Annotated in this window: 49 protein-coding genes, 1 tRNA gene and 2 pseudogenes (2 of these 52 cut by a window edge); 31 read left to right on the top strand and 21 right to left on the bottom strand. The window is 62.4% G+C overall.

Annotation, left to right across the window (positions count from 1 at the left end; genetic code table 11):
* The 4 genes and pseudogenes from M1E04_RS13685 to M1E04_RS13670 all read left to right on the top strand — a co-directional run.
* Positions 1-1,030 (top strand): annotated as a pseudogene (locus M1E04_RS13685) (methyl-accepting chemotaxis protein) (its annotated part extends 44 nt beyond the left edge of the window); the annotation flags it as partial.
* Positions 1,013-1,885: a methyl-accepting chemotaxis protein gene (locus M1E04_RS13680; protein WP_455913095.1), complete on the top strand. Its 873-nt coding sequence runs from the start codon at positions 1,013-1,015 to the stop codon at positions 1,883-1,885. The pseudogene M1E04_RS13685 and the gene M1E04_RS13680, both read left to right, overlap by 18 nt.
* Before the next feature lie 173 nt (positions 1,886-2,058).
* The gene (locus M1E04_RS13675; RefSeq protein WP_456291508.1) at positions 2,059-2,277 is read left to right on the top strand and encodes a hypothetical protein; all 219 of its coding nucleotides are present in this window, start codon (positions 2,059-2,061) and stop codon (positions 2,275-2,277) included.
* A 149-nt stretch (positions 2,278-2,426) separates the two neighbouring features.
* A complete protein-coding gene (locus M1E04_RS13670) occupies positions 2,427-2,645 on the top strand; it encodes a hypothetical protein (RefSeq protein ID WP_065991542.1) in 219 nt (72 codons plus the stop codon).
* A gap of 80 nt (positions 2,646-2,725) precedes the next feature.
* Here M1E04_RS13670 and pseH read toward each other — a convergent pair whose 3' ends face one another.
* Positions 2,726-3,280: a UDP-4-amino-4,6-dideoxy-N-acetyl-beta-L-altrosamine N-acetyltransferase gene (gene pseH, locus M1E04_RS13665; RefSeq protein WP_296311577.1), complete on the bottom strand. Its 555-nt coding sequence runs from the start codon at positions 3,278-3,280 to the stop codon at positions 2,726-2,728.
* 167 nt (positions 3,281-3,447) lie between these two features.
* Between pseH and M1E04_RS13660 the strand changes: the two genes are divergently transcribed.
* Both M1E04_RS13660 and M1E04_RS13655 read left to right on the top strand, forming a co-directional pair.
* On the top strand, positions 3,448-3,780 hold the full coding sequence (locus tag M1E04_RS13660) for a DUF883 family protein (protein ID WP_192131310.1): 333 nt from the start codon (positions 3,448-3,450) through the stop codon (positions 3,778-3,780).
* Between the two features lie 205 nt (positions 3,781-3,985).
* Positions 3,986-4,189, top strand: coding sequence for a DUF2934 domain-containing protein (locus M1E04_RS13655; RefSeq protein ID WP_456291507.1), 204 nt, complete (start codon positions 3,986-3,988; stop codon positions 4,187-4,189).
* Between the two features lie 73 nt (positions 4,190-4,262).
* On the opposite strand, the gene M1E04_RS13650 is transcribed toward M1E04_RS13655, so the two are convergent.
* Together M1E04_RS13650 and mltA are read right to left on the bottom strand one after the other, a co-directional pair.
* The gene (locus M1E04_RS13650; protein ID WP_456291506.1) at positions 4,263-5,474 is read right to left on the bottom strand and encodes an MFS transporter; all 1,212 of its coding nucleotides are present in this window, start codon (positions 5,472-5,474) and stop codon (positions 4,263-4,265) included.
* 135 nt (positions 5,475-5,609) lie between these two features.
* The gene (mltA, locus tag M1E04_RS13645; RefSeq protein WP_192131965.1) at positions 5,610-6,767 is read right to left on the bottom strand and encodes a murein transglycosylase A; all 1,158 of its coding nucleotides are present in this window, start codon (positions 6,765-6,767) and stop codon (positions 5,610-5,612) included.
* A 294-nt stretch (positions 6,768-7,061) separates the two neighbouring features.
* On the opposite strand from mltA, the gene M1E04_RS13640 reads away from it, so the two are divergent.
* From M1E04_RS13640 to M1E04_RS13630, 3 genes and pseudogenes are all read left to right on the top strand, one after another.
* Entirely contained in the window at positions 7,062-7,748 is a 687-nt protein-coding gene (locus M1E04_RS13640) for a hypothetical protein (RefSeq protein WP_456293197.1), read from the top strand.
* Between the two features lie 105 nt (positions 7,749-7,853).
* Positions 7,854-8,939, top strand: a pseudogene (locus M1E04_RS13635) (cache domain-containing protein); the annotation flags it as partial.
* A 75-nt stretch (positions 8,940-9,014) separates the two neighbouring features.
* Positions 9,015-9,860: a methyl-accepting chemotaxis protein gene (locus M1E04_RS13630; RefSeq protein WP_456293196.1), complete on the top strand. Its 846-nt coding sequence runs from the start codon at positions 9,015-9,017 to the stop codon at positions 9,858-9,860.
* A gap of 83 nt (positions 9,861-9,943) precedes the next feature.
* On the opposite strand, the gene M1E04_RS13625 is transcribed toward M1E04_RS13630, so the two are convergent.
* The 5 genes from M1E04_RS13625 to ppnN all read right to left on the bottom strand — a co-directional run bounded on the left by M1E04_RS13625 (position 9,944) and on the right by ppnN (position 18,268).
* Complete coding sequence (locus M1E04_RS13625) at positions 9,944-10,390, bottom strand: CBS domain-containing protein (protein WP_065991548.1); 447 nt, start codon at positions 10,388-10,390, stop codon at positions 9,944-9,946.
* A gap of 160 nt (positions 10,391-10,550) precedes the next feature.
* Complete coding sequence (locus M1E04_RS13620; RefSeq protein ID WP_369318073.1) at positions 10,551-11,006, bottom strand: type III secretion system chaperone; 456 nt, start codon at positions 11,004-11,006, stop codon at positions 10,551-10,553.
* Between the two features lie 56 nt (positions 11,007-11,062).
* The gene (locus M1E04_RS13615) at positions 11,063-15,997 is read right to left on the bottom strand and encodes an AvrE-family type 3 secretion system effector (RefSeq protein WP_456291505.1); all 4,935 of its coding nucleotides are present in this window, start codon (positions 15,995-15,997) and stop codon (positions 11,063-11,065) included.
* Between the two features lie 81 nt (positions 15,998-16,078).
* On the bottom strand, positions 16,079-16,672 hold the full coding sequence (locus M1E04_RS13610; protein WP_456291504.1) for an N-acetyltransferase family protein: 594 nt from the start codon (positions 16,670-16,672) through the stop codon (positions 16,079-16,081).
* A 222-nt stretch (positions 16,673-16,894) separates the two neighbouring features.
* Entirely contained in the window at positions 16,895-18,268 is a 1,374-nt protein-coding gene (gene ppnN / locus M1E04_RS13605; RefSeq protein WP_065991552.1) for a nucleotide 5'-monophosphate nucleosidase PpnN, read from the bottom strand.
* A 200-nt stretch (positions 18,269-18,468) separates the two neighbouring features.
* Here ppnN and M1E04_RS13600 point away from each other — a divergent pair, with 200 nt between their 5' ends.
* Positions 18,469-18,996: a sterol desaturase family protein gene (locus M1E04_RS13600; RefSeq protein WP_192131967.1), complete on the top strand. Its 528-nt coding sequence runs from the start codon at positions 18,469-18,471 to the stop codon at positions 18,994-18,996.
* 131 nt (positions 18,997-19,127) lie between these two features.
* Positions 19,128-19,847: a dienelactone hydrolase family protein gene (locus tag M1E04_RS13595; RefSeq protein ID WP_192131321.1), complete on the top strand. Its 720-nt coding sequence runs from the start codon at positions 19,128-19,130 to the stop codon at positions 19,845-19,847.
* A 29-nt stretch (positions 19,848-19,876) separates the two neighbouring features.
* Here the strand turns inward: M1E04_RS13595 and M1E04_RS13590 are convergent, their stop codons facing one another.
* On the bottom strand, positions 19,877-20,674 hold the full coding sequence (locus M1E04_RS13590) for a CAP domain-containing protein (RefSeq protein ID WP_456293195.1): 798 nt from the start codon (positions 20,672-20,674) through the stop codon (positions 19,877-19,879).
* Between the two features lie 321 nt (positions 20,675-20,995).
* Here M1E04_RS13590 and M1E04_RS13585 point away from each other — a divergent pair, with 321 nt between their 5' ends.
* Positions 20,996-21,532 (top strand): GNAT family N-acetyltransferase, encoded by a 537-nt coding sequence (locus tag M1E04_RS13585; RefSeq protein ID WP_192131325.1) that lies wholly within the window; start codon positions 20,996-20,998, stop codon positions 21,530-21,532.
* 2,077 nt (positions 21,533-23,609) lie between these two features.
* Here the strand turns inward: M1E04_RS13585 and M1E04_RS13580 are convergent.
* Genes M1E04_RS13580 through M1E04_RS13550 form a run of 7 tightly spaced genes read right to left on the bottom strand, consistent with a single transcriptional unit; the run spans position 23,610 to position 30,281 of the window.
* Positions 23,610-24,662, bottom strand: coding sequence for an ABC transporter substrate-binding protein (locus M1E04_RS13580; RefSeq protein WP_456291503.1), 1,053 nt, complete (start codon positions 24,660-24,662; stop codon positions 23,610-23,612).
* A complete protein-coding gene (locus M1E04_RS13575; protein WP_456291502.1) occupies positions 24,659-25,855 on the bottom strand; it encodes an NAD(P)/FAD-dependent oxidoreductase in 1,197 nt (398 codons plus the stop codon). Before M1E04_RS13575 ends, M1E04_RS13580 begins: the two co-directional genes overlap by 4 nt.
* Positions 25,852-27,264, bottom strand: a complete 1,413-nt coding sequence (locus tag M1E04_RS13570; RefSeq protein ID WP_456291501.1) for an FAD-dependent oxidoreductase — start codon at positions 27,262-27,264, stop codon at positions 25,852-25,854. Before M1E04_RS13570 ends, M1E04_RS13575 begins: the two co-directional genes overlap by 4 nt.
* Positions 27,261-27,551, bottom strand: coding sequence for a (2Fe-2S)-binding protein (locus M1E04_RS13565; RefSeq protein ID WP_456291500.1), 291 nt, complete (start codon positions 27,549-27,551; stop codon positions 27,261-27,263). The genes M1E04_RS13570 and M1E04_RS13565 overlap by 4 nt, the downstream gene beginning before the upstream one ends.
* Positions 27,552-27,594: 43 nt before the next feature.
* Positions 27,595-28,389 (bottom strand): ABC transporter permease, encoded by a 795-nt coding sequence (locus tag M1E04_RS13560; protein WP_037010374.1) that lies wholly within the window; start codon positions 28,387-28,389, stop codon positions 27,595-27,597.
* A 3-nt stretch (positions 28,390-28,392) separates the two neighbouring features.
* Positions 28,393-29,256 carry an ABC transporter permease gene (locus tag M1E04_RS13555; RefSeq protein WP_456291499.1) on the bottom strand — a complete coding sequence of 288 codons (864 nt, stop codon included), beginning with the start codon at positions 29,254-29,256 and terminating at the stop codon, positions 28,393-28,395.
* On the bottom strand, positions 29,253-30,281 hold the full coding sequence (locus M1E04_RS13550) for an ABC transporter ATP-binding protein (RefSeq protein WP_456291498.1): 1,029 nt from the start codon (positions 30,279-30,281) through the stop codon (positions 29,253-29,255). Before M1E04_RS13550 ends, M1E04_RS13555 begins: the two co-directional genes overlap by 4 nt.
* 246 nt (positions 30,282-30,527) lie before the next feature.
* Between M1E04_RS13550 and M1E04_RS13545 the strand changes: the two genes are divergently transcribed.
* Complete coding sequence (locus M1E04_RS13545) at positions 30,528-31,364, top strand: IclR family transcriptional regulator (RefSeq protein WP_296308476.1); 837 nt, start codon at positions 30,528-30,530, stop codon at positions 31,362-31,364.
* A gap of 265 nt (positions 31,365-31,629) precedes the next feature.
* Complete coding sequence (locus M1E04_RS13540) at positions 31,630-33,249, top strand: methyl-accepting chemotaxis protein (protein WP_192131343.1); 1,620 nt, start codon at positions 31,630-31,632, stop codon at positions 33,247-33,249.
* An 819-nt stretch (positions 33,250-34,068) separates the two neighbouring features.
* Here the strand turns inward: M1E04_RS13540 and M1E04_RS13535 are convergent.
* The 3 genes from M1E04_RS13535 to M1E04_RS13525 form a co-directional block, all read right to left on the bottom strand.
* The gene (locus tag M1E04_RS13535; protein WP_456291497.1) at positions 34,069-35,064 is read right to left on the bottom strand and encodes an IS110 family RNA-guided transposase; all 996 of its coding nucleotides are present in this window, start codon (positions 35,062-35,064) and stop codon (positions 34,069-34,071) included.
* A 489-nt stretch (positions 35,065-35,553) separates the two neighbouring features.
* Positions 35,554-36,492, bottom strand: coding sequence for a class I SAM-dependent methyltransferase (locus M1E04_RS13530; RefSeq protein ID WP_192131346.1), 939 nt, complete (start codon positions 36,490-36,492; stop codon positions 35,554-35,556).
* Positions 36,493-36,603: 111 nt separating this feature from the next.
* Positions 36,604-37,893: an MFS transporter gene (locus tag M1E04_RS13525; RefSeq protein WP_446731120.1), complete on the bottom strand. Its 1,290-nt coding sequence runs from the start codon at positions 37,891-37,893 to the stop codon at positions 36,604-36,606.
* A gap of 202 nt (positions 37,894-38,095) precedes the next feature.
* Between M1E04_RS13525 and hemB the strand changes: the two genes are divergently transcribed.
* The 4 genes from hemB to M1E04_RS13505 all read left to right on the top strand — a co-directional run bounded on the left by hemB (position 38,096) and on the right by M1E04_RS13505 (position 41,829).
* Positions 38,096-39,070: a porphobilinogen synthase gene (gene hemB / locus M1E04_RS13520; RefSeq protein WP_192131348.1), complete on the top strand. Its 975-nt coding sequence runs from the start codon at positions 38,096-38,098 to the stop codon at positions 39,068-39,070.
* Between the two features lie 385 nt (positions 39,071-39,455).
* Positions 39,456-39,941: a Dps family protein gene (locus M1E04_RS13515; protein ID WP_456291496.1), complete on the top strand. Its 486-nt coding sequence runs from the start codon at positions 39,456-39,458 to the stop codon at positions 39,939-39,941.
* 378 nt (positions 39,942-40,319) lie between these two features.
* Positions 40,320-40,727, top strand: a complete 408-nt coding sequence (locus tag M1E04_RS13510; RefSeq protein WP_065991567.1) for an SRPBCC family protein — start codon at positions 40,320-40,322, stop codon at positions 40,725-40,727.
* A gap of 415 nt (positions 40,728-41,142) precedes the next feature.
* Entirely contained in the window at positions 41,143-41,829 is a 687-nt protein-coding gene (locus tag M1E04_RS13505; protein WP_456291495.1) for a dihydrofolate reductase family protein, read from the top strand.
* Between the two features lie 114 nt (positions 41,830-41,943).
* Here the strand turns inward: M1E04_RS13505 and M1E04_RS13500 are convergent.
* Positions 41,944-42,019, bottom strand: a tRNA-Asn gene (locus M1E04_RS13500).
* A 65-nt stretch (positions 42,020-42,084) separates the two neighbouring features.
* A complete protein-coding gene (locus M1E04_RS13495; protein WP_456291494.1) occupies positions 42,085-44,142 on the bottom strand; it encodes a TonB-dependent siderophore receptor in 2,058 nt (685 codons plus the stop codon).
* A 399-nt stretch (positions 44,143-44,541) separates the two neighbouring features.
* On the opposite strand from M1E04_RS13495, the gene M1E04_RS13490 reads away from it, so the two are divergent.
* The 13 genes from M1E04_RS13490 to tssH all read left to right on the top strand — a co-directional run.
* Positions 44,542-44,946, top strand: a complete 405-nt coding sequence (locus M1E04_RS13490) for an antitoxin Xre-like helix-turn-helix domain-containing protein (protein WP_456291493.1) — start codon at positions 44,542-44,544, stop codon at positions 44,944-44,946.
* A complete protein-coding gene (locus tag M1E04_RS13485; RefSeq protein ID WP_456291492.1) occupies positions 44,940-45,632 on the top strand; it encodes an RES family NAD+ phosphorylase in 693 nt (230 codons plus the stop codon). Before M1E04_RS13490 ends, M1E04_RS13485 begins: the two co-directional genes overlap by 7 nt.
* Positions 45,633-45,718: 86 nt before the next feature.
* A complete protein-coding gene (locus M1E04_RS13480; protein WP_296308459.1) occupies positions 45,719-46,150 on the top strand; it encodes an HhH-GDP family DNA glycosylase in 432 nt (143 codons plus the stop codon).
* Complete coding sequence (locus tag M1E04_RS13475) at positions 46,147-46,914, top strand: DUF72 domain-containing protein (protein WP_456291491.1); 768 nt, start codon at positions 46,147-46,149, stop codon at positions 46,912-46,914. The genes M1E04_RS13480 and M1E04_RS13475 overlap by 4 nt, the downstream gene beginning before the upstream one ends.
* Positions 46,915-47,077: 163 nt before the next feature.
* Positions 47,078-48,202, top strand: a complete 1,125-nt coding sequence (locus M1E04_RS13470; protein ID WP_456291490.1) for a diguanylate cyclase — start codon at positions 47,078-47,080, stop codon at positions 48,200-48,202.
* A 142-nt stretch (positions 48,203-48,344) separates the two neighbouring features.
* Positions 48,345-49,970 (top strand): NADP-dependent glyceraldehyde-3-phosphate dehydrogenase, encoded by a 1,626-nt coding sequence (locus M1E04_RS13465; RefSeq protein WP_369318058.1) that lies wholly within the window; start codon positions 48,345-48,347, stop codon positions 49,968-49,970.
* Between the two features lie 389 nt (positions 49,971-50,359).
* Positions 50,360-50,863, top strand: a complete 504-nt coding sequence (gene tssB, locus M1E04_RS13460) for a type VI secretion system contractile sheath small subunit (protein WP_456291489.1) — start codon at positions 50,360-50,362, stop codon at positions 50,861-50,863.
* 31 nt (positions 50,864-50,894) lie between these two features.
* On the top strand, positions 50,895-52,433 hold the full coding sequence (gene tssC / locus M1E04_RS13455; protein WP_456291488.1) for a type VI secretion system contractile sheath large subunit: 1,539 nt from the start codon (positions 50,895-50,897) through the stop codon (positions 52,431-52,433).
* 23 nt (positions 52,434-52,456) lie between these two features.
* Entirely contained in the window at positions 52,457-53,812 is a 1,356-nt protein-coding gene (gene tssK / locus M1E04_RS13450; RefSeq protein WP_192131374.1) for a type VI secretion system baseplate subunit TssK, read from the top strand.
* Positions 53,813-53,820: 8 nt separating this feature from the next.
* On the top strand, positions 53,821-54,492 hold the full coding sequence (gene tssL / locus M1E04_RS13445) for a type VI secretion system protein TssL, short form (RefSeq protein ID WP_192131376.1): 672 nt from the start codon (positions 53,821-53,823) through the stop codon (positions 54,490-54,492).
* Between the two features lie 7 nt (positions 54,493-54,499).
* On the top strand, positions 54,500-56,287 hold the full coding sequence (locus M1E04_RS13440) for an OmpA family protein (protein ID WP_456291487.1): 1,788 nt from the start codon (positions 54,500-54,502) through the stop codon (positions 56,285-56,287).
* A gap of 19 nt (positions 56,288-56,306) precedes the next feature.
* Positions 56,307-56,798 carry an Hcp family type VI secretion system effector gene (locus M1E04_RS13435; protein ID WP_065991578.1) on the top strand — a complete coding sequence of 164 codons (492 nt, stop codon included), beginning with the start codon at positions 56,307-56,309 and terminating at the stop codon, positions 56,796-56,798.
* Between the two features lie 190 nt (positions 56,799-56,988).
* Positions 56,989-57,152, top strand: partial view of a type VI secretion system ATPase TssH gene (tssH, locus tag M1E04_RS13430; RefSeq protein WP_456291486.1) — the 5' end (the start) only. The gene runs 2,473 nt beyond the window's last position; only the first 164 of its 2,637 coding nucleotides appear in the window; it begins with the start codon at positions 56,989-56,991; its stop codon lies off the right edge, out of view.

Raw genomic sequence — 57,152 nt, 5'->3', positions numbered from 1 at the left:
CGGCTTGGGCTTCGGTGCCATTCTGCTGGGCGTTCTGGTGGTGACCGGGATTGGTTATGGCAGCGCGGACCTGCTGATCAAGCGACTGGAGAAAGCAGCCAGGGTCGCTGAAGTGAAAGCCGATATGCTCGACGTTAAAGTGGCGTCGCAAGCTTATGCCGCCAGCCCCAGTGCCAGCGCTGCAGAGGCTTATAGCGCAGCCCTTGCGTCATTGAACGGCACCATCGATAAAGGCTTGCAGATCCTGACCGTCGCCAAAAACGTGGAGATGCTCAAGGCGATCGATAATCAGGCAGCAGAACTCAAGAAAACCTTCGATCAGTTGGTCAGTAACAACCAGAAGATCGATGAGGCGATGAAGCCGTTGATCAAGGTCTCCGATGAAGTGAGCGCGACCTTCGAGAGCTTGCTGCAGAAGACGCTGGACGATGCTTCGAACTCGCCAGACCAGGCCGGTATCGACCATGTGAAAATTGCAGGCGACCTGCGCAATGGTATGACCAACTTCCGCCTGGTATTCCGTCGTTACTTGAGCATTCCTACCCCAGACAATCGCCAGGCCACTTTCGCGACAGCCGACGCGCTGCTTAGCCAGGTGGCTGCGGCCCGAAGCCAGCTCCCCGCGCAGTCAAATTCAGCAGTCGATACCTCGCTTGTTGCGCTTCGCCAGTACAAGGAGAACATGGCGACCATCTCGCAGATGCTGCAACAAAATGACCAGATACGCGACGCGTTACAAAAGCTGACAACCGACACCCTTAAGAGGGTCGATGACTTGATGGCCTCCCAGGTGGTTGCAGCAAACAATGAAAAGAGCAATGCGATCATCCAGTTGTTCAGTGTCGCGTTAGTGGTGCTGTTACTGGGTGTTCTCGCCGCGGCACTGATCACTCGTCAGATCACTCGTCCACTGAATGACAGCGTCATCGCTGCCCGTCGCATCGCCGATGGCGACCTGACCTACGACATTGGCACAGACCGTAAGGACGAACTGGGCCTGCTGCAAAACACCATGCAGCACATGACGTCTTCCTTGCGTGAACTGATTGGCGGTATCGGAAAGGGTGTTACCCAGATCGCAACCGCTGCCGAAGAGTTGTCGGCCGCGACCGAACAGACCAGCGCTGGCGTCACTCAGCAGAAACTGGAAGTGGATCAGGTGGCAACGGCCATGAATGAAATGGCTTCAACCGTGCAGGAGGTTGCGCAAAACACCGAGGACGCTTCGCGTGCAGCCCGGCAAGCCACCGAGCGCGCGGTCCATGGCAGCACCGTCGTGCAGCATGCAACCAGGGAAATCAGTCAGCTGTCTGGAGAAGTCGGGCAGTTGGGCGTGGCGATGCAGCGCCTGACCCATGACAGCGACAAGATCGGCAGTGTCATCGACGTGATCAAAGCCGTTGCGGAGCAGACCAATCTGCTCGCACTCAACGCCGCCATCGAAGCTGCACGTGCCGGCGAACAGGGTCGCGGTTTTGCGGTGGTGGCCGACGAGGTCCGGTCACTGGCCCAGCGCACACAAAGCTCGACCACTGAAATCGAAGCGCTGATCCAGGCCCTCCAGCACGGCACCGTGGAGGCGTCGAGCTTGATGGACGCCAGCATGCGGCGGACAGAGGGCACCGTCGAGCTGGCGCGTCAGGCCGAGCAAGCGCTCGTAGAGATTACGCATTCCATTGGCACGATTGAGCAGATGAGCCAGCAAATCTCGGCCGCGGCTGAGGAGCAGAGCGCGGTGACCGACGAAATCAATCGCAGCGTCATCAGTGTGCGTGACGTCGCCGACCAGTCCGCCACCGCGACGGAGCAGAGCGCTGCCTCGACATTGGAACTGGCACGCCTGGGCAACACCCTGCAGAACATGGTGGCTCGCTTCAAGGTCTGACACCACCGGTGTCGGCTGTACAAAAGAAACCGCTTCGGCGGTTTTTTTGTGCGCAGCATTCAGTGCGTCGCTCAGTGTCCACGCGCCATTCATCTTCCACCGGGCACTAATCCTTCCTGATGCACCTCTGTCCTGTAAGCGCAGATTTCCTGCGACTCGTACTGGAGGTCATCATGGGTATCGAAGACAACGGGCCGGATAACGCGTATCAGGGTCCTGCCGAGCCGGGCAGCGAAGAAGAGATTTATCCCGACACCCACGCGGATACCGAGTCAGCCCGGCAGGGTGAAGACGCGGCAAGCGAAGCCCGAAACAAGGGGCTGGATGACATGGAGATTCCTGACAATCCTCCCGTCGATGAAGACGAGGCGTCCTCTTCGGGCAACCGCTAAACCTGCCCGGATTCATCAGACCCCACCATTGTGTGGGGTTTTTCTTACAGCTCGAACGGTTTGTTACACAAAATAGCCACTCGTCGGAACGCGCGCACTATCAAGGGGTTGGGCACTCCATTCATTAATCAAAAAATAAGGTGCCCCGGATGAGACCTCAGATCCACGACATTCCCAACGCACTCGACCTGATCAGCGAGCTGGATCAGGCGACCGAGCAGATGATGTCTATCCCCGTCGAGCACATCGGCGGCGTGCAATGGGAAGAGGCTTTCGTCCGGCAGCAGAGCGCCTTTAGAAAATGGCGCGATTATTTGTACTGCAAAGCCGATGAGCGCCCGGCGGTTCGGCTGTTGAACATCGCCTGATCTGCATCTGCGAAGACCTGATCTGCAAACAGTACCGCCCGCATCAGACTCAGCATGGGCGCGCACCTCTGCACACTGCGCTAACGACGCCCCGCAATTCGTTCCACCGCGGCCAGCACCCTGGGCCGCTGCGCCTGCCACTCACGTTTGGTGATACCCAGCAGCACCGCGCCGATCCGCTTGCCATCGCGCACGATGTGCTCCCGCCTTACTCCCTCAACCACGAAGCCGAATTTCTGATGCATCTTGATCACCGCCGGGTTGATCTCGAGCACTTCGCAGTTGAGTTTCTCCAGCCCTGCGGCACCGAACGCGTAATCGAGTAGCCATAACTCCACCTGACTGCCAAGGCCTTTGCCCTGCAGCGTGGTGTCGAGGTAGAAGGCCCACTCTGCCGTGCCGTGGGTACGGTTGATGGCACTCAGCGACACAACCCCCACCGGTGCGGCTTCAAGCACAACGACAAAGACCTGCTGCCGGGAGCTTGAGCGCAGTGCCTCAAGCCAGTTCAGGTGCTCGGCTTCGCTGATTTCATGGTCCGTGTACATGAACTTGCGCACGTCGGGCTGATTGCGCAGTTGCCGCACACGGGCTTGCTGCTCGACGGGCAGCTCAAGGATCGGCACTACTTTCATGGATTCCCTTTTGAACGCGTCATACGGCTGTTGAGTCCCTGTCCGGTCTGCGCGGCCAGCAGTGCTTGATCACGTGCCGCGCCGCATGGAGGGGTTTTTTCAAACTGTCTGGAACGAATCGATTGGCGTTTCAGTCAACCTTTCTCACACCCAGGAGGCAAAATATTATGGCAAGCGATATCACTGAAAAACTGCGTGACGATCTTTATCAGAAAACCCGTTCCGAGCTGAACACTTTTCTCGACGAGACCAATGCCTTGCTGGCGGCAGGGGATGCCTTGAATGAGGACCGCACTACTCAGGCCCGTGAGCGGCTGAAGGATTTTCTGGCCCGCGGCACCAGTGCGGTGACCGAGATCGAAATGGACGCCCAACCTGCGCTGACCCGTGCGGTGGGTAACGCGAAATCCTACGTCACCACCCATCCGTGGGCGGCCGTCGGTGTTGCAGCGGGCCTGGGCCTGGTGGCCAGCCTGTTGCTCAAACGCAACAGGGATTGAGGGGGCCATCGTGGTTCGCCGTCGATTTCCGGTGGATCCGTTAAGTCCGACCAGCGGCCGGCTTGCGTTCGCCGGCGCGTGCACGCCCGTCATTTACCCTCGTTATCGGCTGGTACTGTTCATGGCGGGTACCGTAGCTGACGATGGATTCGGCACCGCTCTGGCGCCGGCCAATGTCTTGCGAAAGCATAAATGGGGGATACGCATGAATGTCGACGAAGAAACTGTTCGTCAGTTGGCCCAGTTGATCTGGGAGACCGAAGGCAAGCCTGAAGGGCAGGAGTCCCGTCATTGGGAAATGGCCACACGCCTGGCGGAGTCCGCTGCCATGGCGCCGGTCCGCACTTCAAGCAAGCACAAGGTCGATACGTTGTTCCCGTCGCCCGATGAGGCTGACCCCAACCCGTGACAGGTCGAGAGCTCGCCCAGGCGCAGTGCCGGGGCGAAGCTCGGATCGACCTCGTATCAAACAGCTACCCGCTTCAGACCGACCCTGAGGCTTGCCGTGCAACACGGCGATCCGCCTGCCGCGCATCCATCAGCGCCCAATACCACATGCCCAGACCGCCCAGCGTCAATGCCGCTGCGGCATAGCCCGTGGCCGGCAGACCGTAGCCCGCCGCAATGACCACCCCGCCCACCAACGGGCCGATGGCGTTGGCGACATTGAACGCGCTTTGCACCAGCGCACCCGCCAGGGATTGCGCATGGGGCGCAACGTCCATCAGGCGTGTTTGCAGGATCGCCGCCAGGCCGACGCCGCAACCGATGAAAAACACCAGCGGAATGAGCAGCCAGAGGTTGTCGGTCGCCGACGGGTACAGCGCCAGCACCAGCGCAGTGAAGCCCAGCGAGACGCCAGCGGCGAGCATCGTGGCGCGGTCGGCGGCCCAGCCACAAACCAGGTTGCCCACCGTCGTGCCCAGACCGAACACCGCCATCACCACCGGAATCATGAAAGCCGAAGCGTGGGTGACGTCGATCAGCGTGGCCGCCAGATAGGTGTACACGCAGAAGATCCCGCCGAAGCCGATGCCGGCGATGCCCAGTGTCAGCCACACCTGCCGCGAGCGCAGTGCGTTAAGTTCGCGCAACGGGCTGGCGTCGGTATCCGCAGGGGAAGCGGGCGCAAGGCAGCGAATCAGCACCGCGGTGATCGCGGCGAGGCCGGCGACGATGGCCATGCCCCAGCGCCAGCCGATGGTCTGGCCGATCCAGGTGGCGAACGGCACGCCGATGATGGTGGCGATGGTCAGCCCCATGAACACGCGGGAGACCGCTTGAGCACGGCGATTCTTCGGCACCAGGGACGCGGCCAGCAGCATCGCCACGCCAAAGTAGGCGCCATGGGGGAAACCGCTGAGAAAGCGGAAAAACACCAGCCATGGCAGCGAAGGGGCGACGGCGCTCAACGCGTTGGCGATTCCGATGAAAGCGGCGAGGGCCACCAGCAAGGCCCGGCGGGGCAGTCTGACGCCCAGGACCATGATCACTGGCGAGCCGATGACCACGCCCAGGGCGTAGGCACTGATGGCATGCCCGGCCAGCGGCTGGGTGACCTGAAAGTCACCGGCAACGAACGGCAGCAGGGTCATTGAGGCGAATTCGGTCGTGCCGATGGCGAAGGCGCCCATGGCGAGGGCGAACAGCAGCCAGCCCATGTTGAAATCATGCGGGGTGTGGGAGGTATTCATGGGAGATCGAGAAGGGTTTCCGGGAAGAAGCATGCTGTGATACTTGAAACCGATTTCAGTTCAACCCGGGAATGACTCAACCCTGAAGTGACGCCGGGTGACGCGGGTGGCGCATCAGTCGGCGGTTCAGTTCGATCAGTCTTTGGGTTTGGTGTCGGGCAGGGCGGCACCCTTGGGCCACAGCATCCAGATCTGGCCTTGCTGTTTCATGTTGCCGGCCAGTTCGCCCGCCGCGTCACCGGTACCCCAGAACATGTCGGCGCGGACTTCGCCGGCAATGGCGCCGCCGGTGTCCTGCGCCGCTACCGGGCGCACCAGCGGCGTGCCGTCGGGGCGGGTCGAGGACAGCCACAACAGGCTGCCGAGGGGGATCACCTTGCGATCGATCGCCACGCTGTAACCAGCGGTCAGCGGCACATTCAGCGAACCGCGCGGGCCTTCGGTGCTGTCCGGGCGCAGGGTGAAGAACACGTAGCTCGGGTTGCTGCCCAGCAGTTCATTGACGCGTTCGGGGTGCGCAATCGCCCAGTCGCGGATGCGGCCCATGGACACTTCGTCCTTGGTCAACTGGCCTTGCTCCACCAGCCAGCGGCCAATCGGCTTGTACGGGTAGCCATTCTGATCGGCGTAGGCGATGCGCAGCTGACGGCCGCTTTCCAGCTGAACCCGACCCGATCCCTGGATCTGCAGGAACTGCAGGTCGATGGGGTTTTCCAGCCAGGCCAGCACGGGGGCACTGGCGCCTTTGGTGCCAATGGTGGCGGCGTCGTCGTAGGGACGCAGCACTCGGCCATCCAGGCGCCCGCGCAGGCGCTTGCCCTTGAGCTCGGGATAGATGCTGTCGAGGTTGACGATGATCAGGTCATCGGGCACGCCATACACCGCCACCGGGTGCGCGTCATTGCGCTGCTCGCTGCCTTTATAGATCGGCTCGTAATAGCCGGTGATCAGCCCGTTGGCGCCGTGCTCGGAGGAACGCAGGCTGTAGACCTGCAGCTGATTCTTGAGAAAGTCGCGCACCGCCGCAGGATTCTGCGGCACTTGGGCGGCGAGGGCGCATGTGCCGCCCCAGACCGGGTCCTTGGCCAGGCGTTTGCACGCCGAGAACCAACTGTTGTAACCCGCCATCAGGTCGGTGTCGTTCACCGCCGGCAGTTTGTCCCACTCGACGCTGACGTAGGTCGTCGCTTCGGAGGGCTTGGTCTTCGGCGCGCCGCCGTCGCAGGCAGCGAGCAGGGCGATCAGTGGGGCGAGGCAGAATACGAAACGGCGCCAGTGCAGGCTTGTGGTCATCACGCGGGGTGTTTCCTGAAAATCATGCGAAGGCGGCTAGCTTGGTGAAAGCGAAGGGCTGCGTCAAATGGATGAGGGAATCATTTGCATGAAAGCTCACATGGCGGCCCAATCGCCCTGGACGCGCTGCGAATTTGCCCCCGATATTGCACTTTTTCGCCGTGGGCCGTTCTGACCATGGCCAGGACGCGGCGATAGACGCGGCGTCCCGTTCGTTAAAGCTTGGGATTGATGCTCGCCGTGTTTTCTGTTTTATCCGTTTGCCGACGCCTGCGCCCGCTGTTTGCCCTGTGCATGCTTGGGCTCGGCGCTGCCGGGTGTACGCGCCAGGACGGCCAGGATGTCGCCACGCAGTTCAGCGAGACGCGGCCCCAGGAGTTCTTCCAGACCAGCGTGGACCGCATGGCGACACTGGCCATGCAAGACAACCTAGACAGCCTTTACTTGCTGATGAACAAACTCTACCTGCGCAACCCTGGCGAGTGGCGCAAGTCCGGCTTCGTCGATGCCGCGGCGGCCGAACGCAACGTGCGGCAGGCCATCGAGCAGAAGAAGCCGTTGCCGCAGTTGGGCACGCGACGTGACCTGGCAGCGCTGAGCTACGCCCTGAGCCCTGAATTCCTTGGCGATCGCGTCGGCGCGTTCATTTATGCCATTGGCAGCATGCTGGTCACGGCCCACGGCGGGCGCCTCGAATTCTTCATGACCGACCAGGTCAACCCGACGTTCGTCAACAATGCTGCGCGCAATATCGAAAAGGCCACCTGGCTGCTGAGCCAGCGGCAGAACGCCAATGGCGAGCTGCTGCTGTTCTCCAACGAGATTTCGGAGGAGGGCAGCAACCTCAGTTTCGCCACCGAGTTCGGCAAGATCGTGGCGCGCTTGGACCTGCTCACCCAGATGCTCGACGAGCGATATAGACGCATCGGTTTGAATTACGCCCAGAGCCTGCTGTTCCTGAATTTCCTCCCGGTGCAATGACGCCCCGCTGTGCCGGAAAAAACCTTTGCGCTATCCCTCATCCTTGTCGGCTTGCGGTCGATAGCTCCTCAGGAGTCCGCAAAAAACAACTATAAAATTCATGGCATGGGGTCGACGATGTTCAAAACAGTGCAGGCGCGCTATACGGTCATATTTGTGACCTTGATTGTGGTCATCGCAGTGCTCACCGAGCAGGGCATCGTACATTTCGTCACGCCCAAGGTGCGAGAGACCCAGGAAAAAGTGGTGCTGAGCCAGGTGGACCAGATCGGCACGCGAATTCTTTCGGACCTGGCGCGCGTAGAGGCTCAGTCCCGGGCGATCACCCAGGCGGTTCCGCTGCTGGACAGTGATGGCATCGACACTGTGCTGCCAGGCCTGGTCGATCAGTACGGCGATCAGAAAGTCTTCGGCGGCGGCGTCTGGCCGATGCCGGACAAGCGCACCCCGGGGCGCAACAAACACAGCTCGTTTTTCCACCGTGACGGCAGTGGCCAGCTGGTGGTGAGCACGTTCTGGAACTCCGACCCTGCGCCCAACTACTGGGAACAGCCATGGCACCGCGCCGGGCAGAACGCACCCAAGGGCAAATGCGCCTGGGCGGCGGCCTATCAGGACGAAGCCAGCCCGCAACCGCGCACCAACTGCGCGATGGGCATCTACAAAGATGGCGCGCTCTACGGCGTTTCGACCATCGACGTCACCCTGGGCTTCTTCAACGGCCTGATCCAGGACAAGGAAAAAGACATTCAGGGTCAGGTGATGATCGTCGAGCGCGACGGCAAGATCCTGACCAACCAGAGCCGCATTCCCGGCGAAATCATCCTCAAGAACGTCGCCGGCTTCAGCGGCCAGTCGATGTTCGCCAAGGCCATTCAGGACGGCCTGGGCAAGGTCTCTGGCGACGCTGTGTATTCCCGGGAATACATCGACCCGCAACTGGGTGACCTGACCTTCTTCCTGCGCCCTGTGGTGGGCACGCCGTGGATGATCGCCACCTCGTTGCCAACCGCCATGCTCACCGCCAGCAGCACCGAAGTGCTGAAGACCCTGGGGTGGTTGCAGATTCCACTGGTTGTTCTGTTGCTGGTGGTGCTGGGCTTTGCCTTCCATCGCTTGCTGGCACGGCTGACCGTTCTGCGCACCAACATCGACGCGCTGTCTTCGGGTGAGGCCGACCTGACCCGTCGCATTCCGATCAAGGGCGAGGATGAACTGGACGCTGTCGGCCACTCGGTCAACAAGTTCATCGCCTTCCAGCAAGCGATGATTGTCGAGGTGCGCAGCGGCACCGAGCAGATCTCTGCCGGGCTGGTGCAATTGCAGGATCAGTCGCGCAACATCAACCAGATCCTCAACCGCCACGCCTCGGAAACCGATCAGGCGGTGACCGCGATCAACGAGATGAGCGCCACCGCCGACAGCGTCGCCGAGAACGCTACGCAGACGGCGAGCTTTACTCAATCGGCCAACGATGCCGCGCAGCGCTCCCGGGACGTCGTCGACGAAGCGTCGGTCAGCGTGCGGGCGCTGGTGGCCGAGGTCGAAGAAGCGACCCAGTACGTTCAGGAAATGCAGGTCGACGCCAAACGCATCACCGATGTGCTCGGTGTCATCGGCGGCATCGCCCAGCAAACCAACCTGCTGGCCCTCAACGCGGCCATCGAAGCAGCGCGGGCGGGTGAGCAGGGCCGAGGCTTTGCGGTGGTGGCCGACGAAGTGCGGGCGCTGGCCGGTCGTACCCAGCAGAGCACATCGGAGATCAACGAGATGCTCGCGCGGCTGGAACAGGGCGTGAGCACTGCGGTGGGCGCGATGGAGAAAACCAAGGTCAGTTGCCAGTCGACGGCCGACCGTACGTCCCGCGTCAACGAAGGCCTGGACGGGATGGCCGGTTCGGTGCTGCGCATCCATGACCTGAGCGCGCACATTGCAACGGCGGCAGAGGAGCAGAGCGCGGTGACCGAGGAGATCAACCAGAACATGATCGCCATTCGGCACATGGTCGGTGAACTGGTGGGCTGTGGTCAGCAGACCGACACCAGCGTCGAGGCGCTGATGGCGTCCAACGAGCGGCTGGTGGCGATGATCGATCGCTTCAAGGTTCGCTAACCGGCGATCCATTCACTCGCGCAAAGCAAAGCCGGAGCCCAAAAAGCGCCGGCTTTTTTGTGGGGCGCAGAAGGTGTCTGGGCTCAGTAACTTTCGCCGCGAATGTATTCCTGCATTTTCTCGATCAGCCTGGCCTGTTCGGCAATGGCCGCCTTGACCAGGTCGCCGATGGACAGCAAACCGATCAGCCGGCCTTCGTCCACCACCGGTAAATGGCGCAGGCGGCGGTCGGTCATGATGTTCATGCAGTGCTCGACGGTGTGCTGCGAACCCACGGTCTGTACGTCGTGGGTCATGATGTCGCTGACCGGGGTCCCGGCCGAAGCGCGACCCTTGAGCTCCATCTTGCGGGCGTAATCCCGCTCGCTGACGATGCCGACCACCTTGCCGTCGCGCACCACCGGGACAGCACCGATGTTCTTTTCGGACATCAGCTTGATCGCCTCGAGGACCATCTCCCCGGGCCCGACGGTGTGGACGTCAGCGTGGTGCGGATCTTTCAACTTCAGTAGTTCGGCTACGGTCGTCATGCTGGCCTCTCCGGCGCGTTTCTTGTGAGCACGGCCAATCCGGCCGTGCATAGAGAATCGTCGAGAGATGGCATTCCGGCAAGTTTGAAAGCGCCATGCCCGGCCCTGAAAGCGTCACCGCCCCGATTTCCCGTGGCCGCGTCGGTGGGCTGGCGCGAGCTTAGCCGATCCGCCGCGACAGGCCGCCCTGTCCCTGCCCATGCATCGGTGCTTTTGCCGGCGATGCCGCGCGCTGCTGCAGCAGACCGGCAACGTCACGGGTCTGCAGCACGAACCCTTGCACCCAGTCCACGAAGGTCATCTCGTCCAGTGCCTTGAGCGGCAGTTGCGTGCACAGGCGAACCGCCTGTTGCTCATCCAGGGCCAGCCAGCAGCCACTCATGGCGCCGCTGTCGAAGTTGAGCCTCATCAGCCGCTCATACAGGCTCGGGTCGGGGCGCAGCGACAGTTTGCAATGCAGAATCGCGACGTCTCCCGCCGTCGGCACCTCGATGATCACCACTTCGCGGCCCTCATCGAACAGCGCGCACACGCCGTTTTCGAGTTGCAAGGCGGTGCCCAGTCGTTTGCCCAGTGCCTGAATGCAGGCGTCTGCGTGTGTCGTTGTGTTCATCATTTGCGGTGTCCTGTACGGGGGGGCGATTCGATCAATAGAGGAGCGGGCGCGGCGGCCTAGCGCGGCCGGAAAGCGCCATTGCCAGCCTGGCCCAGCTCGTGGGCGGGCTGCGAGTCGCCACGGTCGGCGATGGCGCCGTCGGCCGTGGCCTTTTTCGGGTTCCTCTGGTCAGGGCCGTAGTCGAAGGTGACTTCACCCATGAGGCGTTCGATGCTCAGCGCGCTGCCGCTCTTGAAGCTGACAAAGGGGAACGGCGTGCCGAACGCGTCTTCTTTCGCGGCGGTCTTGAAGACCGCGATGCTCTTGATGCGCAGATTGTTCTTGTCGCCGAGTATGTCCTTGAGCACCGCGTCGGTCAGCCGTCCACTCAATGCGCCGTCCTCGATGCGCTCTTTGACGTCGTCGCGGACCTCAAGCTTGATTTCGGCGCGAGTGGTGCCCTTGCTGTCCTTCATCGCATCGAGCAGGCCTTTGAGCTGCGGGTCGGCGCTCATCATTTCGTGAATCCGCTCGGCGTTGCCCGGGTTGCAGTCACGGCCGAGCATCTGTTTGACGCGGTCGATCTGCCGCTTGGAGGGCGCGGCCTGATCCAGCCGGTTGACGTTGTTGTGTTTGACCACCATGTCCATCAGCGACATCAGGCTGGAGCCCTGGCTGGCAGCGGTGTTCTGCCGGTCGAGCTGGCGCAGGCTCTGGCGCGCGGCGTATTGCGCGTCGTTCTCGTCTGACGTGGCCTTCAGGTATTTGTCCTTGAGGTCCTGCAGCACCTTCTCAGGAGGCTTGCCGGCGGGCGACGGATTCTTGCTCATGCCGGGGAAGGCCTTCTCCAGTGTGTCACCCAGGGTTTTGACGTCTGCGGTTCGCAGCGGCAGGGCGTTCTTGAAGCGCACGTCGTAGCTCTTGCCGGTCTTGTTGTCGAACGCCAGTGTCGCGCTGACGCCCAAGGGGGCGCCGCCGGCCACGAACAGGTTGCTGGGGCGCGACGTAAAGACGGTGCTGAACATCCGCGCGTAGCCGGTCACCGAGCCTTTTTCGAGGAACCGCGCGCGGTTGCTGCTATAGACGTCGGCGTGCAGGCCGTCGCTGCCGTGGCCCTCGGTGCGTTCCCGTTCGGCGCTGAGCAATGACACGGTTCCCAGCAGGCCGGCGCCGAAGCGCATGAAGCCGGCAACGGGTTCGGCATCGGTGCGGCCCTTGTTGGTCCGGGATTCAAGGTTGACCCCGGCATCCAGGTCGAACGCGTGCTTGCCCGTGGTGCGCACTTCCTTCTCGACGCCGCGATCCATCAACGCCATGGGTTTGAGGCCTCCCTGCGCCGGGCGCTTGCTGCTGGCCAGTTGCGTCTGCATCAGGTCAATCATGAAATCATCGATTTCGTCGTCGCGAATGAAAAAGCTCAGCGCCGTGCTGTTGGCATACTTGTACTTGGCGTCCAGGCTGCCGCCGAACCAGCCGCCGTTGGTCTGGAGGTTGGCGTGGCTGTCGCCGGGCGTGGTTTTGGTGTCACTTTTGCCGCCACCAAAACCGAAGCTTCCTGTGCCGCTGATCGCGCCTTCGCGACTCATCGACACCTTCAGGCCGCGGTCGAATCGGGTGAAGGTCAGGCCGTAGGTCCGCTCTGGATCGATATTGCCGCGAAAACCCAGGAACGCGGGCTCGGCCGGCCCCGCGACGCCGCCGGTGACGCCGCCGCCGTAATTGCGGTTCAGCTTGAGGCTTTCTCGAGGCTCCAGATTCTGGAGCGCCTCGGTCAGGGCGAGCATGACAGCGGCGTTATTCGGGCCGGCAGGGGTCTGCAGCCCTTGCAGCACGTTGCGCTTGAGCGGGTGGTTGTCCTTGCGCAAGTGCTTGAGCAGGTTCTTGGTGGCGTCGTAACTGGCTTCGAGGGAGGCATGGTCACGGAAGCCGGCATCGGTGTAGCGCTTCACCGGGCTGCCTTCGTAGGCGTCGTTGTGCAAGGTGGCCAGCGCTGTGGCGATGGTGTCGAAATCCTTCGCCCCCGGTTTCTTCACTTCATTGGCGAACCCGTCGAGGGCGGCGCTGATGTCGTTGAGCACCTTGACGTCCAGCGCCAGGCGAGCGCGCAGCAGGGCCTGGTTATCGCCTTGGGTGCGAGAGCCATCCAGCGGCGATTGGGTGTTGCGCCGCTCCAGCGTGAAATGCGCGTTCTTCAGCTTGGTGAGCAGCTGCCCCAGTTCGTGAGCGTTGTCGATGCCGCTGTCACGAAGGACGCTGGCCACTTGCGGCAGCATGTCATTGTTGCGCGGCTTGCCCTGGAAGGCCGGATTGATCGCGCCATTTTTCAGCAACGCGCCTTCGTCCTGGGCCAGTTCGCGCAGCGTCTTCTGCAGGTCTTCGGTGACGCTGGTCTGGAACCAGTTGAACAGCTCCGCCAGCTCGCTCGATTCAGGTGACAGGCGAGGCGCCAGCTCATTGATACGCGCAGCCATGGGTCGCGGCGGTGTGCCGGTCGCCGCGCCGGTCGCCGCAGCCGCGCGGGTGCTCAGCTCGCGCAGCAGCGCGGTTTCTTCGGTGTAGATCGGCTTCAGGCCTTCGCGGCCTTTCCAGGCGTGCTGGAGGCTGTCGGCAGGCACTTTTACCGCGCCGGTCAGCGAAAGATGGGAGGTAAGGTAATTCTGCCGGAGGGAGGCAGGGGCGTACTGCTTGGCCTTCATGCTCTCGATGTTGTTACTGCCCATCACGTTGACGGTGACCTTGGCCGAGCCTCTGCGCAGGGTTTCCGGCTCGGCCGCCGCCAGCCGATTGAAGGCCGCATGGTCATTGCTCGGGCGCGCCGGTGCGGGTGCGGCGGCTTCCCACCCGGTTGCGGTTTTGACGAATTCTCCGGCGCTGGTGGTGGCCAGCAAACGTCCATCGTGATTGGGGCGCAGGTCCTGAAGAACGGTCCCCGGTGGGGTGGTCGGGCCCTGAACCGCTTGCCAGGTCCGCTGAGGATTGAGCCTTCGAGCGTTGGCCTCGTCGCCGCTCAGCTGGAACACTGCGCCGCCGCGCAGGGCGAACCAGTGCTTGCCGCCGGTGCTGATCGCCTGGATGTCGCCCGTGCCGGGTGGCTGTGGCAGTACCGCGCGTTCACCGTTCTGGTCGTGGAGGCGCAGTTTGCCGCCGCTGAGGGTCATGAAGTTCTGATCGTTCTGCACGGCCAGTTTGTCGGCGACCACACCCTCGGCGCCGCGCAGGGCGGTGCCCTTGGCTTCAGTCCCGCGACCTTGCAGGGCCAGGTCGGCGCCGCGCCCCATTTCATGGGCGGCGGCCTGGGGCGCCACTTTCAGCTGTTTGAGCTTGCCATCCTTGTCGATGAGGTAAGCGAAGCCGTCCTGGCCAGCCTGCAGCGCTTTGATGTCCTTTTCGCTGGTCTTCTTCCATTCGTCGGTGCGCGGGTCTTGCACCAACAGCGTCTTTTCGATGGTTTCTTTCAATTCTTCAACGGGCGGGTTGTGCACTAACCGCTTGTCGAGAGGACGGACGTATTCGCCGCGCGGTGCCTGGACCCGCGATGAGCGCTTCTGCTCGTAGAGGGCGATTTTGCCGCGCGGCAGCTGAATCTGCGTGGCGGCGTCAGGGGTCAGGACGGGCAAGCCGTGCTGACGATCCATGACCAGCGGCGCCATGACCCAGCCAGGCACGAAGTCCTGTTTTGCCTGATCCCACGATGCGCTGTGCTCTACGCCTTGCTGGTCCTTGACGGTGGCGTGCAGCAGGTTTTTTTCGTCATGAAAAAAGCCGCTGACGGTGTGGTGACCAAAGGCCGTCTGCAGGGCGGGCGAGGGGCGCACTTTCTGCAGTGTGAGCTCATTCACGAGGAGGTTGTTTTGTTGCGCTTCAGCGGTCGGCAAATGCGCCTCCAGGAGTTCGCCCGAGGCTGTCGTCGCCAGCAGACGATCACCGATGAGCGCCACGGATTTGGCTTTCATGGCCGCGTCGTTATCCGTGCCGGTGGGGGTAATGAGCGGGAACGCATCATGGCGGTCGGCGCCAAGCCCGTTGCGCAGTTGGAGTAACTGGTTGCCTGAGGCGTTTTCGCTGAGCGCCATCAGTGCACCGGCGGTGGAGCGTCCGAGGGCCGTGACCTTTTCTGTGAAATCCAGCGACTTGGTCAGATCACTCAGCTCGTACACCTTGCCTTCGTCGTTGAGCCCCAACAGGTTGCCGCCGCCAATGTTGTGCAAGGTTTTCAGCGTTGCTCCCTGGGTGTTCTCCTGCCATTGGCCCCCATGCAACGCGTACAACTTATTTTCGTGAATACGCCAGGCGGTGTTGTTCGCGTCCTTGTGCACGCCGGTGATCTGCGCGCGATGGGCATCGGTGGGCATCGCCATTTTCTTGCCGTCGCTGGCGGAGGCGACGCGGTTCTCACTGCTCTTGAACAGTGAAATGGCGATATCGCTGGCATGGGCGTGGAGCAGCCGGTTCTGGCTGTCGACCATCAGGTATTCGGCTTTCTGCGCGTCCTGATTGAGCGGCGCAAGGTCCTGATAACGCTGATCGTGTTTGCTCAGAATGCCTTCGAGCAACCGCTCGGTGGGGTTGGGCTGGTCGGTGCCGCCAAAGGTCAGTCGTTGATTGTGCAGCGCCATGCTCAGCCGGGGTGTCAGGGCGTTGGCTGGTGGCTGGGCTGCCGTCGGAGCGCTGGGTGTCGGGCCGGTTGGCGGCACGGGCGCGTTCGCTTGTGGCGTGGCTGATGCAGCTGCCGTTGTTGAAGCCGGCGCCGCATGGGGGGCGAGCGCGGTCTGCGGGGTGTTTGCAGCGGCCGTGCTGCGGGGAATTGACGAGGCATCCCCCGGTCGGGCCTTGAACAGACCGCCTGCGAAGTGGCGGCTTTTCTGCAGCGTTGACCGGCTGGCAGTGGCCATGCGCGCCAGCACGTTTTTGCGCTGCGTGGGGCCGGTTCCGGTTCCGGGTGCTGCAGCTGGGTTCAGGTGGGTGGTGCCGACACTGGTGGTATGACCACGGAACACTGGAGGTAAAGCCATGCTGACGCCGTCCATGCAAGTGAGTGCTTGGCGGGGTGAGTGGCGTCAGGGCGGAGGGTGGTTCCCGATTTTCTGAAAAGATCAGGCAGGCCCGTCAGAGGGCTTGCGCCGGGGGCGGGAGATGACCGATTCGATGTTCTTGCGGCCGATCAGCAACGGGCTCTTGGCTTTGCGCGAGGCCGGCATGTCGGCCAGCCATTTGTACATCACCAGGCAGTCCACCAGCCCGAGCCGGGCATGGCGGTAAGCGCGAGGCAGACGGCCGACGGTCTCAAACCCGAGTTTCTGCCAGAGCGCAACGGCGACTTCATTGGTGGCCACCACGGAGTTGAACTGCATGGCCGAGAAGCCGCTGTCCAGCGCCAGTTGCTGGGAGTGCTCGCACATCAGGCGCGCGACGCCACGACCCCGCGCGGCCGGGGTGACCATGTAGCCGCAGTTGCTGACATGGCTGCCGGGGCCTGCCGCGTTGGCCTTGAGGTAATAGCTGCCGAGCAGCACGCCGTCTTCCTCGGCGATCAACGTGTGCAGCGGGTATTCCAGCCACAGGTGCCGGGCCTGCTCGCAGGTCAGGTCGGGGGCGTAGGCGTAGGTTTCCTGGGCCCGGACCACGGCCTGAAAGGTGGGCCAGAAGACCGCGAAGTCATCGGCGGTCATGGGGCGGATGTGGATCATGGGTCGGTTCCGGAATTCGGGGAGGGGCAGGTTGTGCGCGTGATGACTTACCTGTGGGAGTGACCGGGGTGGCGCTCCACTTTGCTCACGAAGGCGGCATCACTGCCGCCAGAGAAGCGTTGGCCGACCGGGCCTGTTCGCGAGCAAGCTCGCTCCCACAATTGGGCTCCCACAAGGGTGATGCAGTGTCATGCCTGAAGGGTGGCCTCAGGCCAAGCTCCGTTAAGACACAACCCGATAACACGGCACATACGCCGCGCCGCCCGGCAGCTTCATCCGGTGCTGCTCGACGAAGGCCTGCAACAGCTTGTCCAGCGGCTGCATCACCTCGGCGTCACCGTGGATTTCATACGGGCCGTGTTCTTCGATCAGGCGAATGCCCTTGTCCTTGACGTTGCCCGCCACGATCCCGGAGAACGCCCGGCGCAGGTTCGCGGCCAGTTCGTGGGGCGGCAGGTCGCGGCGCAGCTGCAGGCTGGCCATGTTGGCGTGGGTCGGGTCGAATGGACGCTGGAAGCTCTCTTCGATCTTCAGCAGCCAGTTGAAGTGGAACGCGTCGGCACGGTCGCGGCGGAACTGGCGCACGGAAGCCAGGCCAAGGGTCATCTGCCGTGCCACTTCCGACGGGTTGTCGATGATGATCTGGTAATGCTTGTGCGCTTCTTCGCCCAGGGTGGCGCTAACGAACGCGTGCAGCTGCTCCAGGTACGGCGCGGTGCTTTTCGGGCCGGTCAGGATGACCGGGAACGGCAGGTCCTGGTTGTCCGGGTGCATGAGGATGCCGAGCAGGTAGAGGAATTCCTCCGCCGTGCCTGCGCCCCCCGGGAAAATGATGATGCCGTGGCCGACCCGGACGAAGGCTTCCAGGCGCTTCTCGATGTCCGGCAGGATCACCAGCTCATTGACGATCGGGTTCGGCGCTTCGGCCGCGATAATGCCCGGCTCGGTCAGGCCCAGGTAACGGCCGCCGGTGATGCGCTGCTTGGCGTGGGCAATGGTCGCGCCTTTCATCGGGCCTTTCATCACGCCAGGGCCGCAACCGGTGCAGATGTCCAGTTTGCGCAGGCCCAGCTCGTGGCCGACTTTCTTGGTGTATTTGTATTCTTCGGTGTTGATCGAGTGGCCGCCCCAGCACACCACCATCTTTGGTTCGACGCCGGGGCGCAGGGTGCGGGCATTGCGCAGCAGGTGGAAAACGTAATCGGTGATGCCCTGGGAGCTGCTCAGGTCGATGCGCTGGCTGTCGAGCTCGCTCTCGGTGTAGACGATGTCGCGCAGGGCGCTGAAGAGCATTTCCCGGGTGCTGGCAATCATCTCGCCGTCGACGAAGGCGTCGGCCGGGGCGTTCAGCAGTTCGAGGCGCACGCCACGGTCTTGCTGGTGGATGCGCACTTCGAAGTCCTGGTAAGCCTCCAGGATGGTCTTGGCGTTATCGACATGGGCGCCGGTGTTGAGGATGGCCAGGGCGCACTGGCGGAACAGGGTGTAAATGCTGCCGGAGCCTGCGGCGCTGAGCTGCTGGACTTCACGTTGGGACAGTGTTTCCAGGCTGCCCTTGGGGCTGACCGAAGCGTTGATGACGTGTCTTGGAGCCATTCTTGATTCCTTGAGAGCGGTGCCGGCCGCCGCGAGGGGGCAGGGCACGAATACAGTAAGCGTTCGAGACGCTCACCCATGGGGCCATTTTTTACATCGGTTGGTCAGGAAAGCAAACGTTGTGAGCGCGAATCTGGAAATTTCCCGTGACCCCGGTATGCTGCTCCTCGACGCCCAGACCCATCGGCCCTCCCGACGCTATGATCTTCAACTTCATCATTTTTCTCCTGACCCTTGTCGCCATGGAAGGGGTCGGCTTCCTCGCCCACAAGTACGTGATGCACGGCTGGGGCTGGTTCCTGCACAAGTCCCACCACGAAGAACAGCTCGGCGCGTTCGAAACCAACGACCTCTATCTGCTGGCCCTGGCCCTGGTGGCGATCGCGCTGATCGTTGCCGGCAACAGCGGCCATGACCCGCTGCAATGGGTGGGCGCCGGCGTCGCGGCGTTCGGTCTGCTCTACGTGTTTATTCACGATGGCATGGTCCATCGTCATTGGCCTGCGCGACCACGGCCGCGCAGCCGCTACCTCAAACGCCTCTACCACGCGCATCTCATGCATCACGCGGTGAAAGGCCGACGCAACAGCGTGTCCTTCGGCTTCCTTTATGCGCCCTCGGCGGCGACGCTGAAACACCAGCTGCGCGATCATCGTTCTGCCCCCCGTGACGAGCGTTGTCGAGACAGCGCCGGCGCGGCCATGGGCACGGATCTGCAGAACGGCTGAACGGACTCCACGCCGGACCGGTCATTAGTTTCACGTGCGTCACGCTGTTGCGCGTCGTGTTGCTGTCGTAGCACTGACGGTCAGTCGTCTCACGCTGTTAATCAACGCGAATTCCTTCTCCGGAGAACCCCATGACTCAAGCATCGACACAGGCAACGGGCAAGACCGTCACCTTCAAACGCCCCGACGGCAAAGAGTTGAGTGGCTACCTGGCCAGCCCGGCCAAGACCGACGGCGCACCGGCCGTGGTGGTGATTCAGGAATGGTGGGGCCTGAACGACCAGATCCGTGGCGTGGCCGATCGGCTTGCCGCCTCGGGCTATCTGGCGCTGGTGCCTGATCTGTACCGTGGCGAAATGACGGTCGAGGAAGAAGAAGCCCATCACCTGATGGACAAACTCGACTTCGCCGACGCCGCCACCCAGGACATCCGCGGCGCCGTGCAATACCTCAAGGGCCACAGCCAGAAAGTCGGCGTCACCGGCTTTTGCATGGGCGGCGCGCTGACCCTGTTGGCGCTGAACTTCATCCCCGAACTGTCTGCCGGCGTGGTGTTCTACGGCATGCCGCCGCTGGAATTCCTCGACCCTGCGGCGATCAAGGTGCCGGTACTGGCGCATTGGGGCACCCAGGATGAGTTCTTCCCGGCGGACGGCGTCGATCAGCTCGAAGCCAAACTCAGCGAAGGCGGCGTGGACCTGGAATTCCACCGCTACCTGGCCCACCACGCCTTTGCCAACGAAGAAGCCGTCGGCCCTGGCCGGATTCCGGGCACGCAATACGACCCGGTGTGGGCGCAGCTGGCCATGGACCGCACGCTGACGTTCTTCGGCCGCACGCTGTGGGGTTGAAGAGAGCGGCGCTTGAGTAGCTGCTAGCGTTACTGCACCCCGAACAGCGCCGTCCAGTAAATACCGGCGTCGCTTTTCGGGTCGGTGGCGTAGGCAGCGCCCAGGTCATGAAACTGCGGGTTCATGAGGTTGGCGCAATGGCCGGGGCTGGCGAGCCAGCCTTCGACCACCTTGCGCGCGTTGTCCTGGCCGGCGGCAATGTTCTCGCCGATCTGCTGGCCGATGTACCCGGCCAGCTCCGCACGGTCCCCCGGCGTCCCGCCATTGCGACCCTTGTGATCAAAATAATTGTTGTTGGCCATGGAACGCGAGTGGCTCTCGGCTGCGCTCATCAGGGTGTCGTTCCACACCAGCGGCGCGGCCGCAGGAAACGACTGGGCGCCACATTGCTGCGGCTGCTTGCGCGCTTCATTGATCAGCCCCAGCAGTTTCTGGCCCTCGGCCTGCGCATTACCCAACCCGCCCGCCAGCAGCGGACGTGCCAGCACGATGCGCCAGTCGCGGCCGTTGCGGCTGACGCCGATGTCGACGAACTGCGGATTGAGCACCACCTGACAAAAACTTTCCTGAATGGCGGCCATCGCCGCTTGCGCGTCGCGCGGGCCCGAAAGCGTGATCGCCTGGACGCTGACCATCGGATACGACGCCCGGGCCAGCATCGGCTGCAGGTCCACCGTGCCACTGGCCGGCAGGTTCAGGCGCGGGTCGCTGTTGAGTGGCGGCAGCTCGGTCGACGCCACATTGGCGCAGGGCTGCGCCTGGCTGCGGTAGGTATTGATTGACTGGATCAGCTGCGTTTCTTCGCCGGCCACGGCCGTCCCTGCCATCAGCAGTGCCAGGGGCACAACAGCGAGACACTGGATGAATGATCTGAAACGCATGGAAATCTCCCTCGAACTGACGCGCCCACGGTGCGCGATTTTACCTGTCGCGATTAGTCTGAGCTGCACAAACCGTGGAGGTTGCAGCGATGAGCAGGGTTTTTGCAATAGCCGGCGTGAAAACCCGGTGTTTCGCCGCATGCTGCACGCCGATGCGTGACTGAACGGGCGCGAAGGGAGAGGGCGTTTGTTGAATCTGCGCGCGGGCGGTAGTCGTCACACCGGCTGAGCCACATAATCAGCGCTCGACCTTGCGATGTGACATCAATGACCACAACCATTCAGCGACTGACCCCGGAATATGCCTCGGCGTATCGAGCCCTGATGCTTGAAGCGTACGCCCTCCATCCTGATGCGTTTACCTCCGACGTCGCCGAGCGCGAAGCCTTGCCGATCAGTTGGTGGGAAAAGCGGCTTGTGGTCGGGCCTGACGCGAAAGAGGTGGTGTTTGGCGCCGTTGAATCAGGCAGTTTGCTGGGGGTTGCCGGCCTGTCCCTGGAAACCAGAAGGAAAGCCCGCCACAAATCCACGCTGTTCGGGATGTACGTTCCCCACGCCCATCGCGGCAAAGGCATTGGCCACGACCTGATCAGCAGCGTGTTGGCCTACGCCCGTAGCCAGCCACCGCTGTTGCTGGTCCAGTTGACCGTCACTGACGGTAACCGCGGCGCGCAGGGCCTATACGAACGGATGGGCTTTGTCCCGTTTGGGGTGGAGCCGTATGCGGTGGCGGTGGGAGAGCAGTATGTGTCGAAGGTGCACATGTGGTGCGATTTGCGGCGTTCCGGGTCTGAGATCGGCTGAAGCCGGGCGCACTGTTGGATCGCGGTCGGTTAGTGGGACTGGCTTTAGCCGGGAAGAGGCCGGTGTGCATACCCACAATTTTGCAGTGCGCCTACCGACGCTTTCCCGTCTAAAGCCCGTCCCACTTTTGGATCACGGTCGGTTAGTAGGACTGGCTTTAGCCGGGAAGAGGCCAGTGTGTGTGCCATCCAGTTTGCGGTATGGCCTCCGACGTCTTCCCGGCTGAAGCCGGTCCCACTGTTGGATCGCGGTCGGTTAGTGGGACTGGCTTTAGCCGGGAATAGGCCAGTGTGTGCGCCACCATATTCGCGGTATGGCCTACCGACGCTTTCCCGGCTGAAGCCGGTCCCACTGTTGGATCGCGGTCGGTTAGTGGGACTGGCTTTAGCCGGGAATGGGCCAGTGCGTGCGACATCCAATTTGCGGTATGGCCTCCGACGCTTTCCCGGCTGAAGCCGGTCCTACTGTTGGATCGCGGTCGGTTAGTGGGACCGGCTTCAGCCGGGAAGAGGCCGGTGTGCATACCCACAATTTTGCAGTGCGCCTACCGACGTCTTCCCGGCTGAAGCCGGTCCCTTTGTTGGATCGCGGTCGGTTAGTGGGACTTGCTTTAGCCGGGAAGAGGCCAGTGTGTGCGCCATCCAATTTGTGGCGTGGCCTCCGACGTCTTCCCGGCTGAAGCCGGTCCCACTGTTGGATCGCGGTCTGTCAGTAGGACTGGCTTTAGCCGGGAAGAGGCCAGTGCGTACGCCATCCAATTTGCGGCGCGGCCTCCGACGCCGTCCCGGCTGAAGCCGGTCCCACTGTTGGATCGCGGTTGATTAGTGGGACCGGCTTTAGCCGGGAATGGGCCAGTGTGTGCGCCATCCAGTTTGCGGTATGGCCTCCGACGCCTTCCCGGCTGAAGCCGGTCCCACTGTTGGATCGCGGTCTGTCAGTGGGACTGGCTTTAGCCGGGAAAAGGCCGGTGTGCATACCCACAAATTTTGCAGTGTGCCTACCGACGCTTTCCCGGCTGAAGCCGGTCCCACTGTTGGATCGCGGTCTGTCAGGGGGACTGGCTTTAGCCGGGAAGAGGCCAGTGCGTACGCCATCCATTTTGCGGTATGGCCTCCGACGCCTTCCCGGCTAAAGCCGGTCCTACTGTTGGATCGCGGTCGGTTAGTGGAACTGGCTTTAGCCGGGAAGAGGCCAGTGTGTGCGCCATCCAATTTGTGGCGTGGCCTCCGACGCCTTCCCGGCTGAAGCCGGTCCCACTGTTGGATCGCGGTCGGTTAGTGGGACTGGCTTTAGCCGGGAAGAGGCCAGTGTGTGCGCCATCCAATTTGTGGCGTGGCCTCCGACGCTTTCCCGGCTGAAGCCGGTCCTACTGTTGGATCGCGGTTGATTAGTGGGACTGGCTTTAGCCGGGAAGAGGCCAGTGCGTACGCCATCCAATTTGCGGTGTGGCCTCCGACGCTTTCCCGGCTGAAGCCGGTCCCACAGTTGGATCGCGGTCTGTCAGTGGGACTGGCTTTAGCCGGGAATGGGCCAGTGCGTGCGACATCCAATTTGCGGTATGGCCTCCGACGCCTTCCCGGCTGAAGCCGGTCCTACTGTTGGATCGCGGTCGGTTAGTGGGACCGGCTTCAGCCGGGAAGAGGCCGGTGTGCATACCCACAATTTTGCAGTGCGCCTACCGACGTCTTCCCGGCTGAAGCCGGTCCCTTTGTTGGATCGCGGTCGGTTAGTGGGACTGGCTTTAGCCGGGAAGAGGCCAGTGTGTGCGCCATCCAATTTGTGGCGCGGCCTCCGAAGCTTTCCCGGCTAAAGCCGGTCCTACTGTTGGATCGCGGTCGGTTAGTGGGACTGGCTTTAGCCGGGAAGAGGCCAGTGTGTACGACTTCCAATTCGCGGTATGGCTTCCGACGCTTTCCCGGCTGACGCCGGTCACACTGTTGGATCGCGGTCGGTTAGTGGGACCGGCTTTAGCCGGGAAGAGGCCAGTATGTGCGCCATCCATTTTGCGGTATGGCCTACCGACGCTTTCCCGGCTAAAGCCGGTCCTACATATGCATCGCGGCCCTGCTTTAACCACCTAGCGCTCGATCGTGCGGCTCCAGCGGGCGTTCCATTCCGGGCGGACCTGGTTGACCTGATCCCAGTCGATGGTCACGGCGGTTTCCAGGTATTTGTTCATGGCTTCGACCTGGCCACGGGTCTTGTCGGTGGTCGGGGTTTTCGGGTTGGACGGGATCTGGTCGCCCATTTCCAGGGCCGGCGCCTGGGCTTCCGGGGTCAGCAGGAAAGCCGCGAGTTTCTGCGCCAGTTCCGGCTGGTCGTTGTTGGCGATGGTGCATTCGGCCACGTTCAACACCACACCGCCTTCCTTCGGCGGCGCGTAATCCACCGGCACGCCCTTGAGCTTGAGCGCGGTGACCTGGGTCGGCGTCAGCGGGAACAGCGCCGCTTCCCCGGTCTGCACCATCTCCGAAATCTTCGCGGAACTGGCGATGTACTCCAGCACGTTCGGCCCCACCGTCTTCGGCCACGCCTTGAAACCCGGCTCGACGTTGGTTTCGTTGCCGCCCTGCAACCGGTTGAACATCAGAAAACCGTGCAGCCCGAACGTAGAAGAGGCCAGCGACTGGAACACCAGCTTCTCCTTGTACTTAGGGTCCGCCATGTCGGCCCAGGACGTCGGCGCGCTCCAGCCATTGTCCTTGAACATCTTGGTGTTGTACGCCAGCCCCGTGACACCGAGGCTGACGGCCACCGCTTCTTCCTTGATCTTGCCCTTGGCCGGGATGTCCGCCAGGCTCGCGCTCGGATTCAGCTTGCCGCACAGGCCCATGGAAATGGCGCGGTACATGATGCCGTCGTCGAGGAACATCACGTGCATCTGCGGATTGTCCTTGCTGGCCTGAACCTTGGCGAGGATGTCCGAGGACGTGCCCGGCACGATCACCACCTTGACGTTGTTCGCCTTCTCGAATGCCGGCAGCACGTTGTCGGCGTACAAGCGCTCCATGGTGCCGCCGTTCATGCCCAGGTACAGCGTCGGTTCGGCCTGTACGGGCATCGAAGCAACAAACACGGCAAACGGCAGGCAAGACAAGCCAGTCAGGGCAACACGTTTCATATGAGTCATGGGTTCGACCTTCCTCTGAGCAATGGAATGACGTGATCGGTGCCGGACGGCACGACGATGGCAGGCGATGAAATGTGCGGTTGCGATTGAAAGCGTGTGATCGAGAACGGCGTCAGGTCGATGTTCGACGCACCGGCACAGACCATTTGCGCCAGCGCCTCGCCCGCCGCCGGACCGATCTGAAAGCCCGATCCCGCAAAGCCGAAGCCGTGCAGTAAACCGGGTTGCGTGGAACTGGCACCCAGGACCGGTTCGCGGTCGGGCAGATAACCTTCGGTGCCGCTCCAGGTGCGAATGGCCTGGGCACCGGCCAGCGGCGGGTACAGTTCAACGGCGTTGCGCAGGATCTCCAGAATCGCTGCCTGACCGGGGCGCGCGGTGGCCGGGTCCAGCGGAAAACCCTGACCGCCGCCCAGCACGCAATTGCCCCGCGCCACCTGCCGCGCATAAATCCCGCCGCCCTCGACGCCGGTGCTGACGTCCATGAACATCGGCAGCGGTTCGGTCACCAGCATCGCCGGGTGGCCCGCACGCATCGGCACCGGTTCGCCGAACTGCTGGGCCAGTTGAGCCGCCCAGGCGCCGGCGCAATTGAGCAGCCAAGGTCCACGAAAGCACTGATCATCGGCGGTCCGCACGACAAACGCCTGACCGTCATGGCTGACCTCGCTGACGTGGGCCTGCTCGAACGTCTGCGCACCGGCCCGGCGCGCAGCAAAGGCAAACGCCGGAGAAACGAGGCGCGGATTGGCATGGCCGTCCTCAGCACACAGCGAGGCGCCCACCGCCACATCCCCGGCCCAGGGAAAGCGGGCGCGCAACTGGGCGTGGTAGAGCAACTGCAGCTGCATCCCGAATCCCCGGGACGCCTCTTCATAGGCGACCAGCGCGGCCATGTCCTTGTCACTGCGGGCCAGCTTGAGATGGCCCGAGCGCACGTATTCGCCGTCGGTGCCGATGAACGCGCGCAGGTCACCCCAGATTTCATGGGCGCGCCGGGACAGCGGCAGTTGCGACAGCGGACGGCCCTGACGGCGCACGCCGCCGTAGTTCACGCCGCTTGAGTGAGAGCCGAAAAAGTCCCTTTCCAGCAGCGCCACGCGTTTGCCGCTCAGGGCGAGAAACAGCGCCGCCGAGGCGCCGACAATCCCGCCGCCGATCACCACCGCATCCACCTCGACGGGCTGGCTCATTGTTCTGCCTCCACGCCAAACGGCAGCGGCTTGATCGGTGCCTGCCCACGCAATCGACCAACGCAGGCAACCTCGCGGCCCGACGCGTGAGCGACGATTTCCGCCGCGGCCAGCCCACACATGCGCCCCTGACAGCGGCCCATGCCGACCCGGCACATGGCCTTGACCCGGTTAATCTCCCAATGTCCCTCGGCCACGGTCTGGCGGATCTCGCCGGCGCTGACTTCCTCGCAACGGCAAACGATCAGGCTGTCCGGCGCCTTGGCCGCCCAGTCCTCGGGGAAAGGGAACGCGGTTTCCAGCCCCTGGCGAAACCGCTGGATGGCTGCCAGTTGGCGCTGTAATTCGATGCTGCGGGCGCGGTCGATGCGGTAGCCGAGGTCGCCGAGCAAGGTCAGGGCCGCCAGTTCGCCGGCCATTTCGGCGGCGTCGGCGCCCATGATGCCCGCGCTATCACCGGCCAGATAAACCCCCTCGACGCTGCTGCGTCCGGCGGCGTCGCGGGTCGGCAGCCAGGCACGGTTCAACGCGCTCCAGGCGAAGTCGCAGCCGAGCAGATCGGCCAGCTGGGTTTCGCTGCGCAGGGCATGGGCGAACGCGACCGCATCACAGGCCAGGTCCTTGAGCTGCTTGCCCTGCTGCCAGCTGACCCCGCTGACCCGTCGCTCGCCCTGAATGTCATGCAGATGAACGCCCTGATGCACCGGGACACCGTGGGCCGTCAGCCAGGCGCGGTAATAAAGCCCTTTGGCCAGCGTCGACGGTTGCCCGAGCAGCGCGGGCAGGGCGCGGGTCTGGGCGGAGAAGGGCGAGCTGTCGAGCACCGCCGCCACCGTCGCACCGGCCTTGGCGTATTGATACGCCACCAGATACAACAGCGGCCCGCTGCCGGCAAAGACCACGCGCTGACCGATGGCGCAGCCCTGAAACTTCAGCGCGATCTGCGCCGCGCCGAGGCTGTAGACGCCGGGCAATGTCCAGCCCGGTACCGGCAGGATGCGGTCGGTGGCCCCGGTGGCCACGATCAGATGCTTGAACGGGACCTGCGCCGCGCGGCCATTGTGCAGGGTATCGAGGGTGCGCGATTCGGCGTTCCACACCAACGTCTCGGGACGGTAGTCGATCTCAGCCTGCAACTGATCGATGGTGGTGTGAACCGACTCGGCCTTGCCCGCTTCGAAACCGTACAGCGCCTTCGCCGACCGTTTGAACTGCTCCGGCTGGCGACGATAGACCTGACCGCCGCCGCGCAGGCTTTCATCCAGCAGACAAGGGCGCAGACCGTGGGCAAGCAGCGTCTGCGCCGCGCGAATTCCCGCCGGGCCGGCGCCGACGATGACCGTGCTCGCAACCGAGGTCGCTGGCGCGTTGACGGCCTCGCTGACGGCTCCGTTTTTCGCCTCGTTCATAGGCTGCGCCCCGGCTCGCGGGTCACGCAGACATTGGCTTCGAGCAGCGTCGAGCAGGCCCGCACCCGGCGGCCGTCGCCCAGTTTCACCCAGCAATCCTGGCACGCGCCCATCAGGCAGAAACCGGCCCGGGGTTCGCCGCTGAAGTCGCTGCCGCGCAATGAGTCTTCTGCCGTCAGCACCGCCGTGAGCAAGGTATCGCCCTGCAAGCCGCTGACCGGCTGGCCGTCGAGGGTGAAGGGCAGCACGGCGCGGTCGCGTTCGGCCAGTCGTTTCAGCAAGGCCATGGCGTGCGCTCCATCGGGCAAAGGTGGGTAAACCGAACAGTCATCAATGCCTCCCTACCAGTACACGGTCCAGCCCATACACCCGGTCGAGAATGATCATGGTCGCCGCCGTCAGGGCGATCACCAGCGCAGACACCGCCGCCATCATCGGATCGATGGATTCGGTGGCGTACACGTACATGCGCACCGGCAGGGTCTGGGTCGACGGCGAGGTGACGAAGATCGACAGCGTCACTTCGTCGAAGCTGTTGATGAACGCGAGCAGCCAGCCACCGGCCACGCCGGGCAGGATCATCGGCAGGGTGATCAAGCGGAACAGCGTGAAGCGGCTGGCACCGAGGGATTCAGCCGCCTGCTCGGCGCTGCGGTCCATGCCGATGGAGGCGGCAATCACCAGGCGCAGCACGTACGGCGTGATCACCACCACGTGGGCGAACATCAGCCAGACGAAACTGCCGTTCACGCCCATCAGCGCGAACAGGCGCAGCATCGCCACCCCCAGCACCAGATGGGGAATGATGATCGGCGACAGGAACAGGCCGTTGAGAAAATCCCGGCCGGGAAAGCGGTAGCGGGTGATCGCCAGTGCCGCCGGCACGGCGATCAACGTCGCCAGGGTGGCCGCGACCACCGCCAGGATCAGGCTGTTGTAGAAGGACTGAATGAAATCAGCGCGCTCGAATACCGCCCTGAACCAGCGCAGGGAAAACCCGTGCCACGGCAGGCTGAGGGTGTTTTCCGGGGTGAAGGCCACCAGGCACACCACCACCAGCGGCGCCAGCATGAACACCACCACCAGGGCATGAAACGACAGGGCCAGAGGACCGTTCTTGGACATCGCTCATTCCCCCAGGGATTTTTTATAGCGGCCTTCGACCAGCCGGTTCCACGACAGCATGACCAGCAGGTTGATCAGCAGCAGCGCCACGGCAATCGCCGCGCCCATGGGCCAGTTGAGTTCCGAGAGGTATTGGTCGTAGACGACGGTGGCGACCATCTTCAGGCGCCTCCCGCCGAGCAGTCCGGGGATGGCAAACGAGCTGGCGGACAGGCCGAAGACGATCAACGTCCCCGACAGCACGCCGGGCATGACCTGCGGCAGCACCACCATCCTCATCACTTGCGCCTGAGTCGCGCCAAGGGACAGCGCGGCCTGTTCAGCGGAGGCGTCGAGCTTTTGCAGGGATGTCCACACCGGGATGATCATGAACGGCAGCATCACGTGGACCAGCGCCAGAATCACCGCGAACGGCGTGTAGAGCATCTTGATCGGGCGACCGCCGAGGGCCTGGATCGCCTGATTGATCAGACCGTCGGCGCCCAGCAACAGGCTCCAGCCGAACGCCCGCACCACCACCGAAATCAGCAGCGGCGTGAGGATCAGGATCAGGAAAATCGACCGCCACGGGGTGCCCATGCGGCTGAGGATGTAGGCCTCGGGCACGCCGATCACTACGCACAGCAGGGTCACCAGCGCGCTGATCCAGAAGGTGCGCAGGAAGATCTCGTAGAAGTACGAATCGGTGAGCAGATTGGTGTACTGCGCCAGCGTCCACTCACCGCCCTTGACCCCGATTTCGTAGTCGAACACGTTGAACGACAGCACCAGCGTCAGCAGCAACGGCAGCACCAGCAGGCCGAAGAACAGCGCCAGGGCCGGCGCCGACAGCAGGTACCCGCGTCCGGTGTCGCGCAGCACACTCATGCCGGCACCTCGTCGACGCTCAACACCCGCAGCAGGTCCGACGGCCAGTCCAGGCCCACCGCGAAGCCTTCGTTCATCGGCGCGTCGCCATCGTTGCGGCGCACCACAGTGATTTCGCCGATGTCTGTTTCGATGCGGTACAGCCACTGGCTGCCGAGGAAGTAGCGCATGGCCACGCGGCCTTGCAGGCGGCCAGTCCCCGCAGGCACCAGGTCGATTTTTTCGGGGCGCAGGCTTAACACCAGCTCGCCGTCGCCAGGCTGATGACGGACCTGGGCCGCGCCGCTGGCATCGCGATCACCGCGCAGCAGATTGGCCTTGCCGACGAAGCCCGAGATGAAACGCGTACGGGGGTGTTCGTAGAGGTGGTAGGGCTCGTCGATCTGGGTGATGCGCCCGGCCTGCATCACCACGACGCGGTCGCTGATGGACAGCGCTTCGGCCTGGTCGTGGGTGACCATCAGGGTGGTGATGCCGACTTCGCGCTGGATGCGGCGGATCTCGAACTGCATTTCTTCCCGCAGGTTGGCGTCGAGGTTGGACAGCGGTTCGTCCAGCAGCAACACCGGCGGCTCGATCACCAGCGCCCGGGCCAAAGCCACCCGCTGACGCTGCCCGCCGGACAGCTCGCGAGGGTAACGCTCGGCATGGGGCGTGAGGCGCACCAGTTCCAGCACCCGGGAGACGCGGCGCTCGATGTCGGCGGCGGAGACTTTGCGCATTTTCAGGCCGAAGGCGACGTTGTCGCGCACGCTCATGTGCGGGAACAGCGCGTAGGACTGGAACACCACGCCCAGGCCGCGACTGGCCGGTTTGGCGTGGGTGATGTCGCGGCCGTCCAGCAGGATGCGGCCGGCGCTGACGTCAACGAAGCCGGCGATCATTTGCAGGGTGGTGGTTTTGCCGCAGCCGGAGGGGCCGAGCAGGGAGACGAATTCGCCTTGCTCCACCGAAAGGTCAGTGGCCACGACCGCATCGATGGGGCCGTAGCGTTTGCACAGTGCCTGGAGTTGAAGAAAAGCCATGGCTGCGTTCCACCTTTTTTCGTGCGCACCGAGGGCGCGCGTTTTTTATGGGCAGATGCGAAGAGAAGTGCTGCGTATGGCTGTGGACGCTGGCGCTCGATCAATGTCGGCTGCCGCTGTTATTCAAATCGCCCTGTGGACCGATCGTAGGCCCAAGACTAGGATGCGCTCAACGAGCAATTTCATTGAGTGAGTAGTTTTTGCGAATTCATTCAATCAGCGAAAAGAAATGAGGATCGTGGCGAAATGGATTCCACTGAGCGGAAGAGCGCTGAGAAAGAAACAGGGGTTGGTGCGGTCTCTCGCGTGTTTGCCGTGCTGCGGGCGCTGGGCAATTGTCCCGATGGCAGTGAACGGGTCACACAACTGGCGCAGCAGGTGGGTCTGTCGCAACCGACCACCCACCGTTTGCTGCGCAGCCTGATGGACGAGGGCATGGTCGAGCAGGACCTGCGCAGCAAGCGTTACCGCCTGAGCCTGGAATTTTTCGCCCTTGCCGCGCGCGCCGGACAGTCCGGCAACCTGCGCGACGTGGTGCGGCCGAGTTTGCTGCGCCTGTCGGCCTCGTTGGGGGACTCGTTGTTTCTGCTGGCCCGCAGTGGTTTCGATGCGGTGTGTCTGGACCGCAGCGAAGGGCCGTACCCGATCCGCACCTTCACCGGCGACATCGGCGGTCGCGTGGCACTGGGCGTGGGGCAGGGCAGTCTGGCGATCCTGGCGTTTCTGCCGGAAGAAGAACGCGAGACCGTCATCCGCTACAACTTGCCGCGCCTGCGGGATTTCCACCTCTACGACGAAGTGATGCTGCGCTCGGAAATCGACACAGTGCGGCGGACCGGCTACGCCGCGCGCAACACCGGCGTGCTGGAAGGCATGGCGGGTCTGGCGGTGCCGATTCTCGACCGCGATGGCCGGGCCGTGGCGGCGTTGAGCGTGGCCACCCTCAGCGACCGCCTCAGTGCCGACCGCATGCCCACGGTGGTGGACATGCTCAAGCGCGAGGCAACGGCGATCAGCCAGAAGATCAATCCCTTCGATCCGGTGCTGCGCCGCCCCTCTCAGGTGTTCGGTCAGCGAGAATGACTGCCGCAGCCGACACACTCATCTGAATGCCTTTCAGTACATTTAGATAGCCGTTTGATTGGGCTGCAGGCCTTGCTCTTGGGGCTTCTCAGCCGTTCGTCGGATCTGCCGGGCCGGCCTTCAAGAAGCCCTGCGCAGGGTCGAAGCACTCTGTGCAGGCGCCTCGTTTTCGGACCGCTCCGACTCGATGGCACAGGGATGTGGCAAGCCGCAAAAACTCCGGGTGATCCTCGGAGCAGGTTGTCCTCCCTTTTGAGATCCTCCTATGTCGAAATCCCTGAGATTGCAGATCCTCGCGCTGCTCAGCGGCAGCCTCGTGCTGGTCGTGCTGATTGCCCTGGCGTGTTTCCAGTTCCTGTCCAGCAACGTCCACGCCTATCGCGGTCTGCTTGAGGGGCCGTTGCACGCCTCGCAACTGGTCGATCAGGCCAACCTGCAGTTCAAGGTTCAGGTGCAGGAATGGAAGAACGTGCTGCTGCGCGGCAAACAGCCGGCCGACCGCGACAAGTTCTGGGCGCAGTTCGAAGACCAGGAACGCCAGGTGCAGGACACCCTCGGCAGCCTGAGTGCAATGGACGGGCTGGACCCCGCGACCAAAACCCAGGTCGACGCGCTGCGCAACGAGCACCGCACCCTCGGCGTGGCCTACCGCAAAGGCCGTGACGCTTACATTGCCTCCGGTGGCGATCCGGTTGCCGGTGACATGGCCGTCAAAGGCGTTGACCGTGCCGCCAGTGAGCAGATGACCGGCCTGGTGGTTGGCCTGCGCAAGCAAAGTGACGAGCAGTCGACGATCCTCAGCAGCACCGCCGACCGGACCATCCTTATCGGCACGCTGGTCATGCTCGCCTCGGCGTTGCTGGTCGGCGTGCTCACCCTGTGGATGGTCAACCGCAACATCGTCGGCCCGATCCGCATGTTGATCGAATACGTCGCGCAACTGAGTCAGGGCAAGTTCAGCGACCGCGTCAGCATCACCCGTCAGGATGAGCTGGGACGTCTGGCCGTTGCGGCGAACACGCTGCGGGATTTCCTTGCCGACACCTTTACCCGCCTCAAGCGCAGCACCACCGACCTGGACAGTGCCGGCGGCGAACTGAAGGCGATTGCCGCGCTGATGGCCCAGGGCACCCACGAGCAGTTCGAGCGCACCGATCAGGTGGCAACGGCGATGACCGAAATGTCCGCCACCGCCCAGGAAGTCGCCCGCCACGCGGCTCAAGCCGCCCAGGCCGCTGACGAAGCGGATCGCAGTTCCCAGGAAGGCAGCAAGGTGATGGGCGCGACCATCACAGCGATCACCCAGATGCGCACCGAGATCAGCAACACCGCCAACGTCATTCGCCGTCTGGAAACCGACAGCGGGCGCATCGGCAAGGTGCTGGAAGTGATTCGCGGCATCGCCGAGCAGACCAATCTGCTGGCGCTGAACGCGGCCATCGAAGCAGCCCGTGCCGGCGATGCCGGGCGCGGTTTTGCGGTGGTTGCAGACGAAGTGCGCACGCTGGCCCAGCGCACCGCGGCCTCGACGGCGGAAATCAACCAGATCATCAGCTCGGTGCAGACCGGCGCCGTCGATGCTGCCCAAGCCATTGAAAGCGGGCAGGCCCGCAGCCAGGAAAGCGTCGATCAGGTGGCGCTGGCAGGCTCCTCGCTGGAACGCATTACCAGTGCCGTGGAAGCCATCCGTGACATGAACCGCCAGATTGCGACGGCTGCGGAAGAGCAGACGTCCGTGGCCGAAGACATCTCCCGCAACCTGACGGAAATCACCGCGATTGCCACCACCAACCAGGACAACGTCCAGCGCACGCAAACCGCGAGTCAGGATCTGCATGTGTTGTCGGTGGGGTTGAATGACGTGATCTCGCGGTTGAGTGCCTAGAACTCGGATGTTCATAAGCCGGTCCCACTGACGCACTGCGATCACTCAGTGATGATCGTTCCCACGCTCCGCGTGGGCATGCAGACCTAGACGCTCCGCGTCCTTGTAGACCGCGCTGTGTCAGTGGGACCGGCTTTAGCCGGGAAGGCATCGGGCGTCACATGGCAGAATTGATGTTGTACAAACAGGCCTCTTCCCGGCTAAAGCCGGTCGCACTGACACAGAGCGGTCACCTGGTAGGACCGGCTTCAGCCGGGAAGACGTCTGAAGCCACACCGCAGATTGATGACGTACTCAAGGGCCCATTCCCGGCTAAAGCCGGTCCTACTGACGCACTGCGATCACTTAGTGGGACCGGCTTTAGCCGGGAAGGCGCCGGAAGCCACACCGCAGAATTGATGGTGTACTTAAGGGCCTCTTCCTGGCTGAAGCCAGCCCTACTGACGCACTGCAACCACTTAGTGGGACCGGCTTCAGCCGGGAATGCGTCGGGCGTCACATCGCAGAATTGATGGCGTACAAACGGGCCTCTTCCCGGCTGAAGCCAGTCCCACTAACACAGCGCGGTCACCCGGTAGGACCGGCTTTAGCCGGGAAGACGTCGGGCGTCACACCGCAGAATTGATGGTGTACTTAAGGGCCTCTTCCCGGCTAAAGCCAGTCCTACTGACGCACTGCGATCACTCAGTGGGACCGGCTTTAGCCGGGAAGGCGTCGGGCGTCACACCGCAGAATTGATGGTGTACTCAAGGGCCTCTTCCAGGCTAAAGCCGGTCCCACTGACACCCCCCGATCACCTTGTAGATACTCTGTTCCAGATCAAGCTTTTTGCAGATGTTTTTCGCTGAAAAGCTTGGCCGTATTGAAGTCTTCGCCGCTGCGCATGCAAGCCCACAAACCTGTCAGGTATTTACGCATCACCGCGCAGACCGCTTGCATCTTACGCTTGCCTCGGCCCACCAGTGCCTCGTAAAACCCCTTCACATAGGGATCGCAGCGGATTGCAGTCAGCGCTGGCATGTACATAGAACAGCGTAAGTATGCGTTGCCGCATTTGCTGAGCCTGCCAGGCTTGTCGATGCTCGTTCCAGACTGAGTCAGCCGCACATCCAGCCCTGCATGACGGCTTACCTGGCCTGACTTCAAGGTCGTTGGCAGGGTCGCCATTTCGGCAAGCGCGGCCAGCGTGGAGACCTCGCCCATGCCGGGGGCTGCCAGCATATTATCGAACTGACCTTGCAGTACCGGGCAACTGGCAACTAAATCAAGTCCAGCTTTCCTGAAGCGTTCAATACGCTTGTCGAAGGCTGCGATGGCCTCTTCCTCATCTTCGATCAGCAGCGCCGGAGACGTGTCAGTTGCCTTCAAAGCGTGCAACTCATTTTTCGCTTGGGTGCGGTGCCCGACCAGGCGATTGATGTGCCGGCCGATAGCCCGCAGCTCAAGCTGAGCGGCGGTTGGCGGGGTCCACAGGCGAGGCGTCATGCGCTCGCCATATTCGGCAAGCAACTGGGCATCGATTGCATCCGTCTTGCTGTGCTGAAGTTTCAGCCTGGCAAAATTGCGGGAGCTTTTCGGGTTTATCACCGAGACTGGCAAACCGGCCGCACTCAGCTCTATCGCCAGATCCAGGTAATAAATACCGGTGGCTTCCATGACAACGCTGAGCGGTTTGAGGGCCAGAAGCTTCTTGACGGCAGCCTTGCGGCCTTTAGGTGTTTGAGTGATTTCCCAGGCGCCGGCTGATCGGCCTTTATCGCGCCATCCCATGGCCGTCGTGCGTGAACCGACATCAAGACCGACGTGAACAGCCATGCTTTCATCTCCAGAAAAACTAGGTAATGATGGCTCTGGTTCCCCTGACCTCGAACTTCATGCCGCTGCGACCTTGTAATGCGAAGTCCGATTCGTCGGCTTCTCGATACTCTACGTGGTGGGCAATGAGGCGGGGGGACCTCTCTACAAACAAGGTCAGGCGCAAGGCCTGCCTAAGGGACCGATCGGTCTCCCCCAGAACACATCTGTTTGGTGACGCACTCAGGAGATTAACGATCTCTCCGTGGGTGTGTTGAGAACATACAAGGACCGGCTTCAGCCGGGAAAGCGTCGGGCGTCACACCGCAGAATTGATAGCGTACAAACGGGCCTCTTCCCGGCTAAAGCCGGTCCCACTGACACAGCGCGGTCACTTGGTAGGACCGGTTTTAGCCGGGAATGCGTCGGGCGTCACACCGCAGAATTGATGTCGCACTCAAGGGCCCATTTCCGGCTAAAGCCTGTCCTACCAAGCCGCGCGCGTTGCGGTTAGCCTTGGCGGAACACCAACGCTTTCAACCCACCCCCTTCCTCGGCATCGGCGAATTCAGGCGGGTTTTCCAACCGCTCGACAAACCGCAACCCCGGCGCTTCCCGGGTCACGCCTTCGATGAGAAAGTCCGCGCCCAGCAGCGGGTCGTTCATGCACGCCAGCACCGTGCCGTCCGGGGTCAACAGTTCCGGCAGTTTGCGCAGCACCCGCTGATAATCCTTGGTCAGCAAAAAGCTGCCTTTCTGAAACGACGGCGGGTCGATGATCACCAGATCATAGGGCCCCGTGCTTTTTACCTTGCCCCAGGACTTGAACAGCTCGTGGCCGAGAAAAGTGACCTTGCTCAGGTCATGGCCATTCAAGCGATGGTTGTCGCGGCCGCGACTCAGCGCAGCCCGGGACATGTCCAGATTGACCACACACTCCGCGCCACCCTCGATCGCTGCCACCGAAAACCCGCAGGTGTAGGCAAACAGATTCAGCACCCGCTTGCCCGCTGCATTGGCCCGCACCCAGTCGCGGCCGTAGCGCATGTCGAGGAACAGCCCGGTGTTCTGTTTTTTGCCGAAATCCACGAGATAACGCAGGCCGCCCTCGGTCAGCGTCCATTCCTCCAGCACCTCGCCCAACAGCGCCTCGGTGTGGCTGTCCGGCAGATAGCGGTGCTGCAACAACAGCGTATGGGCGCTGGATTGCTGCCACGTCGGTGACTCGATCAGCCTGGACAGCCGCTGCTTCAGGGCTTCCAGCTCATCGGCGCCTGGCGCCTTGAACAGCGACACCAGCACCACGCCCTGCATACAGTCGACGGTCAGTTGCTCGAGCCCCGGCCAGCGTCGGCCACGGCCGTGAAACAGGCGGCGAGTCTCGGCGGGCGGGGCGGCGAGGGCGGTCTGGAGGTGGGAGTCGAGCAGGTCGAGGGCGTCGGCATTCATCGGTGGGCGGCAGGTCGGAAGTGGGAAAGGGGCGGCATTCTAAACCCATTTCCCGGCGAACGACGGCGCCATGCCGTCGAACGTCGTTCCCCCGACCTTCAACTCCGTGGATCAGGTAGCCGGCGCGCCCTCCGGTTGATCATGAACCACGGCTTCGCCGGTTTCCGGCACCGCCAGCCACAGCAGCACGAACGCCACGGCCGCAATCGCCGCCAATGTCAGAAACGCCGCGCTGTAGCCCGCCTCGCGGACGACCAGTCCGGCCAGGCCGTTGCTCAGCGCTGCGCCCAGGCCAAACACTGTCGAGATCGCCCCCAGGCTGACGTTGAAGCGCCCGGTGCCGCGTGTCAGGTCCTTGACCACCAGCGGCAGCAGCGCGCCAAACGCCCCGGCGCCGATGCCGTCGAGCAACTGCACGCCCACCAGCCAGTACGGGTTGTCCGACATCACATACAACACGCCCCGCAGCGGCAGAAAAATGAAGCCGGCGAGCAACAAGGGTTTGCGCCCCCAGACGTCGGCCTTCGCCCCCACCAGCCAGGCCACTGGCACCATCACCAACTGCGCGGCGACGATGCAGGCGGAGGTCAGCGGCGTGGCGAGGTTGACGTCGATCTGCGAAAGCTTCTGACTCACCAGCGGCAGCATGGCCGCATTGGCCAGGTGAAACAGCCCGCAGCAGATGGCGAACACCAGCAACGGTCGGTTGTGCAGCAATACCGCCCAGCCGCTGGGCTGGTCCTTACCCTGATCATGGTTGGGGTCAAAGCCGCGGGCGACGTCGTGGTCAATCGCCGAGGCATCGACAAATGAGACGGCGACGATGCTCGCCAGCGCCATGAACGCCATGAGGTAAAACACCGCAATCGGCCCAAACATCCATGAAAAAATGCCGGCCAGCAGGGCGGCGCAGGCGTTGCCGGCGTGGTTCCAGGTTTCGTTGCGTCCGGTCCGGCGGGTGAAGGCTTTCGGCCCGGTGATGCCCAGGGAGATGGCGGCGATGGCGGGGGCGAACACCGAGCCTGCGATGGCGCTGATGCTCTGGGTGATCGCCACCCAGGTGAACGAGTGAATGAACGGCAACACCAGACACCCGGCGGTCACCAGCAAGGCCGCCACGATCACCACCATCCGCTTGCTGCGGGTGCGGTCAATCAGCGCACCCGCCGGGGTTTGTGTGACCAGCGCGGCGATGCCGGCGAGGGTCATGACCAGTCCGATACTTGCCGGATCCCACTTGTGCACGGCCAGCAGGTAGATCGCGAGGTAGGGCCCGAGCCCATCGCGCACATCCGCCAGAAAGAAGTTAATACCGTCCAGAGAACGGTTGTTGCGCTGATCGGAAGGGTTGCTCAAGGTTGGCCTCACTCTGGCGATGCGCAGGCGGAACGGCTGCGGCATTGCTAAATGACCTGCCGCCGTTGCGTTGGTTCTCCACGCCGTTTCTGCACGCTGTTTCTGAACACTGTTGCGGCCGACGTAACGGACTTTCTTGTCACGGCGTTTGAATCAAGGGCGGCGCAGGCATAAGCTTCGCGCCATTGATAGTGCCGGACCTCTCGGGCCCGGCAATCTTCCGGATATTTTTAGCTCAGGAACCGCCATGTCCAGTCTGTTTCCCGCTGCCCGTCCACGCCGTCTGCGCAGCAACGAAAGCTTGCGCTCGCTGTTTCAGGAGAACGAATTCACCCTGAACGATCTGGTGCTGCCGATCTTCGTCGAAGAAGAAATCGACGACTTCGTTCCGATCAACAGCATGCCTGGGGTGCAGCGCATTCCCGAGTCGAAGCTGGCGCAGGAAGTCGAGCGCTACGCCCGTGCGGGCATCAAGTCGGTGATGACCTTCGGCGTGTCCCATCACCTGGACGCCACCGGCAGCGACACCTGGCAGGAAAACGGCCTGGTCTCGCGGATCTCGCGGACCATCAAGGCCGCCGTGCCGGAAATGATCGTGATGTCCGACACCTGCTTCTGCGAGTACACCGACCACGGCCACTGCGGCGTGATGCATGGCGGCCATGTCGATAACGACGCGACCATTGAAAACCTCGGCAAGCAGGCCGTCATGGCGGCGCGTGCCGGTGCTGACGTGATTGCTCCCTCGGCGGCCATGGACGGCCAGGTGAAAGCGATTCGTGCTGCCCTCGACGCCGCCGGTTTCACCCAGACGCCGATCATGGCGTACTCGACCAAGTTCGCCTCGGCGTTGTATGGCCCGTTCCGCGAAGCCGGCGGCTCGGCGCTCAAGGGCGACCGCAAAACCTATCAGATGAACCCGATGAACCGTCGTGAAGCCCTGCGCGAATCGCTGCTGGACGAGGCCGAAGGCGCCGATGCGCTGATGGTCAAGCCGGCCGGTGCGTACCTGGACATCATCCGCGACATCCGCGAAGCCTCGAACCTTCCCCTGGCGGCTTATCAGGTCAGCGGCGAGTACGCGATGATCAAGTTCGGCGCCCAGGCCGGCGCCATCGACGAACACCGCGTCGTGCGCGAAACCCTCGGCGCGATCAAACGCGCGGGCGCGGATTTGATCTTCACGTACTTCGCGATGGACCTGGCGTTGAGCGGGATCTGATTTCCACTCACTTGAGGTTTTGGGGGAGCAGACCGCGGTTTCAAAACATGCCGCAGACCTGTGGCAGTGACCGGGGTGGCGCTCCACCTTACTCACGAAATCGGACTGTCATTCCCCAGAGAAAGTGGCCGGCAGTCCTGGCCTCTTCGTGAGCAAGCTCACTCCCACCAGTCCAACGAACCGGCCGAAACCCGGGGCGATCCACGATTTTGTGGGCGTGAGCTTGTTCGCGAATGGCTACTGTTGTTTCAACGCCGATTGTCGTTGGGCGACGGCGTTTCATAGGCCGTGTCGATGGCAGCGATTGGCAGCGGTGATTTCAGTTAACAGGGCGTGCTCTCTAGAATCGACCCCTCAGCAATCAACAGACCTTAGGGAGCAACTCATGGCTATTGAAATCGGAATCAACGAGCAAGACCGTGCAGAGATCGTTGAAGGACTGTCCCGGCTGCTCTCCGACACCTACGTGCTGTACCTGAAAACCCACAACTTCCACTGGAACGTCACCGGCCCGATGTTCCGCACGCTGCACCTGCTGTTCGAGGAGCAGTACACCGAACTGGCGACCGCAGTGGACTCCATTGCCGAACGCATCAGAGCCCTGGGCTTCCCGGCACCGGGCACCTATTCCACCTACGCGCGGCTGTCGTTGATCAAGGAAGAACCGGGCGTGCCCGCTGCGACCGACATGATCCAGCAACTGGTTGAAGGGCAGGAAGCGGTGGTACGCACCGCCCGCGAACTGTTCCCGTTGCTGGAGAAGGTCAGTGACGAACCCACTGCCGACCTGCTGACCCAGCGCATGCAAGTCCACGAAAAAGCCGCCTGGATGCTGCGCTCGCTGCTGGAAGGTGACGGTTTCGTTGCCTGACACCTTCATCTCGGCGTGAGACCTATTCCCGGCTAAAGCCGGTCCCACTAAGGCATCGCGGTCACTTGTAGGACCGGCTTCCGCCGGGAAGCTGTTGATTCATTCTTTTGATCTTCCTGCGCAACAAGACCAGGCACCGCCAATCGTGACTGGGGTGCAGGCGTGACCGGACGAACCCCGAGAAACGAGGGGCCACGCCAGGCGCAAGCAGATCATCATCGCCGGTAGGGTGACTGATGTTTGCGGCGCTCACCCTCCCGAAACAGCAGCAATCGTGACAAGATTGCTCGCGGTTACCGCATATATAGAGAGGGCGCGGTCCCGCCACGCGATCCAGCGCTGGCTGATCGGCCGCTGCCCGTAATTCTGGAGAACATCATGGCTCAAGCATCTGCATCCATTCGCATCCCGGTGTCGGCCGAAAAGGTCTGGGCACTTACCGGTGGCTTCCACTCGTTGCACGAGTGGCTGCCGTTCATCAAGAGCAGCGAAGCAAAGGAGGGCGGACGCGTCCGTCACCTGACCACCGACGACGGTGCTGAAATCACCGAGCGCCTGCAGACCTACGACAATTCGGCGCGCACGTACAGCTACTCCATCGACAAAGGACCGTTTCCGATCAAGGACTATCTGGCGACGTTCAAAGTCAAAGAGGATGGCGATGAGGGGGCGTGGGTGGAATGGTCAGGCGTGTTCACCGCCGACGGTGTGACCGATGCGGACGTCGAGGAATTATTCAAGGGGATTTACGTGGGTGGGCTTGAAGCGCTGCAGGCCAATTTCTAAGTCATTGAAGAGGTCTGCCGCCGATAATCGCGGGACCGCCAGGCCATTGCGGCCTGGCATTTCGGTGCCTTGCCTGAATCGTCGTGCGTCGGGCTGTCAGGCCCTCAGTGATGCTCTGACACCGTCGCTGCATTGATCAGGTCGTACAAGGCGAACGCGCGGTTGACCAGGAAAACGGTCACGGCGGTGAGGGCAAGGGCATTGATGATGTGCAGGGTCATGGTGGCAAGTCCGTGTCGGGTCTGGGATGACGCGATGTTACGCGAGCCCTGCCGAAGCTGAAGACAATAGCCTTCATGGTCTACATCACCGGCAATGATGGGCAGCAGGTTGTGAAGGCCAGGTCGAGTGACGGGGTGAACTATTACCGCGGAATCCGGGTCGGCTCTACACACTTATCAGCCTGGAGCCTGCCATGCAGCCTTATGTCATTTGCCACATGATGTCCTCCCTCGACGGCCACGCCCTTACCGATGGCTGGGATCGCACGTTCAAGAAAGACGCCGGAGATTTATACGAAAAGCTCGCCCAGACGTTCGAGTTTGACGCCTGGATCTGCGGGCGCGTGACGATGCAGGAAATCGCCCACGACGAGGGCTATCCAAAGGGCCTCGCCAAAGGCCCCATCGAGCGCAGTCATTACTTCGCTGATCGCAGCGCCAAGGCCTATGCCGTGTCCATCGACCCCCAGGGCAAGGTGGGCTGGAAAAAGAATCAGGCGCTGGATTCCCACGTCGTCGAAGTCCTGACCGAAGGGGTGTCGGATGACTACCTGGCGTACCTGCAGTCGATTCAGGTCTCTTACATTTTTGCCGGGAAGACCGAGATCGACCTGCAGCACGTGGTGCAGATCCTGTCGAGCGAGCTGGGCTGCAAGCGCCTGATTGTCGAGGGCGGCCCCCATGTCAGTGGCTCGTTCGTCAACGCCGGGCTGGTCGATGAAGTCAGTGTGCTGATTCTGCCGCTGATCGACGGGCGAGGCGAGCATCCGGCGTCGTTCGAGGTGCCGACCGAGGCGTGGAAACAACCAACGCATTTGAAGTTGACGTCGGCGGATGTGCAGGACGGCGGCGCGGTGTGGCTGCGCTACACCAAGGCCTGACGATAAGGGCGCAGCGGGGCTGATGCAGTCCCGCTTCAGGCTGGGAGCGCCCGGGAAAAGCGATCGGAAACGAAAAAGGCCAGCTAAGCGCTGGCCTTTTCGTTTGCTTCTGTCTGGCTCCACGACCTGGACTCGAACCAGGGACCCAGTGATTAACAGTCACTTGCTCTACCAACTGAGCTATCGCGGAATGCGCGCTATCTTACTGATTGGAAAAGGGAAGTCAAGCGACCGTGATAAAAAATTTCGGGTTGGTCAGTACCGCCACGTCAACGATGCCGTCAGGTTGCGCGGCGCGCCGTAGTTGCTCGCCGTGCCGCTGTACAGCGAGGTCAGGTATTTGCGGTCGGTGACGTTGTTGAAGTTCAGCGCCGTGCTCCAGTTGCTGTCGATGTCGTAGCTGGTCATCAGGTCGACCAGCGCGTACGCGTTCTGGCGGATGACGCTGTAGTGGTCGTTCTGAATCCCGCTCTGCCAGCTCACCCGAGTGCCGATCCTGGCTTGGGGCAGGCTTGGCAACCGGTAGCTGGCCATGCCGCGAAAAGCATGGGTCGGCACATAACGGCGGGCCTTGTCGCCGTCATCGTTTTCGATGTGCACGTAGGTGTAACCCGCCAGCAGGTCGAGGCCCGGCAGCGCTTCACCCGACGCTTCCAGCTCGATGCCGTGGCTCTTGTAATCGTCGGTGAAATAGCGGAACTGCGAGCCCACTTCAATGAAGTCCGCCGACTGGACGTTGCTCTGTTTGGTCTTGAACACCGCAGCCGTCAGGTTCAGGCGATCGTCCATCACGCTGCCTTTGACGCCGGCTTCCAGGCTCTTGCCTTCCAGCGGCGCCAGCACTTTCCCGTCAACGCCGACCGTGCCGTACTGCGGGTTGAAGATTTGAGTCCAGCTGGTGTAGACGCTCCACTGCGGGGTCAGGTCGTACACCAGACCGGTGTAGGGCGTGACCTTGCCGTGCTCGCGCTGGGAATGATCGGTGCCATAGCTCTCCCCCGTGCCGTCGACGCTGAGCATGCGCGCACCGGCGATCCAGTGCAGGTCATCCGCCAGGCTGAAGCGCGCACCGGCGAACAGGCTCTTCTGGCGGTCCTCGAAGTTCTGCGTGTTGGTGACGTCACTGGTGTAGTCAAACTGCGGCGAAGGGGTATTGCCGGCGAGAATGCCGGCGAACGAGGTGTCGAAGTAGGTGCCCCCGCCAGCATCGTATTCACGGGCTTTCTGGTGCGTGCGGCCATAGGCGGCGCCGAAGGTCAACTCATGGTCGCGGCCGAACAGGCTGAAGGGCCCGGAGACTTTGGCTTCCCCCAGCAACTGGTGCGCCTTGCTGGAGGTATCAGCGGCGAACACCGAGGCGTCGTCATCGGTGACGCTCGACACGTACAGCATGTTGGTGTCCTGGTATTCCGTAATACCGGTGCCGGTGAGCGTGGCGTTCCAGCCGTTGCCAAAGTCATGCTTCCATTCGGCAAACGCGCGCTGGGTGTGCATGTTCCAGTAGGTCCACGGTTGGCCCACATTGGACGAGCGGCTGCTGTAGTGGATCGGGTTATTGTTGATGTCAACCAGCGGCAGGTTGCCCCAGGTGCTGCCGTTGGAATCGCTGTTGTGCTGGGTGAAACCCACGGTCAGGGTGTCGGCGTCGGACAGGTCGAATGCCAGCAGGCCGGCGGCGACGTTTTTCTCGTGGCTGTAGCGGTCCATCCACGAGTTGCCCTTGTCGTGGGCATAGATGAAGCGGCCGCGCACATTGCCGGTGTCGGTCAACGGCCCCGACACGTCGACGTCGATGCGTCGGTTGTCCCACGAGCCCACGCTGGTGTCGATCTGCGCCTGGAAATCCCGGGTCGGGCGCTTGCGGATGAAGTTGACCGTGGCGGAAGGATTGCCCGTGCCGCTCATCAAACCGTTGGCGCCGTGGAGCACGTCGATTTGCTCGAACTCGGCCATGTCCAGATCGCCGATCATGATCGTCTGGGCGAAGGGCATGCCCATGCCGTCGTACTCGAAGCTGCCGATGTCGAACCCGCGGGAGGTGAACTCCGTGCGGTCACTTTCGCTTTGCTCAACGGTCACTGACGGCGCGGAACGCAGGGCGTCCTTGACCCCGTTCATTTTGAAGTCGTTCATCTGCGCGCGGGTGATGGTGGTGATCGCCTGTGGCGTCTGCTTGTTGGTCAGCCCCAGCTTGGTGGTGCTCGAAGACGGCTTGCCCTGATAGCCCACGCTTTGCCCGTCGTCCTGGGGAACGGTGTCCTGGATTTGCATCGCCGGCAAAGTGAGGTCGTCTGCTGCGTTGGCGGCAGACATGGCGGTGACGACACCAGCCAGAAGAAAGGAGGCGGGGAGGCGAGGGATCACAATGGGCGTTCCTGAGAGGGCGGTGAGGAGCGCGATTCTGAATCAAGATGCGAATCATTACCAGATGTGACTAATGTCATTTTCACATTTTTTCACGGGATTGAAGGCTCTGGGACGAGCGTTTTGGGGGCGTGTGTTTCAGTCCCGGCTAAAGCCGGTCCTACTCGGGATCGCGTTCATTCAGGGAGGCGGTGATGGCCTCAAATGTAGGACCGGCTTTAGCCGGGAAAGCGTCGGATGTCGCGCTATAAGTCCATGCTGCTGCAACTTGACATTGCGTCCGTGGATGCAGATCGATTAAGGTTGCGTCTACAGAAAAGACATCTGCCGTGACCAAGAGGTAATTCCATGACCATCGCCATTCCAGCGCGGCAACTGTCGAAGTCCGAGTGCGTGGTGGGTTTGCGGGCGGCGTTGCGGGTTCTGGACAAATGGAAGGCCAACAGCGAGCAGGCCTGTCAGATTCTGCGCATTTCCCGAAGCACCTATACCCGCGCCCGCCAGGACGACGCACAGTGGTCGGTGGCGCTGGATCAGGACCAGATGCAGCGCGTCAGCTTCGTGCTGAACATCCATGCAGCCCTGCGAACCCTGTTCGATAACCCCGACAACGCCTACGGTTTCCCGGCGATGGAAAACCACAACGAGTTTTTCAACGGCAGAAAGCCACTGGACGTCATGGCCCAGGGCGACATGATCTCGCTCTACGAAACTTTCCGACGCATCGACACGCTCCGGGGCGCCCAATGGTGACGCCGGACGCGCTTCCCGAGCTCGCCGGTGAGGCGCAGCAGGGCTATCGCCTGGTCAATTCCAAATTCCCGCCGATCGATCTGTTCAGCGACGTCGCCGACGCCGCCGAGTTCGAGACCCTGTACCGGATTCAGGCGCTCACCAACCCGCGCCTGCAGAACGAAGTCGGCCGCATCGAGCTGATTCCCCTGACCGAAATCCCTTTCGGCATTCCCGGTTGTTCCTACGCAGTCGCGCCGTTCACCCACGTCAATCCTGCGGGCTCGCGCTTCAGCAGCGGCGAGTTCGGCGCGCTGTACCTGGCCGACACGGTCGACACGGCCATCGCGGAGGTGCGTCATCATCAACAGCTGTACTGGTCACGGGTTGCGGCGCTGAAGTACGAGCGTTTTGTGTTCCGCTGCCTGAGTTGCAGTTTCACCGAGGCGGGCTGCGTCGACGCCACCGCCATCCCGTTCTCCGACCCCATTTACGCACCCGACGACTACGCGCAATCCCGTGTGCTGGGCAAGGCCGCGAGGCAGGCCGGGATTGCCGGGCTGCGGTACCAATCGGTGCGCTCGCCGGGCAATCATTGCTGGGCACTCCTGACTCCGCGGCACGTCACGTCCATCGTGCAGAGCGCCCACTACGAAATGATCTGGAGCGGTGAGGTCATCGGCATCAACCAGCTGTCCAACGCCTGAGGGCTGTCGATCCAGACACCGCCCAAAAGATCGAACTCATCCGCCCCTTGAGAAGTCACTCCAGCAATGGAAATCGAGGAGCGGCCATGGGCAAGCACATCACGGCGCAGGAATTGGGTATCGACCTTGTGCAGGGCGGTGAACAGGCGCTGTTCAAATGGTTGCTGGCCAGTTTCCTGATGGGCAAGCGGATTCGGGCGCAGGCGGCGGTGCAGACCTACCACGTCATCGTCGACAGGCACGGGTGCGACACCCCGCGAAAGCTGGCAGCCTGCACCCACCGGGAACGGGTGAGGATGCTGGGCGAGGGCGGTTACGCGCGTTACGACGAATCCACCGCCGTGCGCCTGCTGGCACTGGCGAACAAGCTGACGGATGAATATGGCGGTGCGGTCAGTGCAATGGCCGCCGCCAGCGCTGACCGTCACGACTTCGAAAAGCGCCTGCTGGCGTTCGACGGCATCGGCCCGAAGACCGCAGAGATCTTCATGGGCGAAGCCTTGGAGATGCTGTTTTGAAAAATGCCGTTTTGGACGGCGCTCTTTCGAAGGAGCCTGGCAGAATCTTCGTGGGCTGCGCCGGCTGGAGTCTGGGCCGCGAGCATGGGCCGGCGTTTCCGGGGGACGGCACCCACTTGCAACGCTACGCCCGGCACTTCAATACCGCTGAAATCAATAGCTCGTTCTACCGGCCCCATCGTCCGCAGACCTATGCGCGCTGGGCTGAATCGGTACCGCCGGATTTCCGCTTTTCGGTGAAAATCCCCAAGCTCATTTCCCATGAACACCGCTTGCAGGGCTGCGCACCGGCACTGGATGAATTCCTCGGGCAATGCGGTGAACTGGGCGAGCGGTTGGGCTGCCTGCTGCTGCAATTGCCGCCGTCGCTGGCGTTCGAGCCAGGCGTGGCAGAAGTGTTTTTCACCGGGTTGCGCGAGCGCTTTGCGGGGCAGGTGGTCATTGAGCCGCGCCATGAAACCTGGGTGCAGGCCGAATCGCTGTTGACTCACTGGCGCATTACGCAAGCAACGGTCGACCCGTCGAGGCTCAGCAACGACAGTCAGCCGGCAGGTTGGCCGGGGTTGCGCTACTGGCGACTGCACGGGGCGCCGCGCCTCTATTACAGCGCCTATGAAGAAGATTATCTGGCGCGTCTGGCCGTAGCGCTGAAGGCCGAGGCCCAAGGCGGCGCGCCGACGTTGTGTATTTTTGACAACACTGCCAGTGGCGCCGCTACAGGCAACGCGCTGAGGCTGATCGAGCTGCTCGGTCCGCAGTCATGACCCTCGCCCAAAACCCCCGTTCCAGAGGGGTTGGAGCCCTGACCGGCAACGATCGGCGACGCTGCTTTTCGTTAGGTGTGAGTTAATTGGCGCGCGAGTTGTTAAGCGTCATAGCACGATGCCACAATCGGCCCATTTCCAGTGCCAGGGTCGGGCGAACTCGATGTACCTCCATGATTCTCAACCGGCGCGTGAGGCCCTGATACGGGCCCAAGTGCGCAACGATCGATTGCAGCTGCTCCTGCGCCAGAGTTTTTTCTCGGTGTTCGGCAGCGCGCTGGCGGCTGTGATCCTCTCGTGGATCTGCTGGGAGCGCCTGGAACACTCGCTGATTGTCTGGTGGCTAGGGCTGCTGGGCGCGTCGACCGTCTTGCGCCTGGTGATGTTGGCCATTTATTTCCGGATGCCGGAAACCGCCCGGACCCCTGAGCGCTGGGAAAGCACTTACTGGATCACGCTGGTGTTGTCGGCCGGTATATGGGGCGGTGGCGCGCTGGCGCTGATGAAGGCCGGGGATCTGCTGATCCAGACGCTGGTGCTGCTGTTCGCCGTGGGCATGTCAGTGAGTGCGGTGTCTTGCTACTCGGCGTACCGCTCGATGACCCTGGTGTCGATTGCGCTGGTGCTGCTGCCGTGCACGATCTGGCTGTTGGTTCAGCCCCAGACCGCGCAGCAGGGGATGGCGGCTGCGTCGCTGATCTTTGCCGGCTTTGTGGTCAGCGCGACGCGCAAGCTGTCTCAGGCCATGGAGAAGGCCTTTCGCCTGAGCCGTGAAATGGAACACGCCCATCGTATCGCCGCCCACGCCGCGCAGACAGACGAGCTGACTGGACTGCAAAACCGCCGTGCCTTCTTCCATCGGGCCGAAGCCGTGTACGAGACCTGCAAGCAGGCCGATCTGCCGCTCTGCGCCCTGATGCTGGACATCGACCATTTCAAACGCATAAACGACGGCCACGGCCATCAGGCAGGTGACGAAGTCTTGCGGCAGATCGGCAGGGTCATCCGCCAATCCGTGCGCGACGCAGATGTCAGCGGCCGCCTGGGCGGAGAGGAATTCGCGCTGCTGTTGGCCAACACGCCGATCGACGCGGCGCAGATCATTGCCGAGAGACTGCGCTCGGCCATCGCCGACATCATCTGCCAGCACGACGAAGGGGTGACCGCGAGTCTCGGCGTTGCCGAGTGGAACCACGACGATCAGGATTTGCATGGGCTACTGGCCCTCGCAGACAAGGCGCTGTTCCGGGCCAAGGCATCCGGGCGCAACCAGACCGCGGTGGCCTGAACGCCAACTCTGGCACGGGTGGCAGACGGTTTTCGTGTCACCCGGACGTGACATTTATCTCGACGCTTTTCATTCGGCGGCGGCTGTGGCGTAGTGTGTCCAGCCTGTTTGGCACGATGACCGACTGGAAGAGGTAAATGAGATGACCCTGCAAAACCGCCTGGACAACCTGTACCCGCGCGCCGACGAGATCCCTGAGCAGTTTCGCGCAGGCCCCGCCATCGAGCAGCGCGATTACCTGGTCAATGGCGAACTGCATCAATGGCACGGGCCGTTGGCGCCGGTGTTGAGCCCGGTCTCGCTGAAGACCGACGCGGGCCTGGAATCCGTGGTGCTGGGTAGCACGCCGCTGATGGATGCCGACACCGCAATGAGCGCGCTGGACGCCGCCGTCAACGCCTACGACCGTGGCCAGGGCGCCTGGCCCACCATGCGTGTCGCTGATCGTATTCATCACGTCGAGACCTTTCTCAAGCTGATGCGCGAGCAGCGCGACGCGGTGGTGACGCTGCTGATGTGGGAAATCGGCAAGAACCTCAAGGACTCGCAGAAAGAGTTCGACCGCACCTGCGATTACATCGTCGACACCATCAACGCCCTCAAGGAGCTCGACCGCCGCTCGAGCCGTTTCGAGCTGGAGCAGGACACCCTCGGCCAGATTCGCCGCGTCCCGCTGGGCGTGACCCTGTGCATGGGCCCTTACAACTACCCGTTGAACGAGACCTTCACCACGCTGATTCCGGCGCTGATCATGGGCAACACCGTGGTGTTCAAACCGGCCAAGTTCGGCGTGCTGCTGATTCGTCCGCTGCTCGAAGCGTTCCGCGACAGCTTCCCGGCCGGGGTCATCAACGTGATCTACGGCAGCGGCCGCGAGACCGTCAGTGCGCTGATGGCCAGCGGCAAGATCGACGTGTTCGCGTTCATCGGCACTAACAAGGCCGCCAGCGCCCTGAAAAAGCTCCACCCCAAGCCGCACCGTCTGCGCGCCGCACTGGGTCTGGATGCCAAGAACCCGGGAATCGTGCTGCCGGATGTCAACCTGGACAACGCTGTGACGGAAGCCATTACCGGCTCGCTGTCGTTCAACGGCCAGCGCTGCACGGCGTTGAAGATCCTCTTCGTGCATGAAAACGTGGTCGGCAGTTTCCTTGAAAAGTTCGAGGAGAAACTCGCCCAGCTCAAGCCGGGCATGCCTTGGGAACCGGGCGTCTCGCTGACGCCACTGCCGGAGCCGGGCAAGACCGATTACCTGCAAGGGCTGGTGGACGATGCCGTGAGCAAAGGCGCCAAAGTGGTCAACGAAGGTGGCGGCACGACCCACGGGCAGTTTTTCTACCCGGCCGTGCTGTACCCGGTCACCCCGGACATGCGCGTTTACCACGAAGAACAGTTCGGCCCCGTGGTACCGGTGGTGGCGTACCGCGATCTGGAAACGGTGATCGAGTACGTGCTGGATTCCGATTTCGGTCAGCAGCTGAGTATCTTCGGCAACGACTCCAAGCAGGTCGGGCGTCTGGTCGATGCGTTCGCCAATCAGGTGGGCCGTATCAACATCAACGCGCAGTGCCAGCGCGGCCCGGACAGCTTCCCGTTCAACGGCCGCAAGAATTCGGCCGAGGGCACGCTGTCGGTGGACGATGCGCTGCGCGTGTTCTCGATCCGCACCCTGGTGGCGACCAAGTTCCAGGAGAGTAACAAGGCGCTGATCAGCGACATCATTCACAACCGTGAGTCGACGTTCCTGACCACGGATTATATTTTCTGATTCATTGGCTCCAACCGGCCGCAGGCGTGTTGCACAGCGGATGCTGTTCAACCGCCTGCGGTTTTTTTATAGCTGTACTTTAAAACCCGCCGCCACTGTATTGCGCTGGCTGTTTAATTCTGCAGCCCTTCCTCTGTCTGAGATTATTTTGTAGGAAGGATTCTAGACTTCCGTAGGACACCTCTCTTCCTCTCTTTGGTGGGTAGAGTTTTTATTCGTAGGGAATTAGCCTTGCCGCTTCCCGAATGAGATGAAAACTTTCATCAGCCCATTCTTTGCTCACACTTGTTAAAACTTGACCGCTTGGGGCACGGGCGTTCGGCTGATACAAAGGCCCTGCGATCCGGATATTCCCCTTTGTGATGTGTGGCATTTTCGACGGAGGAGTTATGGCTTCAAACAGCTTTCAAAATGAAGTGCCCAAGGCGCGGGTCAATATAAAACTCGATTTGCACACTGGCGGTGCGCAGAAAAAAGTCGAATTGCCGCTTAAATTAATGGTGCTCGGGGACTTCAGCAATGGCCGGGAAGACCGGCCCTTGTCCGAACGCACCAAGATTAATATCAATAAAAACAATGTCGACAGTGTGCTGGCAGAATTTTCCCCTGCCTTGAAACTCACTGTTGAGAACACCTTCGCCGACGACGGTTCCGACGCTTCAGTGGATTTGAATTTCGAAAGAATGAAAGACTTCGAGCCGGAACACGTGGCCAGACAAATACCCCCATTGCGCGCGCTGCTGGCGACTCGCAATCTGTTGCGTGACCTCAAATCAAACCTGCTCGACAACGCCACCTTCCGGCACGAACTTGAACGCATCGTCAAAGACGAAACGCTGAGCGATGAATTGCGCGCCGAACTGGCGATGCTCGCCGCACCCACAGAGCGTTAATCACTCGGGTCTCTGATAGCAGGTATCAAACATGTCCTCGAAACACTCTTCCGCAGTCTCAGGCGGTGGCACCGTTTTGTCCGAAGAAAGCACGGGCGTTTATAGCGCGCTGTTCTCCAAAATCAACCTCAACCCGGTGTCAGCCCTGGGCGACATCGAGGCGTTCCAGAACAACGAGGCGCTGTCGGAGATCTCCGCCGATGAGCGCGTGACCGCAGCCGTCAGCGTGTTCCTCAACCTGCTCAAGGGTTCGTCGCGCAAGGTTCAGCGCCTCGACAAGACCCTGCTCGACGAACACATCGCCTCGCTGGACGCGCAGATCAGCCGTCAGCTTGATGCCGTCATGCATCACCCGGACTTCCAGCGGGTCGAGTCGACGTGGCGCGGAGTGAAGTCTCTGATCGATCAGACCGACTTCCGCCAGAACGTGCGCATCGAGCTGCTGGACATCAGCAAGGACCATCTGGTCCAGGATTTCGAAGACGCCCCCGAGATCGCCCAGAGCGGTCTGTATATGCACACCTATACCCAGGAATACGACACGCCCGGCGGTGAGCCCATTGCGGCGGCTTTTTCCAGTTACGAGTTTGATCGCAGTCCGCAAGATATCGCGCTGCTTCGCAATATATCGAAAGTCGCAGCGGCGGCGCATATGCCGTTCATTGGTTCAGTCGGCCCGGCCTTCTTCGGCAAGGAAACCATGGAGGAAGTGGCTGCCATCAAAGACATCGGCAATTACTTTGATCGCGCGGAATACATCAAGTGGAAGTCATTCCGCGACACCGATGATTCCCGTTATATCGGGCTGACCATGCCCCGGGTATTGGGGCGGTTGCCCTATGGCCCAGACACCATTCCGGTGCGCAGTTTCAATTATGTGGAAAGTGTCAAAGGCACCGACCACAGCAAATACCTGTGGACCAATGCCTCTTTCGCCTTCGCTGCAAACATGGTGAAGAGTTTCGTCAATAACGGCTGGTGTGTGCAAATTCGCGGGCCACAGTCCGGTGGGGCAGTCACGGACCTGCCGATTCATTTATATGACCTGGGCACCGGCAGTCAGGTGAAGATCCCGTCGGAAGTGATGATTCCGGAAACCCGGGAGTTTGAATTCGCCAATCTGGGGTTTATTCCGCTCTCGTATTACAAGAATCGCGATTACGCCTGTTTCTTCTCCGCCAACTCGACGCAAAAGCCTGCGCTGTATGACACCGCCGATGCCACGGCCAACAGCCGGATCAATTCGCGGCTGCCTTATATCTTTCTGCTGTCGCGCATTGCGCATTATTTGAAATTGATTCAGCGCGAAAACATCGGCACCACCAAGGACCGGCGTTTGCTGGAACTGGAACTGAATAAGTGGATCAGCGGGCTGGTCACCGAAATGACCGACCCGGGGGACGATTTGCAGGCCTCCCATCCGCTGCGTGACGCGCGGGTGACGGTGGAGGACATCGACGACAACCCCGGTTTCTTCCGCGTGAAGTTGTACGCCGTGCCGCATTTCCAGGTGGAAGGCATGGACGTGAATCTGTCGCTGGTTTCCCAGATGCCCAAAGCCAAAACCTGACGTCGGCCATAGGTGAGCACAACATGAAAATCGACCGACCTCTCTGGGCTGCCGGGGCGCTGCTGTCCCAGCAGCAATTCCAGCAGCAAGCGCGCTGGGAAGCCTGGACCAACGAATGCATCGCCTATCTGTCGCGGGTCCATCCGTGGGGCGTGCAGACAGCGACGTTTGATCTTGAAGCGCTGCGGCTGGGCAAACTCAAGGCGTCCACGCTGCGCGTGCGGCTGCCGGATGGCACGCTGATCGACACCGACAGCGTTGATCGGCTGCCCGCCGCGCTGGCCCTGGAACACATCCTGATCGAACCGGGGCAGGGCGCCACAGTGATGTTGTGTTTGCCCCTGGAGCAGGCCAATGGCGGCAACTGCCTGTTCGAGGGGGCTCGCGCTGACCGACCGGTGCGCTACCGGCAGGAGTGGCGTGAGGTGCAGGATCTGTACGGCGACGATCAACAGTCGATCGGCGTGCTCGAGCACCTGCTCAGCCTGCGTCTGGCCAGCGATGACAATGCCGATTACCTGACCTGTCCGGTCGCCCGGCTGGTGCGGGACGGGCAAGGGCGCGCGTGCCTGGACGAGGCGTTCGTGCCACCGCTGTTGAGCTTTGCAGGGCACGCGGGTTTGCTGGTGCAACTGGACAATCTGCTGACCCAACTGGCGTCCAAGCGCCAGCGCTTGATGGGCATGCGCCGTGAGAGCAACCAGCGCATGGCCGACTTCGCAGTGGCCGATGTCTCGCTGTTCTGGCTGCTCAACGCGCTCAACACTTACCAGCCCGTGCTTGCCGATTTCAAGGCAAGCCCTGCGCGCCATCCCGAGCAGGTCTATCAGGAGTTGGTGAAGCTGGCGGGGGCGCTGCTGACGTTCTCCCTCGAACACGACGTTGAGGCGATTCCGGCCTACCGTCACGAAGCGCTTGAAACGGTGTTCCCGCCCTTGATGCAGATGATTTCGACGTTGCTCGAAGCCAGTCTGCCGTCGCGGGTGATCGCCTTGGCGCTGGAGCGGGTGCTCCCGGGGCGCTGGCAAGTGACGTTCAACGACCCACGGCTGCGCGAGGCCGACGCTGCTGACTTTTACCTGTCGGTGCGCTGCCGCGAGGCGCCGGCGCAACTGCAGGCGCAGTTCCCGCGGCTGTGCAAGGTCGGCACGCCGGACGACGTCGATCGGTTGATCAACGCAGCCTTGGACGGCGTTCCGCTGCAGCCCCTCAGTCACGTGCCGGCGGCGATCCCGCTGCGTCTTGAAAACCAGTATTTCGCCCTCGACTTTGCCCATTCGAGCGGTCAGGCCGTGCTCGCCGAAGGGGTTTGCGCGTTCTACGTCCCGGCGACGCTGCCGGACGTCAAGCTTGAGCTGTTTGCGGTACTGCGCTCATGAGCCGGCCGATGAAAAGCCAGTCGGCTGCCCAGCCCGTCAATGTGGATCAACTGCTGCAGGACAGTTACCTGCTGGTGGTCGAGTTGCGCCATGGCGCGGCCGCCCCGGACAGCGATGCGCTCTGGAACCTGTGCACGCGCCAGGTGGTAGAGGTTCGCGATGCCCTCAAGCAAGCCGGCGTCAGCCAGCGCAGTGTCGACTTCATCAGCCACGCTCAATGCGCGCTGCTGGATGAAACCGTGCTGGCCCATGCCGATGCCAGTGCCCGCGCCAAATGGACCCACGAACCGCTTCAGGCGCATTACTTCGGACGTCATCAGGCAGGGCAGTTTCTGTACGAAGAAATGCGTGAGGTGCTGCACGAGCCCGCGCCGGATCTGTGTGTGCTGAGGGTGTATCACCGAGTACTGATGCTGGGGTTTCTCGGACGCTACAAGGATCCGAACCACCCCGAGCGGCAACAGTTGATGGCCGAGTTGACCGCCCGGGTAGCGCCGCTGACCCTGGATCAGCCGCTGCCCACCTGGATCGACGCCAGGGGACGCAAACCCTTGCCGGCCTGGTTGCGCGCACCGCTGTTGCATCTGCTGGCGGCCGGATTGTTGCTGGCGGGCATCTGGTGGTTGCTGGATTCGCACCTGGCGGCGCTGGTCGCTTCCCTTGTGACCGAGCGGGTGTGACGCGCCCATGACACTCAAGTTGATGCGCGCGCTTGCCCTGTGGTCGGGATGCTTGGCGCTGATGGTGATCAGTGTTTTGCCGCTGAGCCTGGTCGCTCAAGCGGTCGCCGTCTTTGGCGCCGTAATTCTTGTGGTCGTTGGATGGCTGCTGGCGGGGCGGAGGTCGGCGCGTGTCGGTGGTTCGCTAAGTCTGGATGAGTTCAGAGCCCTTCCCGGCAGCGAACATCGGCTGCCAGTGGTGCTGGTGTGTGGCGAGGGGGCGGCGGGGCTTTTTGCTGTTGATCCCGATGCTGATGCCGATATCGCCGAGCAGGTCGTCGTGCGGACGACGGCGAGCGGTTGTTACGTCAGCGTGCCGAGCCTTGAACGATTGCCCGGTGTGGCCGCTGCGCTGCTGGCCGCCCGTCCGCAATGGCGTGGGCAGCTCAGCGTCATGTTCGTCATCAATCCAGCCCAACACGCGGACAGCGCGGTGCTGGCCGGCCAGCTTCGTGCGCTGATTCATCAGCTGTCGGTGATCCGCAGGTGTGCGCAGGCGTTGCCGTTGTGGGTCGTGAGTTATCAGCACATGTCCCAAGGGCCGGGGGATGTTCGTGGGACCGGCTTCAGCCGGGAAGAGGGCGTCTTGCGCACCGAACCCGTCTGGTTCAGTTGGGAAAATGGCGAGCCATCCGCCCGGGTGCGAAGCAACGGCACTTGCGTCAGCGTCGAGGAGTGGCAGAGGCAAGACGCCGCCGCGCTCACTGACCGTATGCAGCTCGCCGTGCAGATGAACGCCCACGCCGCCTTGCTGGTTCAGTACGTCGCGCCGCACTTCACTGGCATCGGCCGGCATCGCGCGCCGTCGCCAGTGGCCTATGCAATCTGCCAAGTGGCGTGTCTGCCTGATCCGATGCCTGGCAGCGTCTGGCAGCACTGGATACAGGTAAAAACTGCGCTGGTGCCGACCCGGTTGGCGATCGACACGGGCGGTGCTTTGCCCGCGCCGGATCCTTTGCTGGAATTGCTGCCCCGACACACCGGCAACAGCGCCGCGCGGCGCGCCACTGTCATCGGCATCTGGCTGACGGTCTTCGCTGCCGTCGTCGCGGTGTCGAGCTCGGCCCGGCAGAACACCTTGTTGATCCGCCAGGTCGGTGACGACCTGCGCCGCTACGCTTCGATCAACCAAACCGATCGCCAGGACCAGCAGGCGGTAGCCCGGCGCGAAGCGGCGTTGACCGTTCTGCACGACGACGCCCGGCGGCTGGATGACTACTACCGCTACGGCGAGCCCTGGTCGCTGGGCCTCGGCCTTTACCGCGCCGAACAGCTGCGCACCACGGTCTGGCACGCCATCGGCCGTTACCGGCCGCCAACCGACACGGCGCAGGCGTCCGGGCCAGTGCGGCTGGACACGCTGTCGCTGTTCAACACCGGCAGCGCCGAACTCAAGGCCGAGTCGACCCAGGTGCTGATCAACGCACTGGTCGGCATCAAGGCCCGACCCGGCTGGCTGATCGTCGTCACCGGGCATACCGACGCCACCGGCAGCGCCGAGCAGAACCTGCGCCTGTCCCGCGACCGCGCCGCTTCGGTGCGCGACTGGATGCAGCGCATGGGCGGCATTCCCGGCAGCTGCTTCGCCGTGCAGGGCTACGGCGCCAGTCAACCGATCGCCAGCAATGACACCGAACAAGGGCGCAGGGCCAACCGCCGCGTCGATATCCGTCTGGTGCCGGAAGAGGGGGCCTGCGGGTCGCTTTCTGCCGGGGCCGGGCCGGCTACCCCCGTCGCATTTCGCGGCACTCGATAACCCAAGCAAGGAGTTTCACATGGCAATTCCCGTTTACCTCTGGCTCAAAGATGACGGCGGCGCTGACATCAAAGGCTCGGTCAACGTGCAGTCCCGGGAAGGCAGCGTCGAAGTGGTCGCCCAGGACCACAGCGTCTACATCCCCACCGACAACAACACCGGCAAATTGACCGGCGCCCGGGTGCACACGCCGTTCCTGTTCACCAAGGAAATCGATGCCAGCAGCCCGTACCTGTACAAGGCCGTCGGCACCGGCCAGACCCTGAAAAGCGCCGAGTTCAAGTGGTACCGCATCGACGACGCGGGCCAGGAAGTCGAGTACTTCAACACCCTGCTGGAGAACGTCAAGGTCGTGCGCGTCGCGCCGAAAATGCACGACGTCAAGGACCCGGCCAAGGAGAAGCACAACCACCTGGAGATGGTCGAGCTGCGCTACGAGAAGGTCACCTGGACCTACAAGGACGGCAACATCATCCACTCCGACTCGTGGAACGAACGCCAGACCGCCTGACGCTGCAGAGCCGGCAGACAGCGCTTGCACGCCTGTCTGCCGGCTGCGGTGTGTTGGGTGGAGCGTCCGTTCGCGGTCGCTGCGCCAAGCACATCTACACGGCACGTTTCCCGAGAAAAAACAGCGAGGCGTCGATCGCTCAACGGTCTCGTCGCCGCTTATTACTCCTTCCGTTCAAGGACGATGACCCATGGCACAGAGCTCCTCCCGTTTGCTTCGCCGCCTCAATCCTTTCTGCGCCCAGGCCCTCAGTGCGGCGGCAACGCTGTGCCAGAGCCGCGGCCACGGCCACATCACCATCGAGCACTGGCTGCTGAAACTGCTGGGGCAGGGCGACGGCGATCTGGTGCTGAT

Source organism: Pseudomonas sp. AK106 (assembly GCF_053903055.1).
This window is presented reverse-complemented; position numbering and strand designations above follow the sequence as displayed.

Excerpts from the sequence above, each read along its gene's own strand:
- M1E04_RS13620 (WP_369318073.1), bottom strand. The coding sequence starts at position 11,006 with ATGATGAACACAACGACACACGCAGACGCCTGCATTCAGGCACTGGGC.
- M1E04_RS13580 (WP_456291503.1), bottom strand. The coding sequence starts at position 24,662 with ATGACTCATATGAAACGTGTTGCCCTGACTGGCTTGTCTTGCCTGCCG.
- M1E04_RS13495 (WP_456291494.1), bottom strand. The coding sequence starts at position 44,142 with ATGTCTGCCGCCAACGCAGCAGACGACCTCACTTTGCCGGCGATGCAA.
- tssL (WP_192131376.1), top strand. The coding sequence starts at position 53,821 with ATGAAAAGCCAGTCGGCTGCCCAGCCCGTCAATGTGGATCAACTGCTG.
- M1E04_RS13600 (WP_192131967.1), top strand. The coding sequence starts at position 18,469 with ATGATCTTCAACTTCATCATTTTTCTCCTGACCCTTGTCGCCATGGAA.
- M1E04_RS13490 (WP_456291493.1), top strand. The coding sequence starts at position 44,542 with ATGACCATCGCCATTCCAGCGCGGCAACTGTCGAAGTCCGAGTGCGTG.
- M1E04_RS13510 (WP_065991567.1), top strand. The coding sequence starts at position 40,320 with ATGGCTCAAGCATCTGCATCCATTCGCATCCCGGTGTCGGCCGAAAAG.
- tssC (WP_456291488.1), top strand. The coding sequence starts at position 50,895 with ATGTCCTCGAAACACTCTTCCGCAGTCTCAGGCGGTGGCACCGTTTTG.
- M1E04_RS13565 (WP_456291500.1), bottom strand. The coding sequence starts at position 27,551 with ATGGCCTTGCTGAAACGACTGGCCGAACGCGACCGCGCCGTGCTGCCC.
- M1E04_RS13650 (WP_456291506.1), bottom strand. The coding sequence starts at position 5,474 with ATGAATACCTCCCACACCCCGCATGATTTCAACATGGGCTGGCTGCTG.
- M1E04_RS13435 (WP_065991578.1), top strand. The coding sequence starts at position 56,307 with ATGGCAATTCCCGTTTACCTCTGGCTCAAAGATGACGGCGGCGCTGAC.
- M1E04_RS13465 (WP_369318058.1), top strand. The coding sequence starts at position 48,345 with ATGACCCTGCAAAACCGCCTGGACAACCTGTACCCGCGCGCCGACGAG.
- M1E04_RS13615 (WP_456291505.1), bottom strand. The coding sequence starts at position 15,997 with ATGGCTTTACCTCCAGTGTTCCGTGGTCATACCACCAGTGTCGGCACC.
- M1E04_RS13585 (WP_192131325.1), top strand. The coding sequence starts at position 20,996 with ATGACCACAACCATTCAGCGACTGACCCCGGAATATGCCTCGGCGTAT.
- M1E04_RS13550 (WP_456291498.1), bottom strand. The coding sequence starts at position 30,281 with ATGGCTTTTCTTCAACTCCAGGCACTGTGCAAACGCTACGGCCCCATC.
- M1E04_RS13630 (WP_456293196.1), top strand. The coding sequence starts at position 9,015 with ATGATTGTCGAGGTGCGCAGCGGCACCGAGCAGATCTCTGCCGGGCTG.
- M1E04_RS13535 (WP_456291497.1), bottom strand. The coding sequence starts at position 35,064 with ATGGCTGTTCACGTCGGTCTTGATGTCGGTTCACGCACGACGGCCATG.
- M1E04_RS13575 (WP_456291502.1), bottom strand. The coding sequence starts at position 25,855 with ATGAGCCAGCCCGTCGAGGTGGATGCGGTGGTGATCGGCGGCGGGATT.
- M1E04_RS13680 (WP_455913095.1), top strand. The coding sequence starts at position 1,013 with ATGCAGCACATGACGTCTTCCTTGCGTGAACTGATTGGCGGTATCGGA.
- M1E04_RS13560 (WP_037010374.1), bottom strand. The coding sequence starts at position 28,389 with ATGTCCAAGAACGGTCCTCTGGCCCTGTCGTTTCATGCCCTGGTGGTG.
- pseH (WP_296311577.1), bottom strand. The coding sequence starts at position 3,280 with ATGAAAGTAGTGCCGATCCTTGAGCTGCCCGTCGAGCAGCAAGCCCGT.
- M1E04_RS13675 (WP_456291508.1), top strand. The coding sequence starts at position 2,059 with ATGGGTATCGAAGACAACGGGCCGGATAACGCGTATCAGGGTCCTGCC.
- M1E04_RS13570 (WP_456291501.1), bottom strand. The coding sequence starts at position 27,264 with ATGAACGAGGCGAAAAACGGAGCCGTCAGCGAGGCCGTCAACGCGCCA.
- mltA (WP_192131965.1), bottom strand. The coding sequence starts at position 6,767 with ATGACCACAAGCCTGCACTGGCGCCGTTTCGTATTCTGCCTCGCCCCA.
- M1E04_RS13470 (WP_456291490.1), top strand. The coding sequence starts at position 47,078 with ATGTACCTCCATGATTCTCAACCGGCGCGTGAGGCCCTGATACGGGCC.
- M1E04_RS13525 (WP_446731120.1), bottom strand. The coding sequence starts at position 37,893 with ATGCCGCAGCCGTTCCGCCTGCGCATCGCCAGAGTGAGGCCAACCTTG.
- M1E04_RS13625 (WP_065991548.1), bottom strand. The coding sequence starts at position 10,390 with ATGACGACCGTAGCCGAACTACTGAAGTTGAAAGATCCGCACCACGCT.
- M1E04_RS13480 (WP_296308459.1), top strand. The coding sequence starts at position 45,719 with ATGGGCAAGCACATCACGGCGCAGGAATTGGGTATCGACCTTGTGCAG.
- tssB (WP_456291489.1), top strand. The coding sequence starts at position 50,360 with ATGGCTTCAAACAGCTTTCAAAATGAAGTGCCCAAGGCGCGGGTCAAT.
- M1E04_RS13640 (WP_456293197.1), top strand. The coding sequence starts at position 7,062 with ATGCTTGGGCTCGGCGCTGCCGGGTGTACGCGCCAGGACGGCCAGGAT.
- tssK (WP_192131374.1), top strand. The coding sequence starts at position 52,457 with ATGAAAATCGACCGACCTCTCTGGGCTGCCGGGGCGCTGCTGTCCCAG.
- M1E04_RS13545 (WP_296308476.1), top strand. The coding sequence starts at position 30,528 with ATGGATTCCACTGAGCGGAAGAGCGCTGAGAAAGAAACAGGGGTTGGT.
- M1E04_RS13485 (WP_456291492.1), top strand. The coding sequence starts at position 44,940 with ATGGTGACGCCGGACGCGCTTCCCGAGCTCGCCGGTGAGGCGCAGCAG.
- M1E04_RS13515 (WP_456291496.1), top strand. The coding sequence starts at position 39,456 with ATGGCTATTGAAATCGGAATCAACGAGCAAGACCGTGCAGAGATCGTT.
- M1E04_RS13610 (WP_456291504.1), bottom strand. The coding sequence starts at position 16,672 with ATGATCCACATCCGCCCCATGACCGCCGATGACTTCGCGGTCTTCTGG.
- M1E04_RS13655 (WP_456291507.1), top strand. The coding sequence starts at position 3,986 with ATGAATGTCGACGAAGAAACTGTTCGTCAGTTGGCCCAGTTGATCTGG.
- M1E04_RS13595 (WP_192131321.1), top strand. The coding sequence starts at position 19,128 with ATGACTCAAGCATCGACACAGGCAACGGGCAAGACCGTCACCTTCAAA.
- hemB (WP_192131348.1), top strand. The coding sequence starts at position 38,096 with ATGTCCAGTCTGTTTCCCGCTGCCCGTCCACGCCGTCTGCGCAGCAAC.
- M1E04_RS13540 (WP_192131343.1), top strand. The coding sequence starts at position 31,630 with ATGTCGAAATCCCTGAGATTGCAGATCCTCGCGCTGCTCAGCGGCAGC.
- M1E04_RS13555 (WP_456291499.1), bottom strand. The coding sequence starts at position 29,256 with ATGAGTGTGCTGCGCGACACCGGACGCGGGTACCTGCTGTCGGCGCCG.
- ppnN (WP_065991552.1), bottom strand. The coding sequence starts at position 18,268 with ATGGCTCCAAGACACGTCATCAACGCTTCGGTCAGCCCCAAGGGCAGC.
- M1E04_RS13660 (WP_192131310.1), top strand. The coding sequence starts at position 3,448 with ATGGCAAGCGATATCACTGAAAAACTGCGTGACGATCTTTATCAGAAA.
- M1E04_RS13530 (WP_192131346.1), bottom strand. The coding sequence starts at position 36,492 with ATGAATGCCGACGCCCTCGACCTGCTCGACTCCCACCTCCAGACCGCC.
- M1E04_RS13505 (WP_456291495.1), top strand. The coding sequence starts at position 41,143 with ATGCAGCCTTATGTCATTTGCCACATGATGTCCTCCCTCGACGGCCAC.
- M1E04_RS13590 (WP_456293195.1), bottom strand. The coding sequence starts at position 20,674 with ATGGCAGGGACGGCCGTGGCCGGCGAAGAAACGCAGCTGATCCAGTCA.
- M1E04_RS13670 (WP_065991542.1), top strand. The coding sequence starts at position 2,427 with ATGAGACCTCAGATCCACGACATTCCCAACGCACTCGACCTGATCAGC.
- M1E04_RS13440 (WP_456291487.1), top strand. The coding sequence starts at position 54,500 with ATGACACTCAAGTTGATGCGCGCGCTTGCCCTGTGGTCGGGATGCTTG.